The 56,371-nt window shown below is 74.5% G+C and carries 49 protein-coding genes and 1 pseudogene (1 of these 50 cut by a window edge); 34 read left to right on the forward strand and 16 right to left on the reverse strand.

Features of this window, described 5'->3' with window-relative positions; genetic code table 11:
• The 5 genes from ACIF8T_RS10055 to ACIF8T_RS10075 all read left to right on the forward strand — a co-directional run.
• A partial coding sequence (locus ACIF8T_RS10055; protein ID WP_400033127.1) for an alpha-glucosidase C-terminal domain-containing protein occupies positions 1-636 on the forward strand: 636 nt, incomplete at its 5' end.
• Complete coding sequence (gene treS, locus ACIF8T_RS10060; protein WP_400033129.1) at positions 633-2,351, forward strand: maltose alpha-D-glucosyltransferase; 1,719 nt, start codon at positions 633-635, stop codon at positions 2,349-2,351. The genes ACIF8T_RS10055 and treS, both read left to right, overlap by 4 nt.
• Before the next feature lie 28 nt (positions 2,352-2,379).
• Positions 2,380-3,741: a maltokinase gene (locus ACIF8T_RS10065; RefSeq protein WP_400033131.1), complete on the forward strand. Its 1,362-nt coding sequence runs from the start codon at positions 2,380-2,382 to the stop codon at positions 3,739-3,741.
• A 2-nt stretch (positions 3,742-3,743) separates the two neighbouring features.
• Positions 3,744-5,951 carry a 1,4-alpha-glucan branching enzyme gene (gene glgB / locus ACIF8T_RS10070; protein ID WP_400033133.1) on the forward strand — a complete coding sequence of 736 codons (2,208 nt, stop codon included), beginning with the start codon at positions 3,744-3,746 and terminating at the stop codon, positions 5,949-5,951.
• A gap of 132 nt (positions 5,952-6,083) precedes the next feature.
• On the forward strand, positions 6,084-7,172 hold the full coding sequence (locus ACIF8T_RS10075) for a glutamate--cysteine ligase (protein WP_400033135.1): 1,089 nt from the start codon (positions 6,084-6,086) through the stop codon (positions 7,170-7,172).
• A 36-nt stretch (positions 7,173-7,208) separates the two neighbouring features.
• Here the strand turns inward: ACIF8T_RS10075 and ACIF8T_RS10080 are convergent, their stop codons facing one another.
• Positions 7,209-7,445, reverse strand: coding sequence for a DUF6480 family protein (locus tag ACIF8T_RS10080; RefSeq protein ID WP_400033137.1), 237 nt, complete (start codon positions 7,443-7,445; stop codon positions 7,209-7,211).
• 154 nt (positions 7,446-7,599) lie between these two features.
• On the opposite strand from ACIF8T_RS10080, the gene ACIF8T_RS10085 reads away from it, so the two are divergent.
• A complete protein-coding gene (locus ACIF8T_RS10085) occupies positions 7,600-9,522 on the forward strand; it encodes an AMP-dependent synthetase/ligase (protein ID WP_400033139.1) in 1,923 nt (640 codons plus the stop codon).
• A gap of 97 nt (positions 9,523-9,619) precedes the next feature.
• On the opposite strand, the gene ACIF8T_RS10090 is transcribed toward ACIF8T_RS10085, so the two are convergent.
• The gene (locus ACIF8T_RS10090; protein ID WP_400033141.1) at positions 9,620-9,907 is read right to left on the reverse strand and encodes a DUF4190 domain-containing protein; all 288 of its coding nucleotides are present in this window, start codon (positions 9,905-9,907) and stop codon (positions 9,620-9,622) included.
• 497 nt (positions 9,908-10,404) lie between these two features.
• On the opposite strand from ACIF8T_RS10090, the gene ACIF8T_RS10095 reads away from it, so the two are divergent.
• Complete coding sequence (locus ACIF8T_RS10095; protein WP_400033143.1) at positions 10,405-10,839, forward strand: ATP-binding protein; 435 nt, start codon at positions 10,405-10,407, stop codon at positions 10,837-10,839.
• 98 nt (positions 10,840-10,937) lie between these two features.
• On the opposite strand, the gene ACIF8T_RS10100 is transcribed toward ACIF8T_RS10095, so the two are convergent.
• Positions 10,938-11,309 carry a PRC-barrel domain-containing protein gene (locus ACIF8T_RS10100; RefSeq protein ID WP_400033145.1) on the reverse strand — a complete coding sequence of 124 codons (372 nt, stop codon included), beginning with the start codon at positions 11,307-11,309 and terminating at the stop codon, positions 10,938-10,940.
• A gap of 536 nt (positions 11,310-11,845) precedes the next feature.
• On the opposite strand from ACIF8T_RS10100, the gene ACIF8T_RS10105 reads away from it, so the two are divergent.
• The 10 genes from ACIF8T_RS10105 (at position 11,846) to ACIF8T_RS10150 (ending at position 28,218) form a co-directional block, all read left to right on the forward strand.
• The gene (locus tag ACIF8T_RS10105) at positions 11,846-16,117 is read left to right on the forward strand and encodes a HAMP domain-containing protein (RefSeq protein ID WP_400033147.1); all 4,272 of its coding nucleotides are present in this window, start codon (positions 11,846-11,848) and stop codon (positions 16,115-16,117) included.
• Positions 16,118-16,373: 256 nt separating this feature from the next.
• Complete coding sequence (locus ACIF8T_RS10110) at positions 16,374-18,743, forward strand: SpoIIE family protein phosphatase (protein ID WP_400033903.1); 2,370 nt, start codon at positions 16,374-16,376, stop codon at positions 18,741-18,743.
• Positions 18,744-19,047: 304 nt separating this feature from the next.
• A complete protein-coding gene (locus tag ACIF8T_RS10115; RefSeq protein WP_400033149.1) occupies positions 19,048-19,440 on the forward strand; it encodes an STAS domain-containing protein in 393 nt (130 codons plus the stop codon).
• A gap of 224 nt (positions 19,441-19,664) precedes the next feature.
• Positions 19,665-20,561, forward strand: a complete 897-nt coding sequence (locus ACIF8T_RS10120) for an STAS domain-containing protein (RefSeq protein WP_400033151.1) — start codon at positions 19,665-19,667, stop codon at positions 20,559-20,561.
• On the forward strand, positions 20,558-20,977 hold the full coding sequence (locus tag ACIF8T_RS10125; protein ID WP_400033153.1) for an STAS domain-containing protein: 420 nt from the start codon (positions 20,558-20,560) through the stop codon (positions 20,975-20,977). The genes ACIF8T_RS10120 and ACIF8T_RS10125 overlap by 4 nt, the downstream gene beginning before the upstream one ends.
• Positions 20,977-21,414 carry an anti-sigma regulatory factor gene (locus tag ACIF8T_RS10130; RefSeq protein ID WP_400033155.1) on the forward strand — a complete coding sequence of 146 codons (438 nt, stop codon included), beginning with the start codon at positions 20,977-20,979 and terminating at the stop codon, positions 21,412-21,414. The genes ACIF8T_RS10125 and ACIF8T_RS10130 overlap by 1 nt, the downstream gene beginning before the upstream one ends.
• Entirely contained in the window at positions 21,414-22,517 is a 1,104-nt protein-coding gene (locus ACIF8T_RS10135; RefSeq protein WP_400033157.1) for a SpoIIE family protein phosphatase, read from the forward strand. Before ACIF8T_RS10130 ends, ACIF8T_RS10135 begins: the two co-directional genes overlap by 1 nt.
• Positions 22,514-24,259: a PP2C family protein-serine/threonine phosphatase gene (locus ACIF8T_RS10140; RefSeq protein ID WP_400033159.1), complete on the forward strand. Its 1,746-nt coding sequence runs from the start codon at positions 22,514-22,516 to the stop codon at positions 24,257-24,259. The genes ACIF8T_RS10135 and ACIF8T_RS10140 overlap by 4 nt, the downstream gene beginning before the upstream one ends.
• Positions 24,260-24,485: 226 nt before the next feature.
• Complete coding sequence (locus tag ACIF8T_RS10145; protein WP_400033161.1) at positions 24,486-25,859, forward strand: NAD(P)/FAD-dependent oxidoreductase; 1,374 nt, start codon at positions 24,486-24,488, stop codon at positions 25,857-25,859.
• Between the two features lie 79 nt (positions 25,860-25,938).
• On the forward strand, positions 25,939-28,218 hold the full coding sequence (locus ACIF8T_RS10150; protein WP_400033163.1) for an FUSC family protein: 2,280 nt from the start codon (positions 25,939-25,941) through the stop codon (positions 28,216-28,218).
• 67 nt (positions 28,219-28,285) lie between these two features.
• Here ACIF8T_RS10150 and ACIF8T_RS10155 read toward each other — a convergent pair whose 3' ends face one another.
• The 6 genes from ACIF8T_RS10155 to ACIF8T_RS10180 form a co-directional block, all read right to left on the reverse strand.
• Entirely contained in the window at positions 28,286-28,717 is a 432-nt protein-coding gene (locus tag ACIF8T_RS10155) for a hypothetical protein (protein ID WP_400033165.1), read from the reverse strand.
• A 46-nt stretch (positions 28,718-28,763) separates the two neighbouring features.
• Positions 28,764-29,597 carry a DUF1206 domain-containing protein gene (locus ACIF8T_RS10160; RefSeq protein WP_400033167.1) on the reverse strand — a complete coding sequence of 278 codons (834 nt, stop codon included), beginning with the start codon at positions 29,595-29,597 and terminating at the stop codon, positions 28,764-28,766.
• A 76-nt stretch (positions 29,598-29,673) separates the two neighbouring features.
• Positions 29,674-30,534 (reverse strand): ANTAR domain-containing protein, encoded by an 861-nt coding sequence (locus tag ACIF8T_RS10165; RefSeq protein ID WP_400033169.1) that lies wholly within the window; start codon positions 30,532-30,534, stop codon positions 29,674-29,676.
• A 230-nt stretch (positions 30,535-30,764) separates the two neighbouring features.
• Positions 30,765-31,130, reverse strand: coding sequence for a DUF5133 domain-containing protein (locus ACIF8T_RS10170; protein ID WP_400033171.1), 366 nt, complete (start codon positions 31,128-31,130; stop codon positions 30,765-30,767).
• 37 nt (positions 31,131-31,167) lie between these two features.
• Positions 31,168-32,037 (reverse strand): SigB/SigF/SigG family RNA polymerase sigma factor, encoded by an 870-nt coding sequence (locus ACIF8T_RS10175; RefSeq protein WP_400033173.1) that lies wholly within the window; start codon positions 32,035-32,037, stop codon positions 31,168-31,170.
• Between the two features lie 200 nt (positions 32,038-32,237).
• The gene (locus ACIF8T_RS10180; protein WP_400033175.1) at positions 32,238-32,678 is read right to left on the reverse strand and encodes an ATP-binding protein; all 441 of its coding nucleotides are present in this window, start codon (positions 32,676-32,678) and stop codon (positions 32,238-32,240) included.
• A 291-nt stretch (positions 32,679-32,969) separates the two neighbouring features.
• Between ACIF8T_RS10180 and ACIF8T_RS10185 the strand changes: the two genes are divergently transcribed.
• Both ACIF8T_RS10185 and ACIF8T_RS10190 read left to right on the forward strand, forming a co-directional pair.
• Positions 32,970-33,191 (forward strand): hypothetical protein, encoded by a 222-nt coding sequence (locus ACIF8T_RS10185; RefSeq protein ID WP_400033177.1) that lies wholly within the window; start codon positions 32,970-32,972, stop codon positions 33,189-33,191.
• Positions 33,192-33,626: 435 nt separating this feature from the next.
• On the forward strand, positions 33,627-34,082 hold the full coding sequence (locus tag ACIF8T_RS10190) for a cyclic nucleotide-binding domain-containing protein (RefSeq protein ID WP_400033179.1): 456 nt from the start codon (positions 33,627-33,629) through the stop codon (positions 34,080-34,082).
• Between the two features lie 8 nt (positions 34,083-34,090).
• On the opposite strand, the gene ACIF8T_RS10195 is transcribed toward ACIF8T_RS10190, so the two are convergent.
• Positions 34,091-34,705, reverse strand: a complete 615-nt coding sequence (locus tag ACIF8T_RS10195) for a LysE/ArgO family amino acid transporter (protein ID WP_400033181.1) — start codon at positions 34,703-34,705, stop codon at positions 34,091-34,093.
• 66 nt (positions 34,706-34,771) lie between these two features.
• Here ACIF8T_RS10195 and ACIF8T_RS10200 point away from each other — a divergent pair, with 66 nt between their 5' ends.
• Positions 34,772-35,680, forward strand: coding sequence for a LysR family transcriptional regulator ArgP (locus ACIF8T_RS10200; protein WP_400033183.1), 909 nt, complete (start codon positions 34,772-34,774; stop codon positions 35,678-35,680).
• Here the strand turns inward: ACIF8T_RS10200 and ACIF8T_RS10205 are convergent.
• Positions 35,666-36,388, reverse strand: a complete 723-nt coding sequence (locus ACIF8T_RS10205; protein ID WP_400033185.1) for a TetR/AcrR family transcriptional regulator — start codon at positions 36,386-36,388, stop codon at positions 35,666-35,668. The two genes, ACIF8T_RS10200 and ACIF8T_RS10205, sit on opposite strands and share 15 nt — an antisense overlap.
• A 138-nt stretch (positions 36,389-36,526) precedes the next feature.
• Here ACIF8T_RS10205 and ACIF8T_RS10210 point away from each other — a divergent pair, with 138 nt between their 5' ends.
• Together ACIF8T_RS10210 and ACIF8T_RS10215 are read left to right on the forward strand one after the other, a co-directional pair.
• Positions 36,527-37,747 (forward strand): saccharopine dehydrogenase family protein, encoded by a 1,221-nt coding sequence (locus ACIF8T_RS10210; RefSeq protein ID WP_400033187.1) that lies wholly within the window; start codon positions 36,527-36,529, stop codon positions 37,745-37,747.
• Positions 37,748-37,851: 104 nt separating this feature from the next.
• Complete coding sequence (locus ACIF8T_RS10215; protein ID WP_400033189.1) at positions 37,852-38,103, forward strand: WhiB family transcriptional regulator; 252 nt, start codon at positions 37,852-37,854, stop codon at positions 38,101-38,103.
• A gap of 114 nt (positions 38,104-38,217) precedes the next feature.
• Here the strand turns inward: ACIF8T_RS10215 and ACIF8T_RS10220 are convergent, their stop codons facing one another.
• Positions 38,218-38,667, reverse strand: a complete 450-nt coding sequence (locus ACIF8T_RS10220; protein ID WP_400033191.1) for a DUF6098 family protein — start codon at positions 38,665-38,667, stop codon at positions 38,218-38,220.
• Between the two features lie 147 nt (positions 38,668-38,814).
• On the opposite strand from ACIF8T_RS10220, the pseudogene ACIF8T_RS10225 reads away from it, so the two are divergent.
• Positions 38,815-39,152, forward strand: a pseudogene (locus tag ACIF8T_RS10225) (DUF488 domain-containing protein); the annotation flags it as partial.
• A 51-nt stretch (positions 39,153-39,203) separates the two neighbouring features.
• Here ACIF8T_RS10225 and ACIF8T_RS10230 read toward each other — a convergent pair.
• Entirely contained in the window at positions 39,204-40,877 is a 1,674-nt protein-coding gene (locus ACIF8T_RS10230) for an FAD-binding dehydrogenase (RefSeq protein ID WP_400033193.1), read from the reverse strand.
• Between the two features lie 24 nt (positions 40,878-40,901).
• Positions 40,902-41,528: a TetR/AcrR family transcriptional regulator gene (locus tag ACIF8T_RS10235; protein ID WP_400033195.1), complete on the reverse strand. Its 627-nt coding sequence runs from the start codon at positions 41,526-41,528 to the stop codon at positions 40,902-40,904.
• A gap of 609 nt (positions 41,529-42,137) precedes the next feature.
• On the opposite strand from ACIF8T_RS10235, the gene ACIF8T_RS10240 reads away from it, so the two are divergent.
• Together ACIF8T_RS10240 and ACIF8T_RS10245 are read left to right on the forward strand one after the other, a co-directional pair.
• A complete protein-coding gene (locus ACIF8T_RS10240) occupies positions 42,138-42,884 on the forward strand; it encodes an MBL fold metallo-hydrolase (RefSeq protein ID WP_400033197.1) in 747 nt (248 codons plus the stop codon).
• Between the two features lie 39 nt (positions 42,885-42,923).
• On the forward strand, positions 42,924-44,204 hold the full coding sequence (locus ACIF8T_RS10245; RefSeq protein ID WP_400033199.1) for a DUF4032 domain-containing protein: 1,281 nt from the start codon (positions 42,924-42,926) through the stop codon (positions 44,202-44,204).
• 46 nt (positions 44,205-44,250) lie between these two features.
• Here ACIF8T_RS10245 and ACIF8T_RS10250 read toward each other — a convergent pair whose 3' ends face one another.
• Entirely contained in the window at positions 44,251-45,123 is an 873-nt protein-coding gene (locus ACIF8T_RS10250) for a universal stress protein (RefSeq protein ID WP_400033201.1), read from the reverse strand.
• A gap of 62 nt (positions 45,124-45,185) precedes the next feature.
• Here ACIF8T_RS10250 and ACIF8T_RS10255 point away from each other — a divergent pair, with 62 nt between their 5' ends.
• From ACIF8T_RS10255 to ACIF8T_RS10295, 9 genes are all read left to right on the forward strand, one after another.
• Positions 45,186-45,539, forward strand: a complete 354-nt coding sequence (locus ACIF8T_RS10255) for a VOC family protein (protein WP_400033203.1) — start codon at positions 45,186-45,188, stop codon at positions 45,537-45,539.
• 99 nt (positions 45,540-45,638) lie between these two features.
• Positions 45,639-47,315, forward strand: a complete 1,677-nt coding sequence (locus ACIF8T_RS10260; RefSeq protein ID WP_400033205.1) for an FAD-dependent oxidoreductase — start codon at positions 45,639-45,641, stop codon at positions 47,313-47,315.
• A gap of 11 nt (positions 47,316-47,326) precedes the next feature.
• Positions 47,327-48,781 carry an ATP-binding protein gene (locus ACIF8T_RS10265; protein WP_400033905.1) on the forward strand — a complete coding sequence of 485 codons (1,455 nt, stop codon included), beginning with the start codon at positions 47,327-47,329 and terminating at the stop codon, positions 48,779-48,781.
• On the forward strand, positions 48,778-49,131 hold the full coding sequence (locus ACIF8T_RS10270) for a UBP-type zinc finger domain-containing protein (RefSeq protein ID WP_400033207.1): 354 nt from the start codon (positions 48,778-48,780) through the stop codon (positions 49,129-49,131). Before ACIF8T_RS10265 ends, ACIF8T_RS10270 begins: the two co-directional genes overlap by 4 nt.
• Before the next feature lie 157 nt (positions 49,132-49,288).
• Positions 49,289-50,731: a CAP domain-containing protein gene (locus ACIF8T_RS10275; protein ID WP_400033209.1), complete on the forward strand. Its 1,443-nt coding sequence runs from the start codon at positions 49,289-49,291 to the stop codon at positions 50,729-50,731.
• 70 nt (positions 50,732-50,801) lie between these two features.
• Positions 50,802-51,479 carry an AIM24 family protein gene (locus tag ACIF8T_RS10280; protein WP_400033211.1) on the forward strand — a complete coding sequence of 226 codons (678 nt, stop codon included), beginning with the start codon at positions 50,802-50,804 and terminating at the stop codon, positions 51,477-51,479.
• Positions 51,480-51,677: 198 nt separating this feature from the next.
• Positions 51,678-52,790, forward strand: a complete 1,113-nt coding sequence (locus ACIF8T_RS10285; RefSeq protein ID WP_400033213.1) for a tetratricopeptide repeat protein — start codon at positions 51,678-51,680, stop codon at positions 52,788-52,790.
• Complete coding sequence (locus tag ACIF8T_RS10290; RefSeq protein WP_400033215.1) at positions 52,787-53,806, forward strand: polyprenyl synthetase family protein; 1,020 nt, start codon at positions 52,787-52,789, stop codon at positions 53,804-53,806. Before ACIF8T_RS10285 ends, ACIF8T_RS10290 begins: the two co-directional genes overlap by 4 nt.
• A 366-nt stretch (positions 53,807-54,172) precedes the next feature.
• Positions 54,173-55,813, forward strand: a complete 1,641-nt coding sequence (locus ACIF8T_RS10295) for a serine/threonine-protein kinase (RefSeq protein ID WP_400033217.1) — start codon at positions 54,173-54,175, stop codon at positions 55,811-55,813.
• On the opposite strand, the gene ACIF8T_RS10300 is transcribed toward ACIF8T_RS10295, so the two are convergent.
• Positions 55,805-56,371, reverse strand: partial view of a serine hydrolase domain-containing protein gene (locus ACIF8T_RS10300; protein ID WP_400033219.1) — the 3' portion only. Its footprint extends 879 nt past the window's final position; 567 of the gene's 1,446 nt are visible here — the last part of the coding sequence; its start codon lies beyond the right edge, outside the window; its stop codon occupies positions 55,805-55,807. The two genes, ACIF8T_RS10295 and ACIF8T_RS10300, sit on opposite strands and share 9 nt — an antisense overlap.

Consider the following 56,371-nt stretch of genomic DNA (forward strand, 5'->3'; position numbering starts at 1 on the left):
GCCGCGAGCTACATGCGGCCCAACTTCTTCCCCAACACCCCCGACATCCTGCACGCCTACCTCCAGCACGGCGGCCGGCCCGCCTTCGAGGTCCGTGCCGTGCTCGCCGCCACCCTCTCCCCCTCCTGGGGCATCTACAGCGGCTACGAACTGTGCGAGAACATCCCGCTGCGCCAGGGCAGCGAGGAATACCTCGACTCCGAGAAGTACCAGCTGCGCCCCCGCGACTGGGAGGCCGCCGAACGCGAGGGCCGCACCCTCACCCCGCTGATCACCCGGCTCAACACCGTCCGCCGGGCCCATCCGGCCCTGCGACGGCTCAGGAACCTGCGCTTCCACCACACCGACAACGACGCGCTGATCGCGTACAGCAAGCGCACCGGGGACGACGTCGTGCTGGTGGTCGCGAACCTCGACCCGCACCACGCCCAGGAGGCCACGGTCTCGTTGGACATGCCGCACCTCGGACTGGACTGGGGCGAGTTCACGCCGGTCCGCGACGAACTCACGGGTGAGTCCTACCTCTGGGGCCGGACCAACTACGTGCGCCTGGAGCCGGGGCGGGCTCCCGCGCACGTCCTCCACGTCCAGTTGCCGCCCGCCGCGTCGCGAAACGGAGGGGCAGGAACGCCATGACCGTGAACGAGCCCGTACCGGACACCTTCGAGGACACTCCCGCGAAGGACCGGGACCCGGAGTGGTTCAAGCGCGCCGTCTTCTACGAGGTCCTCGTCCGCTCCTTCCAGGACAGCAACGGCGACGGCGTCGGCGATCTCAGGGGCCTGACCGCCAAGCTCGACTACCTGCAGTGGCTGGGCGTCGACTGCCTGTGGCTGCCGCCGTTCTTCAAGTCACCGCTGCGGGACGGCGGCTACGACGTCTCCGACTACACGGCGGTGCTGCCCGAGTTCGGCGACCTCGCCGACTTCGTGGAGTTCGTCGACGCCGCCCACCAGCGCGGCATGCGCGTGATCATCGACTTCGTCATGAACCACACCAGCGACCAGCACCCGTGGTTCCAGGAGTCGCGGAAGGACCCCGACGGGCCCTACGGCGACTTCTACATGTGGGCGGACGACGACAAGGGCTACCCGGACGCCCGGATCATCTTCGTCGACACCGAGGTGTCCAACTGGACCCACGACCCGGTCCGGGGTCAGTACTACTTCCACCGCTTCTTCTCGCACCAGCCGGACCTCAACTACGAGAACCCGCGGGTCCAGGAGGAGGTCCTGGCCGCCCTGCGCTTCTGGCTGGACCTGGGCATCGACGGCTTCCGGCTGGACGCGGTGCCGTACCTGTACGCGGCCGAGGGCACCAACTGCGAGAACCTGCCCGCCACCCACGAGTTCCTCAAGCGGGTCCGCAAGGAGATCGACGCCCAGTACCCGGACACCGTGCTGCTGGCGGAGGCCAACCAGTGGCCCGAGGACGTCGTCGACTACTTCGGCGACTACGCCTCCGGCGGCGACGAGTGCCACATGGCGTTCCACTTCCCCGTCATGCCGCGCATCTTCATGGCCGTGCGCCGCGAGTCCCGCTACCCCGTGTCGGAGATCCTGGCCAAGACCCCCGCGATCCCGTCCGGCTGCCAGTGGGGCATCTTCCTGCGCAACCACGACGAGCTGACCCTGGAGATGGTCACCGACGAGGAGCGCGACTACATGTGGGCGGAGTACGCCAAGGACCCCCGCATGCGCGCCAACATCGGCATCCGGCGCCGGCTCGCCCCGCTGCTGGACAACGACCGGCACACCATCGAGCTGTTCTCCGCCCTGCTGCTGTCCCTGCCGGGCTCGCCGATCATCTACTACGGCGACGAGATCGGCATGGGCGACAACATCTGGCTCGGCGACCGGGACGCGGTGCGCACCCCGATGCAGTGGACCCCGGACCGCAACGCGGGCTTCTCCACCTGCGACCCGGGCCGCCTCTCCCTCCCCACGATCATGGACCCGGTCTACGGCTACCAGGTGACCAACGTGGAGGCGTCGATGGCCTCGCCGTCGTCGCTGCTGCACTGGACCCGCCGCATGATCGAGATCCGCAAGCAGAACCCGGCCTTCGGCCTCGGCTCCTACACCGAACTGCCGTCGTCGAACCCGGCGGTGCTCGCCTTCCTGCGCGAGTACGAGGACGACCTGGTGCTCTGCGTGAACAACTTCGCGCGGTTCGCGCAGCCCACCGAACTGGACCTGCGGGAGTTCGCCGGGCGCCACCCCGTCGAGCTGTTCGGCGGGGTGCGCTTCCCCGCCATCGGCGAGCTGCCGTACCTGCTGACCCTCGGGGGCCACGGCTTCTACTGGTTCCGGCTCACGCGAGTCGCATCCCGCATCGGCCGACGACTGTGAGCATGCGCCGACGAAAGGAGGCGTGACCATGCCGAAGACCGCATCCCTCCGCCCGGACCGCACGCGCCTCGCCGAGCCCCTGGAGTCGCTCGGCGGGCTGCTGCGCGAGTGGCTGCCGCGGCAGCGCTGGTTCGCCGGCAAGGACCGGCCCGTGACCGACCTCGGTGTGCTGTCCATGACCGAGCTGTTCCCGGGCTGCCTGCACCTGCTGGTCCACGCCGGGCACGGCGGCGTGCCCGCCCCCGGCGGCGCGCCCCCGGCCGGCGACTGCTACCAGCTCCTGCTCGGCGTCCGCGAGCACCCCTCGCCCCGGCTCGGCCGGGCACTGATCGGCCGGGTGCAGGACGGACCGCTGGCCGGCCTGACGGTCTACGACGCGCTGCACGACCCCCGGACGACGCAGCTGCTCCTGGAGCGACTGCGCGAGCCCGGCACGGCCGGCCCGCTGCGCTTCGAGTGCGACCCGGACCAGCACGTGCCCGCCGGCCTGGTGCCGCGGCTGCTGGACGCCGAGCAGTCCAACTCCTCGCTGGTGTACGGCGACGAGTACATCCTGAAGGTGTTCCGGCGCATCCAGCCCGGCGTCAACCCGGACCTGGAGGTGCCGGGGGCACTGGCCCGCCAGGGCTGTCACCGGGTGCCCGCGCCGGTGGCCTGGTTCCAGACCAAGCACCCCTTCAGGGCGACGCTGGGCGTGCTCCAGCCCTACCTGCGCGACGCCTCCGACGGCTGGACGCTCGGCCTGAACGCGCTGGCCGCCGCCGACGACTTCACGGCGGAGGCCCGCGCGCTCGGCACGGCCACGGCGGAGGTGCACCTCGCGCTGGCCTCGGCGTTCCCGGTCGGCGCCCCCGGCGAGAACGCGCGCACGGCGGACGCGATGAACGAGCGCCTGACCGCCGCCGCGCACTGCGTGCCGGCGCTCCAGCCGTTCGTCCCGGGCCTGCGCGCCGCCTTCGCGGCCCTCGCGACCTGCGACGCCGGGCCGCCCGCCCAGCGCATCCACGGCGACCTGCACCTCGGGCAGGTGCTGCGGGCCGGCCGCGAGTGGTTCGTCATCGACTTCGAGGGCGAGCCGTCCCGGCCGCTCTCCGAACGGCGCAGCGCCCACTCCCCCGTGCGGGACATCGCCGGGATGCTGCGGTCCTTCGACTACGCCGCCCGGCAGCGCCGCCCCTGGCGCCCCGAGTGGGCGCGCCGCTGCCGGGAGGCCTACTGCGCGGGCTACGCCGCCCGCGCGGGCTGGGACCCGCGCAAGAAGCACGGCCTGCTGCGCGCCTACGAGACGGACCGGGCCGTGTACGAGGTGCTGTACGAGGCACGGCACCGCCCCGACTGGCTTCCCGTACCCATGGCGGCGATCGAGCGCCTCGCCGTGAGAGGAGACTGACCATGGCCCTGCGCGACACGTCGCTGCCCGAGCCGTCCGGCCCCGTCCCGAGCCGGGCGGCGCCGCCGCTGAGCCCCGAGGACCGGGGGCGCCTGCTGGCGGGCTCCCACCACGACCCGCACGCCCTGCTGGGCGCCCACCCGGTGCCCGGCGGGACCGTCTTCCGGGCGCTGCGCCCCTTCGCCCGCGCCGTGAGCGTGGTGGTCGACGGGCGGCGCACCCGGCTGGACTCGGAGGGCGACGGCCTCTTCTCCGGGGTCCTCCCGCTCGCCCCGGTCCCCGCCTACACGCTCGCCGTGGCGTACGAGGAGGGCGAGCTGGAGGTGCACGACCCGTACCGCTTCCTGCCCGCGCTCGGCGAGCTCGACCTGCACCTGATCCGTGAGGGCCGCCACGAGGAGCTGTGGAAGGCGCTGGGCGCGCAGCCGATGACCCACCAGGGCGTGGCCGGCACCCGCTTCACCGTCTGGGCGCCGAACGCGCAGGGCGTGCGGGTCGCCGCGGACTTCACCCACTGGGACGGCACGCAGTTCCCGATGCGGTCGCTGGGCGCGTCCGGGGTGTGGGAGCTGTTCGTGCCGGGCGTCGGCGAGGGCACGGCGTACAAGTTCGAGATCACCTCCCGGTACGGCCACCGCTTCCTCAAGGCCGACCCGATGGCGCGCCGCACCGAGGAGCCGCCGAACACGGCGTCGATCGTGACGGCCTCGCACTACGAGTGGGGCGACGGGGAGTGGATGGCGCACCGCGGGGACACCCCGGTGCACGAGGCGCCGTTCTCGGTGTACGAGGTGCACCTGCCGTCCTGGCGTCCGGGGCTGACCTACCGGCAGCTCGCCGACGAGCTGCCCGCCTACGTCAAGGACATGGGCTTCACCCACGTGGAGCTGATGCCGGTCGCCGAGCACCCCTTCGGCGGGTCCTGGGGCTACCAGGTCACCGGCTTCTACGCGCCGACGGCCCGGCTCGGCACCCCGGACGACTTCCGGTACTTCGTCGACGCCTGCCACCGGGCCGGCATCGGCGTGATCATGGACTGGGTTCCGGCGCACTTCCCGAAGGACGACTGGGCGCTGGCCCGGTTCGACGGGGACCCGCTGTACGAGCCCGGGGACGCGCGGCGCGCGGAACACCCGGACTGGGGCACCTACGAGTTCGACTTCGGGCGCACCGAGGTCCGCAACTTCCTCGTGGCGAACGCCGTGTACTGGTGCGAGGAGTTCCACATCGACGGGCTGCGCGTCGACGCGGTCGCCTCCATGCTCTACCTCGACTACAGCCGCGAGGACGGCCAGTGGGAGCCCAACGCGTACGGCGGCCGTGAGGACCTGGCGGCCATGGCGTTCCTGCAGGAGATGAACGCGACGGTCTACCGGCGGGCGCCGGGCGTGGTCACCATCGCGGAGGAGTCCACCGCGTGGGGCGGGGTGACCCGGCCCACCGACACCGGCGGCCTCGGCTTCGGCCTGAAGTGGAACATGGGGTGGATGCACGACTCGCTGGAGTACGTCGCCCACGAGCCGGTGCACCGCAAGTACCACCACCACGAGATGACCTTCTCGATGGTGTACGCCTACAGCGAGAACTACGTCCTGCCGATCTCGCACGACGAGGTCGTGCACGGCAAGCAGGCCCTGGTGTCGAAGGTGCCGGGCGACTGGTGGCAGCGGCGCGCCACGGTCCGCGCCTACCTCGCCTTCATGTGGGCCCACCCCGGCAAGCAGCTGCTGTTCATGGGGCAGGAGTTCGCCCAGGGGGCGGAGTGGTCGGTGGAGCACGGGCCGGAGTGGTGGCTGCTCGACGAGGGCTACCACTCGGCCGGCGACCACCGGGGTGTGCGGGACCTGGTCCGGGACCTCAACACGCTCTACCGGGCGACCCCGGCCCTGTGGCAGTACGACACCCGCCCGGAGGGGTTCCGGTGGGTGGCGGTGGACGCGGCCGACGACAACGTCTTCGCGTTCCTGCGGTACGACGCCCAGGGCGACCCGCTGCTCGCGGTGTCGAACTTCTCCCCCGTGGTGCGCGAGGACTACCGCCTGGGCGTGCCGGACGACGTGGTCGCCTGGCAGGAGGTCCTCAACACCGACGCGGTCCGCTACGGCGGCAGCGGCGTCGGCCTCGCGGACCCGGTGAAGCCGGAGGACGGCCGGCTGCGGATCACGCTGCCGCCGCTGGCGACGGTGTGGCTCAGGCCCCTGTCCCCGTGAGGCCCTCTCTCTGACGCCCTCTCTCTGAGGTCCGACGACGCCGCCAGGTGTCCCGCGCTCCGAGCGGGGCATTCGGGGTCGTACGGCCGAGGACATCTCGGCGTCGCGGCAGTCAGAGAAAGGCGGCATCACGTGCGCACCGTCGGAGTGGAGGAGGAACTCCTCCTGGTCGATCCGGAGACCGGCGATCCGCGGGCCCAGTCCGCAGCGGTGCTCGCCCGTGCCGAGCACGACGACGCGGACCAGGACGTGTTCGAGAAGGAACTCCACGAGCAGATGCTGGAGTTCGCCACCCATCCGCAGTCGTCCATGGACGAGCTGCGCGCGGAGATCGGCCGCTGCCGCAAGGAGGCCGCCCGGCACGCCGGCGACATCGGCTGCACCGTGGCGGCGCTGGCCACCTCCCCGCTGCCGGTCAGCCCCGCCGTGAGCCTGAACCGCCGGTACCAGTGGATGGAGGAGCAGTACGGCATCGCCACCCGCGAGCAGCTCGTCATGGGCTGCCACGTGCACGTCTCCGTGGAGTCCGACGACGAGGGCGTCGCGGTCGTCGACCGGGTGCGGCCCTGGCTGTCGGTGCTGGCGGCGCTCAGCGCCAACTCCCCGTTCTGGATGGGCAAGGACTCGGGCTACAACAGCTACCGCAGCCGGGTCTGGCAGCGCTGGCCGTCGGCCGGCCCGACCGAGATCTTCGGCACCGCCGAGCAGTACCACCGCAGGGTCGCCGACATGGTGGCCACCGGGACCATCCTCGACGAGGGGATGATCTACTTCGACATCCGGCTGTCCCAGCGCTACCCGACGGTGGAGATACGGGTCTCCGACGTCTGCCTGCACGCGGACACCGCCGTGCTGATCGCCACCCTCGCCCGCGGGCTGGTGGAGACGGCCGCGCGCGAGTGGCGGGCGGGCGTGGAGCCCGTCGACCACAGCGTCAGCCTGCTGCGGCTGGCCGGCTGGCGGGCCGCCCAGGCCGGCCTGACGGGCGAGCTGCTGCACCCGGCGACCATGCGGCGGATGCCCGCCGAGGTGGTCGTGCGCTCCCTGCTGGACCACGTGGGCGAGGCGCTCGGCGACACCGGGGACCTCGAGCGCGCCGAGCGGGCCGTCGCCGGTCTGCTGCGGGACGGCAACGGGGCACAGGTGCAGCGCGCCCTGCTGGAGCGCACGGGGAGCCTGCGGGACGTCGTCACGGAGTGCGTGCGGCACACCCAGGAGTGAGACGCCCCGCGGGCGGGTTCCCGGCCGGGGCCGGGTTCAGAAGATCAGGACGAGGGCGTACACGAGGAAGAAGGCGGCGACCAGCACCACCAGGCCGAGGATCAGCGTCAGCGGTGCCTTGGCCCAGCCCGTGGGCGGGTTGTGCGTCTCCTGGGGGCCGGCTTCCGGCATGCTGCTCTCCGCCGGCGGGGTCTCCCCCGGCGGAACGCCGCCGCCCGGTTCGAGGCCGGTGCTGCGTTCGGGTTCGGGATCGGGACTGATGTGCTGACTCATGCCGTTCCGAGTCCCCCGATCCGGCCGAGATCATCAGGACGGGGACGACTTCCGCGATCGCTGCCCCGCGGCGGCCCGGCTCGGCTACATTCGAGCACCGCCGATGACGGGACTCTTCGGCGCCGTCACGCCCCGTACACGTCAGGAGCAGTGCATGCGCGACCTCGCTCCGGCTTCCCCGGCCGCCCCACCCCCGGCCGCCCCGCCCCTGACCGGCGGGCTCGCCGACCGTCTGTTCGAGACGGCGGACCGGAGCCCCGCCCTGCCGATGCTCGCCCGCCGTCCCGACCCGGCCTCCGCCCGGTGGGAGGAGGTGACGGCCGTGGAGTTCCGCGACGAGGTGGTGGAACTCGCCAAGGGGCTGATCGCGTGCGGGATCGCGCCGGGCCACCGGGTGGCCGTGATGGCGCGCACCCGGTACGAGTGGACGGTGCTGGCGTACGCGCTGTGGTCGGTGGGCGCCGAGGTCGTCCCGATCCATCCGGCGTCGTCGCGGGACCAGGTGGAGTGGATCCTGCGGGACGCGGGCTGCGTGGCCGTGGTGGTCGAGGACGAGCAGGGCGTGATGACCGTCGGCTCGGTGTGCGCCTCGCTGCCGCTGCTGCGGCACGTCTGGCAGCTGGACGCGGGCGCGCTGCGGGAGCTGGTGGCGCGCGGCACGTACATCCCGCTGGCCACGGTCGACTCGATGCGCCGCATCGTGCTGCCGGACTCCACGGCCGTCATCGCCTACACCTCCGGCACCACCGGCCACGCCATGGGGTGCGCGCTGAGCCACCGCAACCTGGCCGCCCCCTGCGACACGCTGCTGGCCGGCTGGGGCCACACGGCCGCGCCGCCCGGCGAACAGGGCTCCGTCCTGGCCTTCCTGCCCTTCTCCCACGTGTACGGCCTGATGATCCAGGGCATGTGCGTGCGCGGCGGCCTGCTGATGGGGCACGAACCCGACCCGAGCGGAGAGGCCCTGACGTCGGCCCTGCGCACCTTCCGGCCGACGTACCTCTACGGCGTCCCGTCGATCTTCGAGAAGCTGTACAAGACGTTCCTGCGCACGGCCCAGCAGGCGGGCCGGGGCGGGCTGTTCGAGCGGGCCGCCGGCACGGCGCGGGACTTCGCCGCCGCCGTGGAGCGGCAGCGGCTGGGCAGCGGACCCGGGCCCGGCCTCGACCTGCGGCTGCAGCACGCCCTGTACGAGCGCACGGTCTACCGCAGGCTGCGCGAGGCGCTGGGCGGCCGGATCGTCCGGGCCACCTCGGGCGGCTCCACGCTCGACCGCGACCTGTCCCTGTTCTACGAGGGCATCGGCCTGTACGTGCACGACGGGTACGGCCTGACGGAGACCGGTGGGGGCGTGACCATGCAGCCGCTGGGCCGGGAGAAGTCCGGGACCGTAGGCCGGGCCCTGCCGGGCACGGAGATCCGGGTGGCCGGGGACGGGGAGATCCTGGTGCGCGGACCATCGGTGTTCCAGGGCTACCTGGGCGACGAGGCCGCGACGCGGGCCGCGCTGCGGGGCGGCTGGCTGGCCACCGGGGACCTGGGGCGGCTGGACTCCGACGGCTACCTGACGATCACCGGCCGCAAGAAGGACGTCATCGTCACGAGCGGCGGCACGAGCGTGGCCCCGGCGCTGCTGGAGCAGCGGCTGCGGATGCACCCGCTCATCCACCAGGCCGTGGTCGTCGGCGACGACCGGCCCTGCGTGGGGGCGCTGATCACCCTGGACCCGGAGTTCCTGGCGCACTGGCGGGCGGCGGTGGCGTGGCAGGGCGACGCCCCGCTGCGCGAGGCGCGGGAGGAGAACGCGCTGCGGGAGGAGGTCGCCCGGGCCGTGGCCGCGGCCAACAGCGCGGTGTCGCGCGGGGAGTCGATCCGTGTGTTCCGTGTCCTGCCGGAGCCGTTCGACGTGGCCAACGGGCTGCTGACGCCGTCGATGAAGCTGCGCCGGGACGAGATCGTGCGGCGTTACGCGGTCGAGATCGACGCGATGTACCGGTCCCGCGGGCGGCCCGGGCGGCCGGCTGCCGTGGCGGAGGACCCGGCGGTCTGGGACGACTCCGACAACGTGTTCCGGTGACGGGCGACCGGGGCGGACGGCAGGGGCGCCCGCCGGTCTCGACCGGCGGGCGCCCCTGCGGTGCACCCTGGGCTGCCGTGTGATCCGGACTGCCGGATCAACCGCCCACGTACCAGGTGAAGCCGCCGTTGGCGGCCGAGACGGCGAGCAGAATGCCGAAGACGACCAGGTCGACGATGCCGAGCGCGATACCGGCCTTCGCCATGCCCGCCCCGCCCTTGGCCGGTGCCTGCCGCATTCCGACGGCGCCCAGCACGATCGCGATCGGACCGAGAATCACGTTGAAGATGAACAGTCCGACGATTCCGCAGATCAGACTCGCGATGGCCAGACCGTTGGTGCGCGACCTGGCGGACGCGGCAGAGGAACTGCCGTAACTCGTCATCAGAATCTCCCGGTTTCGGGTCGGTGGACCAGCGCGCGTTCCACCGCGGAACGCGCTTGTGTGTTTCCCGTGAAAGCGGGTGCCCCTCAACTGGCGCCATAATCCGGGGAATTCGCGCGGCGGCCGCGTTTCCGGGAAATCCGGTGGGCCGAAATTCGGGAATATCAGATTCCGTTTCCCGTGTCCGCCGCCGCGCGCCCGGACGGCATTCCCGCCGGCGGCGTCTTCGCCCCGGATCCCGCCACCCGGCCGCGCCGCCCGCCCTAAAATTGCCCCGCCCCGCGCCGGAACCCGCGGGCGGGCGCTCGACGCTGCCCCGTGACGCACTGGGTGACGCACCCCTCACGCAGTGCTGCACGGCCCCCGGCGGCCGGACCCCTGTTCCGCATCGGCCCCGGCAGACGGGCGCGTAGGGTCCGCCAGCACGGGAACTAACAGACGAAGGGGACGCAAGAGGAAGGTCGACAGCCCTGCTGACGCCGGGCCGGGAAGGCGAGATGGCAACCGAGCCGCGTTGGGACAAGACACTGGCTTCCGAGGAGATCACGAGCCGCGTCGCCAGCTTCTCAGGTGAGCTGCACGACGTGACCGATGCGCGTCTGGTCGCGGAGGAGTTCCTCTTCGACCTGGCACGCGTGTCGGCGCCGTCCGCACCTGAGCACTGGGACGACATCCTGTTGGTCGTCACGGAACTGGCCGCGAACGCGGTCCAGTACGCACCGGGGCCCTTCCAGCTGCGGATGCGCAGGACCTTCGACGGCGTGCACGTGGTGATGCACGACACCAGCACCACCGAACCCGCGCCGCGGCCGTTCCACCCGAGCAGCGGCGGGGGCGGCATCGGCTGGCACCTGATCCACACGCTGTGCGACCAGGTGAGCGTCGTGACGAACGAGCGGGGCAAGGACATCCACGTCTTCCTGCCCTGGTGAGGCGGGGCGCCCCCACGCCGGAGCGGACGGCGGCCCCGGACGGGCGTGCCGCCGCCCTGGCGGGGCGACGGCGGCAGCCCGGCGGTCCGGCTCCGCGCTCAGCTCGCGGACGGCTCGCGCGGCGGGAGCCTGTGGTAATAGTCACCGACGGCCGTCAGGTACGCGGGGTCCATGGTCTCGCTGTCGGTCCGGAACCGGGGCGCGGCCTTGACCTCCCCCCGCGTGCAGGCCACCGTTATCCTCCGTTCCGCGGTGTCGATCCCCGTGACGACCCCGACCGGCACGAGGACGCTGCGGCCGAACACCCAGACGCCCGTGTCGACGACCAGGTGCCGCATGCCGTGGTGGTCGGCCTGCCGGTCCACGTGGCCGATCGTGCCGTCGTCGGCGACGACGGTGTAGCCCGTCAGGTCCCGCCCCTCGACGTGGCCACTGCCCGGCGCGTACGACCAGATTCTGTCGATGGGCACGCTGTTCCTTCCCTCCCGGTGGGTGACGAGTAGCGGACCGGACGGGGTCGGTCTGGGTCCCGCCCGGCTCCACAGCAGCCAAATACCCTCCTGGAGCAAGCGCATTCGGAGTACACCGCCGTACCGGCCGCCTTTCGGCGACGGCTCCGGGCGCGGCGCGCCGGCTCCGCCGCGGCGCCCGGGCCCGGGAGCGTCCGCCGCGCGCCGGACGGGCGCGGGCGACCGTGCCGGGGCGGTCGCCCCGGGCACCGGGTTCCCGCCTCCGACAGGCGGTCCCGGCCGTGGCCGAAACTTGCTCGTGTACCCCGCTCGAGCCGGGGCATGCACGCCTCACGCCACTTCCTTCCCCGGGACCGGGAGGCCGGCGCCACGCTTTGTTCCACACCCGGCACGTGGGTTAGCCTGCGGCGTATTTCTCATCGCGCAGTTCCGTGAACTGCGGAAATGCAGACATGACGCGCCGGGCCGCACAGCAGCCCGGAGGGGTGCCGAGTTCTCGGTCGCGAGGACTCCTGGGGAGCGGAACGAGGGTGCGCATGACCAGCGACAGCACCGGGGTCACCGAGGCGGTCCCGGCGGACCAGGAGTTGCGCAGACTCCTGGCGGGCCTGACGGCCGTCCGGGACGGAGACTTCGGCACACGCCTGCCGGACGACGCCGACGGACTCATGGGCGACATCGCCAAGGTCTTCAACGGCATGGTGGACCAGTTGTCGGTCTTCACCTCCGAGGTCACCCGGGTCGCCCGCGAGGTCGGCACCGAGGGGACGCTCGGCGGGCAGGCCCAGGTGCCGGGGGTCTCGGGCACCTGGGCGGACCTGACCGACTCGGTCAACGCCATGGCGGGCAACCTGACCACACAGGTCCGGGACATCGCCCAGGTCGCCACGGCAGTGGCCAAGGGCGACCTGTCGCAGAAGATCGACGTGCCCGCCCGCGGCGAGATCCTGCAGCTGAAGGAGACCGTCAACACGATGGTCGACCAGCTGTCCGCCTTCGCCGACGAGGTCACCCGCGTCGCCCGCGAGGTCGGCAGCGAGGGACGGCTCGGCGGCCAGGCACAGGTACCGGGGGTCGCCGGTGTCTGGCGCGATCTGACCGACTCGGTGAACCACATGGCCGGCAACCTCACCGGCCAGGTCCGCTCGATCGCGCAGGTGACGACGGCCGTGGCGCAGGGCGACCTGTCGCAGAAGATCACCGTCGACGCGCGCGGCGAGATCCTGGAACTGAAGAACACCATCAACACGATGGTCGACCAGCTCTCCGCCTTCGCCGACGAGGTCACCCGCGTCGCCCGCGAGGTCGGCACCGAGGGCCGCCTCGGCGGCCAGGCGGACGTGAAGGGCGTCAAGGGCACCTGGCGCGATCTGACCGACTCCGTGAACTTCATGGCCGGCAACCTCACCGGCCAGGTCCGCAACATCGCGCTGGTGGCGACCGCCGTCGCCAAGGGCGACCTGTCGCAGAAGATCACCGTCGACGCGCGCGGCGAGATCCTGGAACTGAAGAACACCATCAACACGATGGTCGACCAGCTCTCCGCCTTCGCCGACGAGGTCACCCGCGTCGCCCGCGAGGTCGGCACCGAGGGCCGCCTCGGCGGCCAGGCCCAGGTGCGGGGGGTCTCGGGCACCTGGAAGGACCTCACCGACAACGTCAACGTGATGGCGTCGAACCTGACCGGGCAGGTCCGCTCCATCGCCCAGGTCGCCACCGCCGTGGCGCGCGGCGACCTCTCCAGCCGGATCACGGTCGAGGCCAAGGGCGAGGTCGCGGCGCTGGCCGAGGTCATCAACACGATGGTCGACACGCTGTCGGCCTTCGCCGACGAGGTCACCCGCGTCGCCCGCGAGGTCGGCACCGAGGGCCGCCTCGGCGGCCAGGCGCACGTGCCGAACGTGGCGGGCACGTGGAAGGACCTGACCGACAACGTCAACTCCATGGCCAACAACCTCACCGGCCAGGTGCGCAACATCGCGCTGGTGACGACCGCCGTGGCCCGCGGTGACCTGTCCAAGAAGATCGACGTCGACGCCCGGGGCGAGATCCTCGAACTCAAGACGACGATCAACACGATGGTCGACCAGCTCTCCGCCTTCGCCGACGAGGTCACCCGCGTCGCCCGCGAGGTCGGCACCGAGGGCCGCCTCGGCGGCCAGGCCGAGGTGGAGGGCGTCTCGGGCACCTGGAAGCGCCTGACGGAGAACGTCAACGAGCTGGCCGGCAACCTGACCCGGCAGGTGCGCGCGATCGCGGAGGTCGCGAGCGCCGTCGCCGAGGGCGACCTGACCCGCTCCATCACCGTGGAGGCGTCCGGCGAGGTCGCCGAGCTCAAGGACAACATCAACTCGATGGTGGAGTCCCTGCGCGAGACCACCCGGGCCAACCAGGAACAGGACTGGCTCAAGACCAACCTCGCCCGCATCTCCGGCCTGATGCAGGGCCACCGCGACCTGCCCGTGGTCGCGGAGCTGATCATGGACGAGCTGGTCCCGCTGGTGGCGGCCCAGTACGGCGCGTTCTACCTGGCCGAGGACGGCGACAAGGGACCCGAGCTCCGGCTCGTCGGCTCCTACGGCTACCCCGACGACAGCAGCCGGCCCACCCGCATCGCCTTCGGCCGCACCCTGGTCGGCCAGGCCGCGCGCAGCCAGCGGGCCATCGCGGTGGACGACCTGCCGCCGGACTACGTGACCATCTCCTCCGGGCTCGGCCAGGTGGTGCCGACCGCCCTGGTGCTGCTGCCCATCGTGGTGGAGGGGCAGGTCCTCGGTGTGATCGAACTGGCGTCGGTGACCCCGTTCACGCAGACCCACCGGGACTTCCTGGACCAGCTGATGGAGACCATCGGCGTCAACGTCAACACCATCGTGGCCAACGCGCGCACCGACGAGCTGCTGGCCGAGTCGCAGCGGCTGACCGCGGAGCTGCAGGCCCGCTCCGCGGAGCTCCAGGTGCAGCAGGAGGAGCTCCAGCGCTCCAACGCCGAGCTGGAGGAGAAGGCCTCGCTGCTGGTCGCGCAGAACCGGGACATCGAGGCGAAGAACCTGCAGATCGAGCAGGCGCGCCAGGAACTGGAGGCCCGCGCCCAGCAGCTGTCGCTCGCCTCGAAGTACAAGTCGGAGTTCCTGGCGAACATGAGCCACGAGCTGCGCACCCCGCTCAACAGCCTGCTGATCCTCGCGCAGTTGCTCGCCCAGAACCCGTCGCGCAACCTCACCCCGAAGCAGGTCGAGTACGCGCAGATCATCCACTCCGCGGGATCGGACCTGCTGCAGCTGATCAACGACATCCTCGACCTGTCGAAGGTCGAGGCCGGCAAGATGGACGTCACCCCCGAGCGGGTCGCGCTGCGGCAGCTCATCGAGTACGTCGAGGCCACCTTCCGGCCCATGACGATGCAGAAGGGCCTGGAGTTCACGGTGGCCACCGCGCCCGGGGCGCCGGCCGACCTGCTCACCGACGACTCCCGGCTGCGGCAGGTGCTGCGCAACCTGCTGTCGAACGCGGTGAAGTTCACCGAGCGGGGCAACGTGGAGCTGCGGGTGGAGCCCGCGCAGGACGGCGAGGTTCCCGAGGGCGTCATCCGCGGCAGCACCGTGGTCGCCTTCCGGGTGAAGGACACGGGCATCGGCATCCCCGAGCAGCACCTGGAGACGATCTTCGGGGCCTTCCAGCAGGCCGACGGCACCACCAGCCGCAAGTACGGCGGCACCGGCCTCGGGCTGTCCATCACCCGGGAGATCGCCCATCTGCTCGGCGGCGCCGTCACGGTCGACAGCACGCCGGGCCAGGGCAGCACCTTCACGCTGTTCCTGCCGGTCGCCCGGCCCGACTTCGAGGAACTGATCAGCCGCACCCGCGCCCCCGAGCGGATCGCCGCCGACCCGCTCCCCGACGAGGTGCCCCGCCTGCTGCCGGCCGCGGAGTCCGGCACCGGTGAGCGTCCCCGGCGGCTGCTGGTCGTCGAGGAACGGCCGCGCGGTCTGCTGACCCTGGTCGCGGAGAGCGTGGTCACCGACCTGGCGCACGGCCGGGACGACGGCTCCGCCCGTCCCGCGGTCGACATCATCACCGCCGTCGGCGCCCAGGAGGCGGCCGGTGCGCTGGCCTCCGAGCCGTGCCACTGCGTGGTCCTGGAGCTGGGCATGCCGGACGCGGAGGCGTCCCGGTTCCTGGACGCCCTGCGGGGCGACTCCGCCCTGGCCAGCGTCCCGGTGCTGGTGCACAGCGGTCACCGCACCGACCTGGCGCTGGAGGAGTCGCTGCGCTCCCGCGCGGAGGGCGGGGCGCTGGAGTTCCTCTCCAGCCTCGACGAGCTGCGCGAGCGCATCGCCCTGCACCTGTCGGCGGAGGAGCCCGGCGACGTGCTCTCCCTGGTCCGCCCGGACGAGCCGCAGCGCCTGGTCCCGCAGCCGGTGGACGACTCGCTCGCCGGCCGCACGGTGCTCGTCGTCGACGACGACGCCCGCAACCTCTTCGCGCTCAGCGGCATCCTGGAGCTGCACGGCTTCCGGGTGCTGCACGCGGAGAACGGCCGCAAGGGCATCGAGACGCTGACGAACAACCCGGACATCGCGCTCGTCCTGATGGACGTGATGATGCCGGAGATGGACGGCTACACCGCGACGGCCGAGATCCGCAAGATGCCGCAGTACGCCGAACTGCCCATCATCGCCGTGACTGCGAAGGCGATGCCGGGGGACAGGGAGAAGAGCATCGCGTCGGGCGCCAGCGACTACGTCACCAAGCCGGTCGACACACAGGACCTGATCGCCTGCGTCCGGCGCTGGCTGCCCGCATGAGCACGCCCGCGCCGTCCGCCGGCCGCACCGGCCGGGCGGGCGGCGCACGGCGCCCCACGTCCGCTGTCCCAGGGCCCTCCAGCCGAGGAGCATTCCCACTGTGAGCAACCCCGAGCACCCGCGCGAACCGGACCACGGTGAGTCGCAGCTCGACTCCACCGGCCCCCAGGCCGGTGAGCCGCGGCTCGACCTCGCCACCGAGGAACCCGGCGACGCGCTGGCGTCCGCCTACGCGGCGTTCGCCTCCGCCACCGACCTGCCGCGCGCGGACCTCGGAGGCGTCTCCCCCGCCTCCCCCGTCGGCAGACTGGCGGCCACGGTGGAGCGGCTCAGCCGTGAGGTGCGGGCGGCTCAGGCGGAGGCCGAGGGGCGCGCTCTCATAGAACTCGCCAAGGGCATCCTCGTCGAGCGCCTCCAGTGCGGTCCGGCGCAGGCCGCCCGCCAGCTCGCCGAGCTGACCGAGCAGGCCGGCATCACGCCCCTGGAGTTCGCGGTCGAGGTCATCAACCAGGCCGCCCGGGACAGGATGTCCGAGGTGACCGACGCGTTCCTCGCGGCCACCAAGGCCGCCGAGGAGGCGGAGGCCGCGGAGCTGGAGTCGGCGGCCGTGCGCCTGCGCGCGGCCGAGAGCGGCGCGCTGGCCGCCAACGACACCCAGGCCGTCGCCGACTCCCTGCTGGAGCAGGCGCTGCGCCCGCTCGGCGCGGTGGCGGTGGCCATCTGGGCCGCCGGGTCGGACGGCTCGCTGACCCTGGCGGGCAGCGCCGGGTTCTCCCCGGCCGAGGCCGCGCGCTGGCACTACGTACCGCCGGACGTGGCGACGGTGGCGCGCCGGGGCCTGACCGAACGGGCCGGGCAGTGGATCACGTCGCTGGAGAGCACCGGGCTGCCCAGCATCGGCCGGCACCTCCACCCGGAGGGCGGCCGGGCGGCCGTGCCCGCCGGCACCGGGGGGCGCCTGCACGGCGTGCTGGAGATCGTCTGGCCCACACCGCTGGAGCCCCAGCCGCCGCAGATCGTCCGGCAGGTGGAGGCCCTGGCCGAGCTGTGCGCCCACACCCTGGAGTCGTACACGCTGCCGCCCGGGGCCTCCCACGAGCCGCGCATCCTGCCGGACGCCGCCGAGCTGATGGACCTGGCCGACGGGCTGCACGACCCCGCCCTGGTCCTCGTCCCGCACCTGGACGCCGGCGGGAACCTGGTGGACTTCCGCATCCAGCACGTCAACAACCGGTTCCTGGACCCCGCCGGGCGGCCGCGCGCGGTCGTCAACGGCGCGCTGCTGCTGGAGGCCTTCCCGATGGCCGCCGGCGACAGCGAGCTGTTCCAGAGCGTGGAGCGGGTGTACGCCACCGGTGAGCCGTTCCGGGCGCAGCGCATGCAGCTGACGGCGCTGGTGGGCCAGGTGCCGCTCTCGGCGGTCGCGGACATCAGCATCAGCCGGCACGGTGCGGGCGTCCTGCTGATCTGGCGCATCGAGGACGAGACGGCGCGGCTGGCCAGTCTGCTGCAGCACGCCCAGCGCCTCGGCCGGATCGGCGGTTTCGAGGAGAACCTGCTGACCGGGGAGATCACCTGGAACGGGCAGCTGTTCGACCTCTACGGGCGTCCGCAGTCCAGTACGCCGGTCCCCCTGGAGGAGCTGCCCGCGCACGCCCACCCGGACGACGCCGCCACCATCCGGCGCTTCCTGCGCACGCTGCTGCACCACCGGCGGCCGGCGTCCGCGGCGTTCCGGCTGCAGCGGCCCGACGGGGTGACCCGGCACATCCGCGTGGTGGCCGAGCCGGTCCTGGACACCGACGACCGGCTGCTCGTGATCCGCGGGGCCTACCAGGACATCTCCGCCCAGCACTGGACCGAGGTGGCGCTCGCGGCGACCCGGGACCAGCTGGCGCACACCGAGCAGCACGCCACCGAACGCGACCGGCTGGCCCTGCAGCTGCAGCACGCCATCATGCCGCCCACCCAGGCGCCGTTGCAGGTGCCCGGCCTGAGCGTGGCCGTCCGCTACCGGCCCGCGGAGGCCGAGCAACTGGTGGGCGGCGACTGGTACGACGCCGTCGTGCTGCCGTCCCGCATGGTCCTGCTGTGCGTGGGCGACGTGGCCGGCCACGGCATCGAGGCCGCGACCAGCATGGTGGTGCTCCGCAACGCGCTGCGCGGCCTGGCCGTCACCGGCGCCGGTCCCGGACAGCTGCTGTCGTGGCTGAACATCGTGGCGCACCACCTGACGGGCGCGGTCACGGCGACGGCGGTGTGCGCCCTGTACGACCCGGAGCGGCGCACGCTGCGCTGGGCCCGGGCGGGGCACCTGCCGCCCGTCCTGGTCCGCGACGCCGGGGCGGCCCCCCTGCCGCTCGTGAAGGGCCTGCTGCTGGGCGCGCTGCCCGAGGTGGTGTACGAGGAGGCCGAGGTGCAGCTGTCCACGCAGGACATCCTGCTGATGTACACCGACGGCCTGATCGAGCGCCGCGACCGCTCGGTGGAGGAGTCCCTGACGCACCTGCTGACGACCGTGGCCACGGCGCCCAGCGGTCTGGACCAGCAGCTCGACCGGCTGCTCACCCACAGCCGGTCGGACACGGACGACGACACCTGCATCGTGGGCATCCAGGTCGGGTGACACGGCGCGCACCGGTGCGCGAGGCACGGGTGTGAGAGGAGGGACGCGGGATGCGGTGCCGTGCCATGCATGAAGGAGCCGTTCGGGGGTAATCGCGGCTGCGCGGTGAGACACGGCCCGCACGTGAGGGGGAGAGCATGGGATCCGGCAGCCGGGAACGGTGCCGCCGACCCGTGGCGGAGAGACTCCCCCGCACGTCGGTGCCGATGAGATGTTGATCACCGCGCACGTCCGTGTGCGGAGGGCGTCACCGCCGTACACAGGGGTAACCAGCCCTGGCCGTCAGCTCTTGTGGGAGGTACTCGTGCCCATTGCCCAGAACCCTCTTTCCGTCGAGGTGTCCCTGCCCCGCGACGATGTCGCGCTGCTCAAGGTGGAGGGGTACCTGGACGTCGACACCGCGACGGAGTTCCAGCACCACCTGGCGAACCAGCTCCACCACGGCAGGCGGCACTTCCTGCTGGACCTGACGGCGGTGCCGTTCATGGACTCGTCCGGCATGAACATCATCCTGCGCGTGTACCAGGAGGCCCGCGAGCTGCCGGGCAGCGTGCACATCATCTCCCCCACCCCGGCCGTCCAGCGCATCCTGGACCTGACCGGCGTGAGCATCACGGTGCCGATATCGCAGAGCGTCGAGGAGGCCCTCGCGCGCGTCGACGCGCAGCCGGCCGTCCGCGAGGAGCCCGAGTCCTGAGCGGTGGCCCACCGGCCGCGTACCGCACTGCCGTTCGCCCCGTCGCACGCACGTCGCAGCGGCGACCGGACGGGCCGCAGCCCGACCGGGCCGCTTGTGCGGGACGAGGTGTCGGGCGAGATCGGCCCATGGCTAGAGTGGTCGCCCGGCAGGAGTCACATCGCCGTCTCGTTGCCTCCAGCGGGTTCGGTGCGACGCAACGACGATGATGAGGAGAGAAGCAGGTGCCGGAGCACGAAGCGGAGGGCCAGCCCGCCACGCCGACCCAGGACGTCAGGGACTTCCTGCGGCGCCGCCGGGAGCAGATCGCCCAGCGGTGGGCGGACGAGCCCTTGTTCCGCACCGTGTTCACCGTCTCGCGCGACGAGGCGGTGGAGGCGGGCAGGGTCGTGGTCGACGCGCTGGCCGAAGTGGCGGCCGCGGGCCGGGTGGAGGATCCGGACGCCGCCGGGTTCTCCGGGGTGCGCGAGCAACTGGGCCGGATGAGCGCGGCCCGCGCCCGGGCCGGGCTGTCCACCACGCAGGTGTCCGCGGAGCTGGCCGCGCTGCGGCCCCCGGTCGACAACCTCCTGGTCGCCGACCTGGAGCAGGCGCCGGCCGAGCGGCTGCGGGCGTGCTCGACCGCCCTGACGGCGCTGCTGGGCACCCTGCGGCTGGTGGCCATGCAGACCGCCCTGAGCGAGAACCAGGCCCTCATCGACCGGCAGCGCCTGCAACTGCTGGAGGTGGCCACGCCCGTCATCCAGCTGTGGGACGGCGTCGTCGCCGTGCCGCTGATCGGGACCCTCGACAGCGCCCGCAGCCAGGTCGTGATGGAGACGCTGCTGAACGCCGTCGTCGACCAGCACGCCCGCTTCGCGATCCTCGACATCACCGGGGTGCCCACCGTCGACTCGCTGGTCGCCCAGCACCTGATGAAGACGGTCGCGGCGGCCCGGCTGATGGGCGCGGAGTGCATCGTCTCCGGCATCCGTCCGGCCATCGCGCAGACCATCGTCCACCTCGGCCTGGACCTGGACGTCCTGACCCGGGCGAGCCTCGCCGACGCGCTGGCGTACGCGCTGCACCAGCTCGGCGCGGACATCGTGAGCGCCACGCCGGGCGGTGCGGGGCAGCGGTGAGCGACGCGTTCCCCGTCCCCGTCCCCGGCCACGTGCCGGTCCTCCGGCTCGGCGACGTCCTGCTGGTCACCCTGCAGGGAGACCTGCACGACAGCACGGCGCAACAGCTCCAGCAGGACCTCGCCGAGACCATTTCCCGCACGGGGGTGCGCGGCGTCCTCCTCGACATCTCCGGCGTGGAGATCGTGGACTCCTTCCTCGGCCGGGTGCTGGCCGAGATCGCGGCGCAGGCCGGCCTGCTGGCCGCGCGCACCGTGGTGGCCGGCATGCGGCCGGCGGTCGCCATCACCCTGGTGGAGCTGGGTCTGACGCTGCCCGGTCTGCGCACGGCACTGAGTACCGAGGCGGCCATGGAGCTCCTCACGCAGCACACCCCCCAGTCCCGCTCCGGCGGCACGCGCCAGGAGAGTCCGTGATGCACACCGCCGCGGGTGTCGACGCCTGCCTGCCCATCCGGTCCGACATGGACCTGGTGTGGGTGCGCCAGCACGTACGGCAGGCCGCCGCCCGGCTCGGCTTCGGTCTGGTGGACCAGACCAAGCTCGTCACCGCGGCCAGCGAGCTGGCCCGCAACACCCTCGTGCACGGCGGGGGCGGACAGATGGAGGCCGCGCACGTCACCCGGGGGGCCACGCACGGCCTCCGGCTGACCTTCACCGACCAGGGGCCCGGCATCCCGGACCTGGACCGCGCGCTCACCGACGGCTACACCTCCGGCGACGGTCTGGGGATGGGCCTGGGCGGCGCGCGGCGCCTGGTGCACGACTTCGCCGTCGAGAGCACTCCGGGAGCCGGCACCACCGTGCGGGCGACGTCGTGGGTGGCGGTGCCGCGTCCGCGCGAGGAGGCCTGATGCCGCGTGTGTGGGACGTCCCGGTCCACGACTCGACCCGGGTGCGCGACGTCCGGGTGGCCGCGGAGGCCGCGGCCACCCTGGCCGGGCTCGACGACCGGCGCTGCGCCGCCGCCGCGCTGGTCGCGACCGAGCTGGCCACCAACCTCCTGAAGCACGCGGCGGGCGGCCAGGTCCTCATCGACGTCGTGGTCCCGGCCGTCCTCGGGCCGGGCCGGGACGACGCCCGGGTCGTGCAGGTCGCCGCGCTCGACCACGGGCCGGGCATCCCCGACGTCCCCGCCGCGCTGCGCGACGGCTTCACCACGACCCGCTCGCTCGGCGCGGGTCTGGGCACGTGCCTGCGTCTCGCCGACGACTTCGACCTGTACAGCGCGCCGGGCCGGGGGACGGTGGCGGTGGCCCGGGTCGGCGGCGTGCGCGCCGACGGGGTCCCCGTGGCCGCACCGTACGGCCAGACGCCGGGCGGGGACGCGCAGGACCCCGGCGCCGCGGGCGTCCGGGCGGGCGGCGTGAACATCCCCTTCGCGGGAGCCGAGTACTCGGGCGACGCCTGGACGTGCGTCCGGACGGACGGCCGGATGACGCTGATGCTGGCCGACGGTCTGGGACACGGTCCGGAGGCGGCGCGCGCCTCGACCACCGCCGTGGAGGCCCTGCGCGAGGCCGCCCACCTGACGCCCGCCGAGGCGCTGCGGCGGCTGCACGGGGCGCTCGGCGGCACGCGGGGCGCGGCCGTCGCCGTGGCCCAGCTCGACACCCGTGCCGAGCGGCTGCGGTTCGCGGGGATAGGGAACGTCGGGGCCCGGCTGCGCGAGGGCGGCACCTGGCGGTCGCTGCTGTCCCGGCCCGGCATCGTCGGCGTCCACCGGCCCGGCACGCTGCGCGAGGAGGACCTCGCCTGGGGCGCGGACCGGCTGCTGATCCTGCACACCGACGGGCTGCCCAGCCGGTGGATCCCGCCGTCGGACCCCGGTCTGCTCGCCTCCGACCCGGCCGTGACGGCCGCGGTGACGATACGCGACGCCAGCAGTCCCGCCCGCCCGGTGCGGGACGACACAGCCGTGGCCGTGCTGACCCCGACCCCGCCGGACCGCCCATGAAGCGCACTTGGCAGATCTCCACCGTCACCGACGCGGCGCAGGCCCGCATCGCCCTGGCGCGCCTGGCCGCCGCGTACGGCGTGCCCGCCGTCGAGCGCAGCCGCCTGGCCGTCACGCTCAGCGCCCACCTGCGCCAGTGCCTGACCAAGGGCGGCACCTGGCGGCTCGCCCTCACGGCGGTCGGCGCGCCCGGCGAGGAGGGCCGGCTGCGCGTCGTGGTGACCCCCGCGCCGGAGGCGTGCGCCGCCGGTGAGCCGCCCTGGGAGCTCACGGTGGCCTGCCCCGAGACGGGCGAGGTGCCCGAGCCGGGCGCCGGGGCGGAGGACGCCGAGGCACTGGCGGAGGCGCTGCTGGGCGCCGACGAGGACACGGCCGTGGTGCTGGACAAGCTCACCGAGCAGGAGGAGCTGGTCGCCTTCCACCGGGAGGAGCTGCACCAGACCAACCAGGGCGTGCTGGCCCTGCACGCCGATCTGGACGCGGCGGGGCGGGCCCAGCGGGAGGCGTTCGCCGCCGAGCGGCGGGCCCGCACCGAGGCGGAGAACGCCCGCCGCCGGCTGACGTTCCTCGCGGACGCGAGCGCGGTGCTGACGGCGTCGCTGAACCACGACGAGATCGTGCGCCGCCTGCCGGACCTGCTGGTGCCGGAGTACGCGCGCAGCGTCGACGTGTGGCTGTTCGAGAGCGACGACGACCGGTACCGGCCCACGCCCCACCCGGCCGCGGCCGTGATCGCGGCCCGCACCGGGCGGCCGCAGTACGCCGCCGACCACCCCGGCGGCCTGCCCGGCGTGGACGACCAGCCGCCGTCGGCGCTCGATCCCGGCCGGCCCCTGCTGTGCGTGCCGCTGCCGACACGGCGCGCGCCGCTGGGGGTGCTGACGCTGTCCCCGCCCGGTGAGCGCTGGGACCCGGACGACGCCGTGATGCTGATCGAGCTCACCCGCCGGGCCAGCATCGCCATAGACAACGCCCGGCGCTTCGAGCACAACCGCGACATCGCCGAGACGCTCCAGCGCGCCCTGCTCACGGACCTGCCCGCCACCCCGGGACTGCGGCTGGCCGCGCGCTACCTGCCGGCCACCCACGGGCTGAACATCGGCGGTGACTGGTACGACGCCTTCCGCCAGCCGGACGGCAGCCTGATCACCGTGGTCGGCGACGTGACGGGGCACGGACTGCACGCGGCCGTGATGATGAGCCAGCTGCGCACCGCGCTGCGCGCGTACGCCGTGGACGGCGGCAGCCCGGGGCGGCTGCTGACCCGGCTGCACATGTTCCTGCACCATCTGCAGCCGGATCTGTACGCCACGGCGGTCATCGCCCGCTTCCATCCCGACGACCCCACCCTGACGTGGGCGGCGGCGGGTCATCCGCCGCCGGTGCTGCGCACCGCCGACGGCCGGGTGCAGACCCTGGACGCCAAGCCCGGCGCGATGCTGGGCATTCCGCTGACGCAGGAGATCGCCGACCACACGGTGCGGCTGTCGCCGGGCTCGACGCTGGCCCTGTACACGGACGGGCTGGTGGAGCGGCGGGCCCTCGGGATAGACCCGGGCATCGAGCGGCTGGCGTCGGCGCTCGGCGCGTTCGGCCCGGCAGAGCTCGACGCGGACCTGGAGGACGCGGCGGACCGGATCCTGCATCCCCTGCTGAGCGACTCCCAACGCGACGACGACGTCTGCCTGCTGCTGTGTCACCTGCACGGCGGGCCGGGCGCGGAGGCCGGGCAGCCGTCCTGAGCAGGGCCGCGGGCCGTCCCGCCCGCGGTCGCGGCGCGCCGCCGCCGGTGCGCCGCGGGCACCGGCGGGGCATGGTGGGGATCGACGCGTTCGTCCGCCTGCCCTGTCCGGCTGGCGCCCCGGCCGGGTACCCGGTGGGATCAAGGTGGGTTCGAAGGGGTGCGAACCCGCGATCCAGGGGCAGGCGAAAGGCGTTGAGGCAGACCGCCTGGAGCCGCAGAAAGGGATGAACACCGTGACACGACCCAGGATCCTGGTGGTTGGCGCAGGCTTCGCCGGCGTGGAGTGCGTCCGCCGCCTGGAACGCAAGCTGTCCCCCGACGAGGCCGACGTCACGCTGGTGACGCCGTTCGCCTACCAGCTCTACCTGCCGCTGCTGCCCCAGGTCGCCTCCGGCGTGCTGACGCCGCAGTCGATCGCCGTGTCCCTGCGCCGCAGCAAGAAGTACCGCACCCGGATCATCCCGGGCGGGGCGATCGGCGTGGACCTGAAGGCGAAGGTCTGCGTCATCCGCACCATCACCGACAAGATCGTCAACGAGCCGTACGACTACATCGTGCTGGCTCCCGGCAGCGTCACCCGCACCTTCGACATCCCGGGCCTGACGGACCACGCCTTCGGGATGAAGACGCTCGCCGAGGCCGCCTACATCCGCGACCACGTCATCGCCCAGCTCGACCTCGCCGACGCCAGCCAGGACCCGGCCGAACGGGCCTCCCGGCTGCAGTTCGTGGTGGTCGGCGGCGGTTACGCGGGCACGGAGACCGCGGCCTGCCTGCAGCGCCTGACGCACGCGGCCGTCCGGCGGTACCCGCGGCTGGACCCGGGCCTGATCAAGTGGCACCTCATCGACATCGCGCCGAAGCTGATGCCCGAGCTGGGCGAGAAGCTCGGCGGCAGCGCCCAGGAGATCCTGCGCCGGCGCGGCATCGAGATCTCGCTCGGCGTCTCGATCGCCAAGGCCGGTCCCGAGGAGGTCACCTTCACCGACGGCCGGGTGATCCCGACCCGCACGCTGATCTGGACCGCCGGGGTCGTCGCCAGCCCGCTCATCGCCACGCTCGGCGCGGAGACCGTCAAGGGGCGGCTCGCCGTCACCGCCGAGATGTGCCTGCCGGGCCACGACGGGGTGTTCGCCCTCGGCGACTCGGCCGCCGTGCCCGACCTGGCCAAGGGCCAGGAGGGGGCGGTGTGCCCGCCCACCGCCCAGCACGCCCTGCGGCAGGGCAGGCACGTCGCCGACAACGTCATCGCGACGCTGCGCGGCCGGTCGATGCAGCCCTACCGGCACAAGGACCTCGGTCTCGTCGTGGACCTCGGCGGCAAGGACGCGGTGTCCAAGCCGCTCGGCGTGGAGCTGCGGGGCCTGCCCGCCCAGGCGGTGGCGCGCGGCTACCACTGGTCGGCGCTGCGCACCAACGTCGCCAAGGCGCGGGTGATGACGAACTGGCTGCTGAACGCGGTCGCCGGCGACGACTTCGTGCGGACGGGCTTCCAGGCCCGCAAGCCCGCCAAGCTGAAGGACTTCGAGTACACCGACGCGTACCTGAGGCCGGAGCAGGTGCGGGCGCACGTCGCGGGCACCGAACGGCTGGACTGAACAACGCGGCACACCGCGCTCCGGTCCCCGGCGGGCCGTGCCGGGGCCGGAGCGCGCGTGCGGCGGGAGAGACGACGGCGTGAGGGAAGCGGGACGCCCGGTGCGGACACGACTGCGGGACCGTGTCGCGGCGTCCGATCCGGGGCTGCTGCGGCTGACGGCGGGACTGCGCACGGTGGGCGCGATCGCGTCCGCCCTGGCCGTGCTCGCCGTGCTGGGGGCCGACGTCACCCATCTGGTGGCGGGGGCCATGGCGGCGATGGCGGCCACCTTCGCGATCCGGGAGAAGCAGCGCGCCGCGCAGGCCGTGACGCTGGCGCTGGGGCTGCCGGTGGCGCTGGCCTCCGTGTCCCTGGGCGCGCTGCTGCACACCCGGGTCGTGGCCGGCGACGTCTTCTTCGTCGTCCTGATCTTCTGCGCGGTGTACGGCCGCCGGTTCGGCGACCGCGGCACCGCCCTCGGGCTGATCGGCTTCCAGGTCTACTTCCTGTCCCTGTTCGTCGGCGCCACGCCCGCGGAGCTGCCGGCGCTGTGCGGGGCGATCACGGTGGCGTTCGCGTGCAGCGCCGTGGTGCGTTTCGCCGTGGTGCCGGTGACGCCGGCCGGTGTGCTGGAGCGGCTGCGGCAGGCCTTCCGCGCCCGGCTGGCCCGGCTGGTGACCGCGCAGCTCGCCCTGCTGGACGCCGTCGGGCCGGAGGAGGCGGACCGGGCGCTGCGCGACGTACGCGAGGGCACGGCGCGGCTGCACGAGACGGCGCTGATGATCCAGGGCCGGCTGGAGGAGGGCACGCCCGACGCGTCCGTCGCGCGGCTCGTGCAGCGGCGCGTCGCGGACGCCGAGATCGCCGCCGAGCGGCTGGGCCTGCTGCTGCTGTCGGCGCGCGGCGCCGAGCGGGCGGACACCCTGGCCCTGCACCTGCCGGGCGCGCCGGCCCCGCCCGCGGACCGGCCGCCCGCCCCGGACGCGGCGATCGCGACGCTGCGCCGCGACCTGATGGCGCTGCGCACGCTGGTGACGCACACCGGGACCTCCGGCACCGCGCTGTCCCACGTGCGCAACCGGCTGCTCGGGTACCGCGACGAGGAGCGCCTGCCGTCCGGCCCGCCCGCCGTCCAGGACGTGTTCCGGGGCATCGGCGAGGCCGCCCGCGCCGTGCTCGGGCTGCGCGTCGCGCTGGACGGCCCGCAGGACGAGTCGGACGACTCTCCGGCCACGGCCCGCTCCCGGGAGGAGATGGACGCCGAGGACGCCGCCATCGACGCCGGTGAGGAGGGCGCGGACGAGGCGGAGCGGACGGGGCTGCGGCGGCCCACCACGCGCGCGGCCGTGCAGGTCGCCGTGGGGTCGACGCTGGCGATCGTCGGCGGGGAGCTGCTGTCCGCGCAGCGCTGGTACTGGGCGGTGCTGACGTGCTGGATCGTGTTCCTCAACACCGCCTCGACCGGCGAGATCCTGGTCAAGGGCTACCGGCGGCTGCTCGGCACGGTCTTCGGCGTGGTGGCCGGGATCGTGCTGGCGGGCCTGGTCGGCCGGCACACCTGGACGGCGTTCGCGCTGGTGCTGGTGCTGATCTTCGCCATGTTCTACGTCGCGCCGCTGTCCTACACGCTGATGTCGTTCTTCGTCACCGCGATGCTGGGGCTGCTGTACACGCTGCTGCACACCTACAGCCTCGACGTGCTCGTGCTGCGCGTGGAGGAGACGGCGCTGGGCGCGGCGTGCGGTGTGGTCGCGGCGGCGCTGGTCCTGCCGGTGCGCACCGACCGCCGCACGAACGAGCTGCTGGGCACTGTGCTGGACCGGCTCGCCGACGTCACGGAGGGCGCCGTCGGGCAGCTCAGCGGCGGCCCGTCGGACGACCTGCTGGACAAGGCGCGCGAGCTGGACAAGGCGCTGGGCGACCTGCGCGCGGCCGTCCAGCCGCTCACCCACCCGGTCACGCCGCTGCGGGCCCGGCGCAGCACGGCCCAGTACGTCGTGGCGCTGCTGGAGACCTGCGCCTACCACGCGCGGTCCCTGGCGGCGACGGCCGAGCTGCTGCCCACCCATCCCTCGATCGCGGCCGATCCCCGGCTGCGCGGGGCGGCGCGGCGCACGGTGGTCAACATCGAGGCGATCGCGGCGCGGGTCCGGGCCGTGGACGACGGGGCCGCGGCGCGTGACGGGCGGGACGCCGCAGGCGTCGCCGCCGTGGTCGGGACGGGCCCGTCGATCGCCTCGCTGCTGGGGCCGGGCGGGGGCACGGCACGCTACGGCCGGGTCACCGACCGGGTGCTGCGGCACCTGGAGCGCCTGGACGAGGCGGTGGTGGGCCTCGCCCGGCCGCTGGAGGTGCCGGTGGCGGCGCCGTCGAGATGACGCCCGGCGCGGGCCCCGGCGGGCACGCCGACGAACCGGCGTACGGCGACCGGTGGCCGCGCGCCGGTCAGAAGTCGGTCGGCAGGCCGCTGACCTCGGCGATGCCCCGCAGCTCCTCGTTCTGGCGGTGTCGTTCCCGGATGTAGTCGGCGATCTCGCCGAGGCGCTCCGGGTCGGACGCGGTGGCCGCGTCGGTGACCACCCGGACCGGGCCGGTGTCGTCCACGTCGATCTCGATCACCTCGTTGTCGAGGCGGCCGGTGACGGCGGTGGCGATGACGAGAGCGGCCTCGTCGCGGATCTCCTGGGGCAGGGCGTCGCTCTCCCCGCCGTCCAGCGCGAAGTCGAGGGTGGACAGGCGCTGCTCGTCTATGGCCTGCAGCACCGGCTCCACCACCTGCAGCAGGAGCCGGTAGTCCTCCGTGTCCATCCGGATGCGCAGGAGGTCGAGGTAGACGTCCACGGGCCGGCCGTCCGGCGGAATCTCGGAATCGCTCATTTCATCCGTCTTCCCCCCACAGCGCCGCTCAGACCCCGGGGGACACTCAGACCCTGCGCCAGCGGGCCATGGCGAAGGAGAACACGCCGAACAGCACCAGACCGGCCGCGACGCAGACCAGCAGCCAGGGCCCCAGCGGGGTGTCGGCCAGGGAGCGGAGGGTGTCGTCGAGGCCCTTGGCCCGATCGGGGTCGTAGGCGACCGCGGCGCGGATCGCGAAGGCGCCCGCCGCGGCGAACACCAGGCCGCGCGCCGCCCCACCGACGACGCCGGTGACATCCACCGCCCGCCGGGTCCGCGGGCTCATCTGCCCGAGCTTCATCTTGTCGCGGTACTTGCGCAGGACCGCGCGGACGCCGATCCCCACCCCGACGCCGACGACCACCGCTCCGGCCGCCCCGACCAGCCACTGGCCGGCGGGCACCTCCAGGAGCCGGGCGGTGACGTCCCGGGACTGCCGGTCGCTCGATCCGCCGCTGTTGTCGCCGTTCACCGCGAAGGAGAACACGGAGTAGGCGACGAACGTGTAGAACGCGCAGCGGGCCGCCGCCATCAGCCGCTTCTTGGGGCTGCGGCCGTCCCGGCCGGCGGAGCCGAACAGCACCTCCGACAGCCGCCACAGGGCCATCCCCGCGAGCCCGATGCCCAGGGCCCACAGCAGGACCGACCCGAACGGCCGGTCCGCGAGTTCGGCCACGGCGCCGCCGCGGTCCGCCTCGCGCTTCCCGTCGCCGAAGGCGATCTGCAGGGCCAGCGTTCCGACCAGCAGGTAGATCACGCCCCGGGCCGCGAGCCCGGCCCGTGCCGCGCCCTCGGTCACCGAACCGTTCGCCGCGCGCCGTACCCCGGCCCGCCCCCGTACCAGCGCACTCGTCTCCATTGTCGACCTCCCGGGGATGCGAATGCCCCGGCTCGGCCCGCACACACGCGCTGCCGGGCGGCCGGGGCCGGTGCGGTCACCTCCGCCGTTCGATCCGCGACCCGCGGTGGGCGCGGCCCAGGGCGTGCAGGTGCTCCAGGGCGTCGGCCACGACGGTGTACCGGTACCAGGCGAGCCACCGGCCCGCCTCCGTCCCCATCGTGTCCAGCGCCTTGATCCGGGACTCGGCGAGGTCCGTCGGCGGGTGGCCGGCGTGCGCCGACGCCATGCCGACGCACACTCCGGCGGCGGTGGTCAGCGGCACGCTGTGGCAGGCGGCGCCGCCCGCTTCGAGGACGGTGCGGCGGGCGGGTTCCGTGCACACCGGGTCGGTCTCCACGTCGGGCACGGTGACCCGGGTGACGTCGCGGGCGGCCGGCGCGCAGGACGTGCCGTCCTCGCCGGCGAACGCGAAGAAGCCGACGAAGTCGGCCGGCAGCCCGGCGTGCTTCTCCCCGCGCAGGCCGCCGGCCGCCCGGTCCGCCATCGGTACGTCGCCCATGTCCGTGCCGACCACGGTCAGGGTGCGCCGCAGCACCGCCCCGAGGACGGCGCCCCGGCTGCCGGAGCCGGTGCGGTGGGCGGTGGTGAAGCCGAGGGCGGGCTCCGGCCGGCGGATCCGGCGCGGGAACCACGGGGCGTCGGGTTCGTCCGGGCGCGGGGTGGACACCAGGGTGCCGGCGAGGTCCCGCATCTTCACGTTGAACCGCCGGGAGGCCCGCTGCATCAGCGCGAACGCGCTGTCCCCGTAGGGCAGCGCGTACCGTTCCTGGAGCATGCCCCGGGCCTGGGAGATCAGCGGGTAGACGCGGGAGCGGGCCCGCAGGTCGCGCACCCCGGCCCGCAGCCGCCGCAGTTCCCCGTCGTCGCCGGCCGCTTCCCGCCCCGCCGAGGCCATGGGGCGCCTCTTTCGTTCTCGCTCGCCGACGCAGGCGGCCCGTTCCGCGGCGGTCGCCGCGGAACGGGCCTGTGGTGCCGCGCCGTCCCCGTGCACACGCGGGCGGCGGAGGTCCGGCTTCCGGTCGGCGGCGGGGCGGCCGCCCGCCGGAGGGCCGCCGGGCAGTGAGGGCTCTGCCCGTCGAAGGTGTCCGGGTGGGGGCGGCGAGCGACGCGCGCCCCGCTCCCCCGTCAGTCGGCCAGGGACGCGGTCCCGCTCAGCGGCACGGTCTCGCGCACCGGCAGGACCTCCCGCACCGGCGCGGGCCGCCGCACCACGGACGCGGTCTTGCGCAGGGCCGCCGCCGCGCGCGGCGGCGCGGTCTCCCGCGGGGAGAGGGTCTTGGGTGTCGTCGGCGTGGTGTCGGGCGCGAGCCAGCGGTACGCCGCCTCCAGCGCGTCCCGTACCTCCCGCGTGCCGGTGGACACGCACAGCGTGTACTCCAGGTCGCGTGCCCGGGAGCTCGGCTCGACGGCGTCGCCCGCGGCCTCGGCGGCCGAGAGCGCCTCGTACTCGTCGACGAGCCGGCGCAGCACGGCGGGGTGGGGCCTCAGCATGTTCTGTCTCACTCCTTGTGGGGGGGGTCGGGGCTGGTCAGGCCGCCGTCGTGCTGCCGCCGCCGCGGCGGCCCGCTCGCTGGCCCATCACCTCGTCGCGCACGCGGGCGCAGCTGCGGCTGATGAGGCGGGAGACGTGCATCTGGGAGATGCCCAGACGGTCGGCGATGCGACTTTGTGTCATGTCCTCGAAGAAACGCATGTAGAGGATGGCGCGCTCCCGCTCGGGCAGGCGGCGCAGCCCTTCCTTGGCGGACTCCCGGTCGATCACGACGTCGTACGACGAGTCCGTCGCGCCGAGGGTGTCGGCGAGGCTGTAGCCGTCGTCGTCGGTGGACAGCTCGGCGTCCAGCGACAGGGTGCTGAAGCTCTCCAGCGCCTCCAGCCCGGCGCTGACCTCTTCCTCGGTCAGGCCGGTGTGGGCGGCGATGTCGGCGACGGACGGTTCGGGACTGCCCGGGTTCTGGGTCAGTTCCCGGCGGGCCACGCGCACCTTGTTGCGCAGTTCCTGCACCCTGCGCGGCACCCGCAGGGCCCACATACGGTCACGGAAGTGGCGCTTGACCTCTCCCGTGATGGTCGGCACGGCATAGCTCTCGAAGGCTCCCCGGCTCGGGTCGAACCGGTCGATCGCCTTCACCAGCCCGAGGGCCGCCACCTGGCGCAGGTCCTCGATGGACTCGCCGCGGTCGCGGAACCGGCCGGCGATGCGGTGAGCCATGGGCAGCCAGAGGGTGACGAGTTCGTCGCGGACGGCGTCCCGTTCGGGCCCGTCCTCCAGCTCCGCCAGCCGGGAGAAGAGTTCCGCGGTGTCGGGCGCGTCGTCGTGCCGCCGCCTGGGGGCGGCGGGGGCGGCGCTCTTCGGCTCGGGCGTGCCGGGACGGTTGGTCGGCGTATCGATCAGCATGCGGATTCGCTCCTGAACGGTCGTTTCAGGGTCTTACCGCGGGAGGGGCGCTGCCCGGAGCCACCTGGACGGCCCGGAGCAGCCATACCGCTCCCGCAGGCGCGCCTCCGGTCCGAAGCACGAAACTGCGTCTGCCCTGGCGCCGGGGGAGCAAACTCCGCTTCGCCGCACAATCTTCTCGTCCGGCCCGTGCCCCCCGGTCATGTCAAGGGCACCACAGCAGTGATGCGCTTGCCCCCGGACGGCAGGTCCGACACCCGGACCTCCTGCGCCAGCCGGCAGACGATGGGCCAGCCGTGGCCGCCGAGCCTGCGGCGCCCCTGGCCGTCGGTGGGCGGCACGGCCCGCGGCACCGCGTCGCTGCGGTCGCTCACCGAGACGCGCAGTCCCGGGCCGACGACGTCGACGCTGAAGTCGGTGACGCCGCCGCCGTGCAGCATGGCGTTGGCCGTCAGCTCGGAGGCGACGAGCAGGGCGTCGGACAGGGCGTCGGCGTCGCACGGGGTGCGGGTCTCCCGGCAGCGGGCGGCCACCGCCCGTTCCACGGCCTCGCGCGCCTCGGCCGGCTTGCTCGGCCGCGCCCCGGGCCGGTCCGCGCGGCGCGGTTCGTATACGGTGTCGATCGCGTGCTCCTCGCACATCCTGAAACTCCCTGGTCGGAGAAGTCGGAGTCGGTGAACGGATGCCGGCGACGGGTGCCGGCCGTGCGGGCCCGGGGACGGCTCCTCGCCGTTCCGGTGCGGCCGTTGCGCGGACGCGGCCCCTGCGGCCCGGCCGCGCCGGTCGCGGAGCGTGTCGTCCGCACGCCGCGGGCCTCCTTGTCCGGCTCACCTCTCCCGAAGCGGACAAACCTCCCTCTCCCCCGGATCGCCGAACGTCCCCGGCCGCGGATCGGCTGCCATCACGGCGCGTCACCGGGGTATGCGGAAGTCATGAGCGATGTGGTGGACTCCGACGAACTGCTGCGGCGCATCCAGCGGGCGAGGGCCTGCGCGGAGCAGGAGGAACAGGCCTGGCGCAGGCGGACCGACGAGCTGGGAGGGTCCGATCCGGACGGGGCACGCGACGCCGCCGTCCGGACGGTGGCCTACGGGGCCGTGCTCCGGGTGCTGGACGAGATCCTGACCCCGGGCAGGCACCCGGCGCCGCAGTGACCCGACGCGGCGGGGTCCCGGCCGGGCGCCCGCGGGGACGTCCCGGCCCGGCCCGGGCGATCCGGAGCCGAAGACGACCCGGGTGAGGGCCGCCGATGGAGGGCGGCCGAGTGAAACAGGTCACTCGACCCGGTTATGGTTGGTCACAGACCCACCGAACGGTTTATCGTTCATTCATACGTGGTGACGGAGTCGACCGCATGTCCTCCGTGCGCCCCCTCTGCTGCCCTGGCTGGTTTCCCCCGTCCAGCCAGGGCTTTTCTCTGCCTCCGGTGTGACGCGCGCGGCCGTCCGCGCCCCGGGGACTCCCGTGACGAGGTCCTCCCGAAGACCACCGCGCGGCGCCGTCAGCCGAGGTGCCCCGAACGGCCGCAGCGGCTGAAATGGGCGTAGGGAAAACACCGGAACCGACTGCCCGGCGAGGAGTCCCGCGTCATGACCAAAGCGATCAAACTGCTGTCGGCCCTCCCCCCGCCCCAGCGCCAGCGCCTCACGGCGCTCGCCCGCGAGGTGTCCTTCCCGGAGGACACCCGCATCTTCGAGGCGGGCGGCACGGCCGACCGCTTCTGGGTCATCCGTTCCGGGGCGGTCTCCCTGGACCAGCGGGTGGACTCCCTGCGGCGGGTGACGGTCGCCAGTCTCGGCGCGGGCGACCTGCTCGGCTGGTCCTGGCTGTTCCCTCCGTACCAGTGGGACTTCGGCGCGGAGGCCTTCAGCCCCGTACGGGCCTACGAGTTCGACGCGGCGGCGGTGCTCGGGCTCTGCGAGGAGGACCCGCGTCTGGGGTTCGTGCTGGTCCGCAGTGTCGCCGAGATCCTCGCGCACCGGCTGGAGATGACCCGGGGCAAGCTCATGGAGCAGTACGCGCTGCACCGGCGCAGCGCGCTGTAGCGCACGGCTCACGCCCCCGCGACGAGGGTGACGCCGAGGACGATCATGGTCGCGGCCACCAGCCCGTCCAGGACCCGCCAGGCCGCGGGCCTGGCCAGGACGCGGCCCAGCAGCCGGGCCCCGAAGCCCAGGGCGGTGAACCAGCACACGCTGGCCGCGACGGCGCCGAGCCCGAAGGTCCAGCGCAGCGCGCCGTGGTCGGCGGCGACCGACCCCAGCAGGAAGACGGTGTCCAGGTACACGTGCGGGTTGAGCCAGGTCAGCGCCAGGCAGGTGAGCACGGCCCGGCGGACCGACCCGGCCGCCTCGCCGTCCGTGCGCAGCGCGCCGGCCGGCCGGAACACCCGGCGCGCGGCGAGGGCGCCGTAACAGAGCAGGAACGCCCCGCCGACCCAGCCCACCACCGTGAGCGCGCCCGGCCAGGACACCACCACCGCCCCGACCCCGCCCACGCCCAGGGCGATCAGGGCGGCGTCGGACAGGGCGCAGATGGCGACGACGGCGAGGACGGCGTCGCGGCGGATCCCCTGGCGCAGGACGAAGGCGTTCTGGGCGCCGATGGCGACGATGAGGGAGAGGCCGGTGCCGAATCCGGCGGCCGCGGTGGTGAGGGTGCTGGGCATGGCCCCGACGCTAGAGCGGCGCTCGATGAAGGTACAGCTAAAGATTCTTACGTAACATTAGCGCTCGTGATGACGGACCTCCCCCTGGACCAGGTGCGGACCCTGCTCGCGGTGGTGGACGAGGGCACCTTCGACGCGGCGGCGGCCGCCCTGCACCTGACGCCGTCGGCGGTCAGCCAGCGGGTGAAGGCGCTGGAGCAGCGCACCGGACGCGTGCTGCTGCTGCGCACCAAGCCGGTGCGGCCGACCGAGTCGGGCGAGGTGCTGGTGCGGCTGGCCCGGCAGGTGGCGCGGCTGGAGCGGGACGCGTTCGCGGAGCTGGGGCTGAGCGGCGGCGGGGAGCCGACCCGGGTGTCGGTGGCGGTGAACGCGGACTCGCTGGCGACCTGGTTCCTCGGGGCGCTGCGGCGGGTGCCGCCGGAGCTGGGGCTCTGCTTCGAACTGCACCGGGAGGACGAGGACCACACGGCGGCGCTGCTGCGCGAGGGCCTGGTGATGGCCGCGGTGACCTCCTCGCCCGACCCCGTGCCGGGCTGCTCGGTGCGGCCCCTGGGGCGGATGCGGTACCTGCCCGTGGCGCACCCGGACTTCGCCGCCCGGCACCTGGACGGCCCGCTGCCCGAGGTGCTGGCCCGGGCGCCCGTGGTGGTCTTCGACCGGCGGGACGACTTCCAGGACGGGTTCGTCCGCCGGCTCACCCGCGGGCGGGCCGAGGCGAGCGCCCGGCGGCACCACGTGCCGACGTCGGAGGGGTTCGCCGAGGCCGTCGCCGCCGGCATGGGCTGGGGCATGGTGCCCGAGGCGCAGGCGGAGCCCCTGCTGCGGGCGGGCCGGCTGGTCGAGCCGGCCCCGGGCCGGGCGGTCGACGTCCCGCTGTACTGGCAGCAGTGGAGGCTCGACTCGCCCGCTCTCGCGGCGGTGGCCGAGGCGGTGACGGCCGCGGCGGCCGCCGCGCTGCGCTCAGCCGCCCCCTGACCCGGGGCGCGCTGCCCGTGCCTGTGCCGCGGCGCTGTCCAGCAGCATCTCCAGGGCGGTGGGGTAGGCGCTGGTGACCATGCGGGTGGCGAGGAGGGGGGCCGCCTCGGCGATCCGCGGGTGCGTGGCGGCGGGCAGCCGCCCGTACGTCGAGCGCCACATCTCCTCGTCGGCGCGCAGGCGGGCGCGGGGCAGGGCCAGCGCGGCGGCGTCCAGCGCGGCGAACGCCAGGGCGGTGTCGACGAACGCGTGGTAGACGCGCACCGCGTCCGGCAGCGCGAACCCGGCCGTGTGCAGCACCTGGAGGATCGCCTCGTCGGCCGCCAGTTCGTGGGCGCGGCCGGAGACCCGGCTCGCGGTCAGCACCGCGGCCTGCGGGTGCGCCACGTACGCGGCGTGGATGCGCAGCCCGATGTCCCGCAGGTCCGTGCGCCACCTCCCCGTCGGCGCCCAGCCCCGCAGGGCCTGCCCGATGAGCGCGTCGCCGATGGCCAGGGTCAGGTCGTCCATGCCCCGGAAGTAGCGGTAGAGGGCGCTGGGGTCGCAGTCGAGGGCCAGGCCGAGGCGGCGGGCGGTCAGGCCCGCGCCGCCGTGCTCGCGCAGCAGGCGCAGCGCGGCCTCGACGATCAGTTCCTCGGACAGTACCCGGCCGCCCTTGGTGGGCCGGCGCCGGCGCCGCCGCTCCTCCGGCACGACCGGTTTGGGCATCCCGGACCCCCTCCGCCTCGTCCCGGCGCCCCGCGCGCCTTATGCCAACGCCATTGACCTTAACGGACGGGCGGGCGTTGTATCTCCCGCCAGGGGCCCCGCACGTCATCGCCGACCATGGACACAGAAGGAGTCGTCATGCGCGTACTGCTCGTGGGCGCCGGCGGAGTGGGGACCGCCGTCACCCGGATCGCCGCCCGCCGCCCGTTCTTCGAGGAGATGGTGGTGGCCGACCGCGACCCGGCCCGGGCCGAGGCGGCCGTCGCGGCGCTCGGCCCGGACGGCGCCCGCTTCCGGGCCGAGCGGGCCGATGCCGGGGACCGGGCGCAGGTGGCGTCGCTGCTGGGGCGCCACGGGTGCGACGTCCTCCTCAACGCCACCGACCCCCGGTTCGTGATGCCGCTGTTCGGGGCGGCACTGGACGCCGGCGCCGCCTACCTGGACATGGCGATGTCGCTGTCCCGGCCGCACCCGCAGCGCCCGTACGAGGAGTGCGGGGTCAAGCTCGGCGACGCCCAGTTCGAGCGGGCGGCCGACTGGGAGCGCGCGGGCCGCCTCGCCCTGGTCGGCATGGGCGTGGAGCCCGGCCTGTCGGACGTGTTCGCCCGGCACGCCGCCGACGAGCTCTTCGACGAGATCGAGGAGATCGGCGTCCGCGACGGCGCGAACCTCACCGTCGACGGGTACGGCTTCGCGCCCTCCTTCAGCATCTGGACCACGATCGAGGAATGCCTCAACCCACCGGTCGTCTACGAATCCGGCCGCGGCTGGTTCACCACCGAACCCTTCAGCGAGCCGGAGGTGTTCGACTTCCCCGAGGGCATCGGTCCGGTCGAGTGCGTGAACGTCGAGCACGAGGAGGTGCTGCTGGTGCCGCGCTGGATCGGTGCCCGCCGGGTCACCTTCAAGTACGGCCTGGGCGGCGAGTTCGTCGAGACGCTGAAGACGCTGCACCGGCTGGGGCTGGACCGTACCGCCCCGGTGACCGTCCCCGGGGCGGCGGGGCCGGTCGAGGTGTCGCCGCGCGACGTCGTCGCCGCCTGCCTGCCCGACCCGGCGACGCTGGGCGGGCGGATGCACGGCAAGACCTGCGCGGGCACCTGGGTGCGCGGCGTCAAGGACGGGGCACGGCGCGAGGTGTACCTGTACCACGTGGTCGACAACCAGTGGTCCATGGCGGAGTACGGCTGCCAGGCCGTGGTGTGGCAGACGGCCGTCAACCCGGTCGTCGCCCTGGAGCTGATCGCCACGGGCGCCTGGTCGGGGACGGGTGTGCTCGGTCCCGAGGCGTTCCCGGCCCGGCCGTTCCTGGACCTGCTCACCGCGTACGGCTCGCCCTGGGGAATGCGCGAGCAGTGACGGTTCGTCGCGGAGACGTTGTTTTGCCTCGGCTCTGCCGGTGACCCGAAGAGGAGCAAGGCATTCGAAAGGGACGTATCTACCGCGATCGCAGGTGAGATTCGATGGACAACTGGCGCAACCACGCCGCCTGCCGGCACGAGGACCCCGACCTCTTCTTCCCGGTCGGCACCTCCGGCCCGGCCCTGCTGCAGGCGGAGCAGGCCAAGGCGGTGTGCCGCCGCTGCCCCGTGACGGAGCAGTGCCTGCAATGGGCTCTGGACACCGGGCAGTCCATCGGGGTGTGGGGCGGCACGAGCGAGACGGAACGGCGCGCGATCAAGCGGCGCGCGGGCTCCCGCCGGGGCGCCGGCTGACCAGCGGCGGAACCGCGGCCGAAGGGGCCCCCGGGAGACGATCCCGAGGGCCCCTTCGGCGTGCCGCGCGGGTCCGTGCGCCGGGGCGGGTCGCGCGGGGAGCGCGCGGCCGGCTCAGCGGCCGCTGCGCCGCAGCGGCCCCCAGGGGTGCTCCTGGCGGGCCACCTCCTCCTGCGCCTCCTCGATGACCTGGTCGTCGATCCAGCACTTCGGCCGGACGTCGGTGACCAGCGGTTCGTTGTCCGGCCCGCGGGCCGCCTCCTTGCCCGTGAGCACCCAGGGCCGTACACCGGGGCCCTTCTCGTGCGGCAGGTGCGCGTAGTCGTGCAGGCGGCGGGCCACCCACAGCCGTACGGGCCGGTCCTCCCACCACGGCTCCAGGCCGAGCGGGTTGGCGGACAGGCCCGGCATCCGCACCCCGGTGAGGTCGTCCATGCTGGACACGTCGGGGAGGTCGATCGCCGGACCGCGTGACCAGCGCACGTACAGGCCCTCGCTGCCCTCCACCAGATCGGTCAGTTCGGCGAGTGTGCGCACGACCGGCAGGTCGTCGGTTGCGCTCATGTCGTGACCTCCCTCGACGCTGTCAGGCGGACGGAGTACCCGCGGGCGGCAAACGGAATCGCATGATCCACCCGGCGGTGTGCCCGTGCCGGCCCGGCCGGACCGCGGTGGCCTCGCGGCACCCCTCCCCCGTCGAGGGGCCCGACCGTGAGTGTGCGCGTACGCCGTGTCCAGGAACCGCCCGAGCCGGACGACGGCGTGCGGGTGCCGGTCGACCGGCCGTGGCCGCGCGGCGTGCCGAAGGACGCGGCGCGCGTGGACGAGCGGCCCGAGGCCCTGGCCCGTCGGCCGGGCTGCGCCGCTGGTACCACGCGGGCGAGAAATCCCACGAGGAGTTCCGGGGGCGCTACGAGGCGGAGCTCGCCGCCCCGGAGGCGGCCGGGCTCCCGGCCATGTGCGCGGGCCGGCCCCGCGAGGGTCCCGTGACGCTGCTGACCGCCGTCAGGGAGCCGGAGCGCGGTCACGCGGCGGTGCCGGCCCGGCTCCCGGCGGACCGGGCCGGCTCCCGGCGGGTCGCCGGCGGCGGCTCCGCGCGGTCAGGCCGTCTGCCGGGCCGCCGCCCGGCCCGCGGCCCGGCCGGAGAAGAGGCAGCCGCCGAGGAAGGTGCCCTCCAGCGCGTTGTAGCCGTGCACGCCGCCGCCGCCGAACCCGGCCACCTCGCCGGCCGCGTACAGGCCGTCGACCGGATCGCCGTCGGCGCCCAGGGCGCGGGAGTCGAGGTCGGTCTGGATGCCGCCGAGCGTCTTGCGGGTGAGGATGTGCAGCTTGACGCCGATCAGGGGGCCGGCCGCCGGGTCGAGGACGCGGTGCGGGGCGGCGACCCGGCCCAGGCGGTCGCCGATGTAGCGGCGGGCGTTGCGGATGCCCTGGACCTGGGCGTCCTTGGCGTACGCGTGGCCGATCTGCAGGTCGCGGGCCTCGATCTGGCGCCGGATCTCCGCCGCGTCCAGGAGCGGTTCGGCGGTCAGCGCGTTCATCTTGGCGACGAGCTCCTCGACGGTGGGCGCGGTCACGAAGTCGGCGCCCTTGCGCAGGAACGCGTCGACCGGTCCGGGCGCGCCCTTGCCGAGCAGGCGTTCGCGCAGGAAGCCGGCGCGGTCCTTGGCGGTGATGTCGGGGTTCTGCTCGGACCCCGACAGGGCGAACTCCTTCTCGAGGATCTTCCGGGTGAGGATGAACCACGAGTGGTCGTGGCCCGCGAGGTCCTCGGTGGTGCGCAGGTACTCGAGGGTGCCGAGGGTGTCGTAGCCGGGCAGGTACGGCGCGGGCAGGCGGCGGCCGAGGGCGTCGAACCACAGGGGCGACGGGCCGGGCAGGATGCGGATGCCGTGGCCGGGCCAGATCGGGTCCCAGTTGCGCAGGCCCTCGGTGTAGTGCCACATGCGGTCCCGGTTGACCAGCCGGGCACCGGCCGCGGCGCTGATGTCGAGCATCCGCCCGTCGACGTAGGCCGGGACGCCGGTGACCATCTTGCCGGGCGGGGTGCCCAGCCGCTCGGGCCAGGAGCGGCGGACGATGTCGTGGTTCGCGCCGATGCCGCCGCTGGTGACGATCACGGCCTGGGCGGTGAGCTCGAACGCGCCGACCGGGTCGCGGTTGGAGGCGACGCCGCGCGGCGCGGTGTCCTCGGCCAGGACCGTGCCGCGCACCCCGGTCACGGCGCCGCCGTCGACGACCAGCTCGTCGACGCGGTGGCGGTGGTGGAAGGTGAGCAGCCCGTCGCGCGCGGCCTGCCGGGCGTGGCGGACGAACGGCTCGACGACGCCGGTGCCGGTGCCCCAGGCGACGTGGAAGCGGGGCACCGAGTTGCCGTGCCCGTGCGCCGTGAGGTCGCCGCGCTCCGCCCAGCCGACGGTCGGCAGGAACGTGATGCCGTGCCCGTCCAGCCAGGACCGCTTCTCCCCCGCCGCGAACTCGACGTACGCCCGCGCCCAGCGCACCGCCCAGGAGTCCTCGTCCTGCAGCCGGTCGAAGGCGGCGCTGCCCCGCCAGTCGTTCCACGCCAGGTCGAAGGAGTCCTTGATGCCCAGGCGCCGCTGCTCGGGGGAGCCGACGAGGAACAGCCCGCCGAAGGACCAGAACGCCTGCCCGCCGAGGTTGGCGGCGTTCTCCTGCTCGACGAGGGCGACCCTGCGGCCCCGGCTGGTCAGTTCGTGCGCGGCGACCAGACCGGCGAGGCCCGCCCCGACGACGATGACGTCGGCATCCATGGCGACCGTCCCTTCCTCAGTTCCTCATACGGGGGTGCCGCTGCCGTCGGTCAGCAGGGCGGTGAGCAGCTGCTTGAGCCAGCGCCGGGCACCGGCGGCGTCCTCGTCCAGCAGCAGTCGGGTGGTGACGCCGTCGTAGGCGGCGACCACGGCGTGGGCCGCGCCGTCGGCGCCGCCCAGGGCGGCGGGCAGCCGGGCCGGTCCGCCCGCCCGGGCGAGCCGGTCCGCGAGGGCCCGCCGCAGCCCGGCCCGGTGTTCCAGCAGGGTCCGGGCCACGTCGGGCCGGCGGGCGGCGTGCACCAGGAAGTCCGTCTTCACCAGCAGCCAGTCCCGGTCCAGGAGCAGCACCTCGGTGACCCGGTCGACGGCGGCGGGCACGTCGAGCCCGGGTCCGTCGCCGGCGAGGGCGTCGGAGACCTGCTGCGCGATGAGGTCGGCCCGCTCGCGGTAGAGCACGAAGAAGAGCTCGTCGAGGCTGGCGAAGTTGGAGTAGAAGGCGCCCCTGCTGTACCCGGCGGCCTCGCAGACCTCCTCGATGGAGACGTGGCCGAATCCCTTGGCCGCGAAGACGGAGAACGCGGCGTCGAGGAGGTTCGCACGCGTGCGCGCGCGGCGCCTCGTCACGCGCCCGGCCGTCCCCCGCACCGTCATGCCGCCCGCCTCCCGTCACCGCAGGTACGGGAACGTATCCGATGCAGCGGTGTATCGAAAGACTTCTGACCTCGGCTTTCCGGTCTCGCTCCACGAGGGGCACGCATCCGCGCGCGAGGACGGCCGGGCACGTGGTCGCGCACCCCCTCCAGGACTCCCCGTCCGGCCGGGCCGACGGCCCGCGCCCCGGCTCCCCGGCCGGGATCCGCCGCACCGCGCTCGCGCGCGGCGCCGGACCGGGCGGGAGCGCGCGAGGGCACCATGGCCGCCGTCCTCTCCGCGGGCGTCCCGCAATCCGCCGCCGCGCGCCGGGCGCGTGGCGGCGGTGCGGTGCGGCTCCCGCCGGGCCGCGGCGGCCTCCCCGTCGTGGGCGGCTCCCGCCGGCGCACCCGGGAGCGCCCCGCCCCGGAAGCGCCCCGTCCCCGGGAGCCCGCGGACCACGGGGCGGAGGATCGCCGTCCGGTTCCGCCCGCGCGCGGCGGACCGGGGACGTCCGCGCCGGACGCCGCCCGGCCGCGCGGCCGTCGGCACGGACCCGCCGTACCCCGGCCCGCCGCGGTCTGCTTTCCTGATGCCGTCGGGCAGGGACTTCGAGGACGCGGGGCGATCGTGCGGGCGGATGTGCACCAAGTGGCGGACGGCACCTACCTGGTGCACGGCTCCCACACCAACTGGGTGATCCTCAAGGACGGGGACGCCGTCACCCTCGTCGACACCGGCTACCCCGGCGACCGCGCACGGCTCCTGGCCTCGCTGGCGGAGGTGGGCGGTTCACCGGCGGCGGTCACGGCCGTGCTGATCACCCACGCGCACAACGACCACCTCGGCTCCGCCGAGCACCTGCGCGCCGCGCACGGCGTCCCCGTCCTCCTCCACGAGGCCGAAGTGCCGCACGCGCGCCGGGAGTTCCTGCACCAGGTGTCCGTCGGCACGGTGCTGCGCAACGGCCTGCGTCCGGGCGTGCTGCCCTGGGCGCTGCGCGCGCTGCGCTCCGGCGGCACCGCCCACGTCCCGGTCGCCGCACCCGAGGCGTTCCCGCGGCCGGGCCCGCTCGACCTGCCGGGCCGGCCCGTGCCGGTGCACACGCCCGGCCACACCGGCGGCCACTGCGCCTTCCACCTCCCGGACGCCGGGGTGCTGATCTCCGGCGACGCCCTGGTCAGCGGCCACCCGACGTCCCGCACGACGGGCCCGCAGCTGCTGCCGGACATGTTCCACCACGAGCGCGCCCGGGCCGTGGCCTCGCTGGACGTGCTGGCGGGCCTGGCGGGCGACCTGCTGCTGCCCGGGCACGGGCCCGCGCACCGGGGCCCGATCCGCGACGCGGCCCTCAGGGCCCGGGAGCGCGCCCTCTAAGGTGGGTGCGATCACCGGCGAGGCAAGGACACCCGACGCATGGCACTGCAGATCAGCGCGACCAACCCGGAGCACCCCGCGCTCCTGCTGGAGCTGCCCTGGGACGTGCCGCTCCAGGACTGGCCGGAGGAGTACCTCGTACCGCTGCCCCGCGGCATCTCCCGGCACGTGGTGCGCTACGCCCGCGCCGGCGACGAGGTCGTCGCGGTCAAGGAGCTCGCCGAGCGGCCCGCCCGGCGCGAGTACGAGCTGCTGCGCGACCTGGACCGGCTCGGCATCCCGGCGGTGGACCCGCTGGCCGTGGTCACCGGCCGCACCGACACCGGCGGCGACCCGCTGGAGAGCGTGCTGATCACCCGGCACCTGCGCGGCTCCCTGCCGTACCGGTCGATGTTCGAGACGACGATGCGCCCGGCGACCATGCACCGCCTGATGGACGCGCTCGCCGTCCTGCTGGTGCGGCTGCACCTGGCCGGGTTCGCCTGGGGCGACTGCTCGCTGTCCAACACCCTCTTCCGGCGCGACGCCGGCGCCTACGCCGCCTACCTGGTGGACGCCGAGACCGGCGACCTGCACCCGCGGCTGAGCGACGGGCAGCGGGAGTACGACCTGGAGCTCGCGCGCGTCAACATCAGCGGCGAACTCCTCGACCTGGAGGCGTCCGGGGCGCTGCACCCCTCCGTCGATCCCGTCGAGTTCGGCACCGAGATCTGCGCCCGCTACGGCGGCCTGTGGCGGGAGCTGACCCGCACCTCCGTCTACCCGGCGGGCAAGTACCACTACATCGAGCGCCGGATACGCCGCCTGAACGACCTCGGGTTCGACGTGGCCGAGATGCAGATCGAGCACGCCTCCAACGGGCACACGGTCACCTTCGTCCCCAAGGTCGTCGACGCCGGCCACCACCAGCGGCAGCTGCTGCGCCTGACCGGCCTCGACACCGAGGAGAACCAGGCCCGGCGGCTGCTGAACGACCTGGAGAGCTGGATGGCCACCCAGGACGACTACGCCCCCGGCGACGGCCTCGGCGCCCGGCCCGAGGTCCTCGCCCACCGCTGGGTGCGGGAGGTGTTCCGTCCGACCGTGCGCTCCGTGCCGCCCGAGCTGCGCGGGGACATGGACCCGGCCGAGCTGTACCACCAGCTGCTGGAGCACCGCTGGTACCTGTCCGAGCGGGCCCAGCAGGACATCGGCCTGGACACGGCGGTGCGGGACTACGTCGCCACCATCCTGCCCAAGGCCCGCGCGACGCTGGAGCCGGCCCCGGGCGAGAGCCTGGAGGCGGCGGGCGGCGACGCGCCGGAGGCGGCGGCCGGCTGAGTCCGGTCCGGCCACCGCCGCCCCGCCCCTCCGGCCGCCCGGCGGGTCAGGCGTGCGGCACCACCGCCACCGGGCAGCCCGCGTGGTGCAGCACCCCGTGCGCCACCGACCCGATCCGCGCGCCGACGGCCGTGCGGTGGGCACGCCGGCCGACCACCATCAGCTGGGCCGTCCCCGCCACCGACAGCAGCACCTGTCCCGCGCTGCCCATCTCCACGTGCTCCACCACGTGCACGTCCGGGAACCGCTCCCGCCACGGCCGCAGCGCCTCCGCCAGCGCCTTCTTCTCGTACGGCTCCAGGCCCCCGGCCTCGTCGAGCAGCTTCAGGGAGGCCGGGCTGTAGGCGAACACCGGGGGCAGGGTCCAGGCCCGCACCGCGCGGACCGTGGCGCCCCGCGCGGCCGCCGTCCCGAACGCGAACTCCAGCGCGGCGGCGCTGTCCTGCGGCCCGCCCTGCTGGCCGACGACGATCTCGTGGCCCGCGACCTCGGCCGAGGGCCGGTCCCCGGCCCGCACCAGCACCACGGGCCGCTCGGCCGCCACGATCACCTGCTGCCCGATCGAGCCGAGCAGGAAGCCCATGATCGGGCCGTGGCCGCGCGAGCCGAGCACCAGCAGCTCCGCGCCGGCCGCCGCGCCGGCCAGCGTGGCGACGGTGTCGCCCTCCAGGACGTCGGTGGTGACGTCGAGGTGCGGATGCCGTTGCGTGACGTGCCGGACGGCCTCGGCCGTCGCGTCCCGCGCCCACCCCTCCTGCGCCTCACGGCCGGCGACCTCGGCCGACGCCGCCGACTGGAACTCCCAGGCGTGCACCACCCGCAGCGGCCGCCCGCGGCGCACGGCCTCCCGGGCCGCCCAGGCCAGTGCGGCCAGGCTCTCCTCCGAGCCGTCGACCCCTGCCGTGATCGGGCGTGTCATGCGAACTGCCTCCCTGCGTCGCGGTCATGCGTGGGGCCAGTCTTCACCACTAGCCTGGCGCCATGACTCTGGAGTGGGAGCAACTGGTGGTGGACGCGGCCGATCCCGTGGCGCTGGGGCGCTGGTGGGCCGAGGCCCTGGGGTGGACGGTGGTGAACGACGACCCCGACGAGTACGAGATCCGGCCCGCGCCCGACCGTCTCCCGGCCCTGCTGTTCGTGCAGGTGCCGGAGGACAAGAAGGTCAAGAACCGTCTGCACCTGGACTTCCGGCCCGACGACCGGGACGCGGAGGTCGCCCGCCTCCTCGCGCTCGGCGCCCGGCACGCCGACGTCGGCCAGGGCGACGAGACCTGGGTGGTGCTCGCCGACCCGGAGGGCAACGAGTTCTGCGTGCTGGGCTCACGGCGGCGCTGATCACCGTGTCCGCGCGCGGCGCGGCGTTCGACCCTACGATGGGCGCAGCGCGGTGGTGGAGCGCCGTGCCGTGAACCGATCGCTCGACGTGGGGGACGTATGGCACAGGCCGCCGAGGCAGCGCGGACCGTCATCATGACCGTGGACGACGATCCGGGGGTCTCCCGCGCCGTGGCGCGGGACCTGCGGCGGCGGTACGGGGCGTCGTACCGGATCGTGCGGGCGGAGTCCGGCGAGTCCGCGCTGGAGGCGCTGCGGGAGCTGAAGCTGCGCGGCGACCCGGTGGCCGTGATCCTCGCCGACTACCGGATGCCGCGGATGAACGGCATCGAGTTCCTCGAACAGGCCCTGGACGTGTACCCGGGGGCCCGGCGGGTGCTGCTGACCGCGTACGCGGACACCAACGCGGCGATCGACGCGATCAACGTCGTCGACCTCGACCACTACCTGCTCAAGCCGTGGGACCCGCCCGAGGAGAAGCTGTACCCGGTGCTGGACGACCTGCTGGCGGCGTGGCGGCGCAGCGACCACCGGCCCGTGCCCAGCACCAAGGTCGTCGGGCACCGCTGGTCGGCGCGCTCCTCGGACGTGCGGGAGTTCCTGGCCCGCAACCAGGTGCCCTACCGCTGGTACTCCGCCGACGAGCCCGAGGGGCGGCGGCTGCTGGCCGCGGCGGGCCAGGACGGGATGCGGCTGCCGGTGGTGATCACCCCGGACGGCACGCCGCTGGTCGAGCCGGAGGCCGTCGACCTGGCGGCCCGGGTGGGACTGGCGACCACGCCGACCGCCGACTTCTACGACCTGGTGGTCGTCGGCGGCGGCCCGGCCGGGCTCGGCGCGGCCGTCTACGGCGCCTCCGAGGGGCTGCGGACCGTGCTGGTGGAGCGGTCGGCGACCGGCGGGCAGGCGGGCCAGAGCTCGCGCATCGAGAACTACCTCGGCTTCCCCGACGGCGTGTCCGGCGGGCAGCTCACCGAGCGGGCCCGGCGGCAGGCGGCGAAGTTCGGCGCCGAGATCCTCACCGCGCGCGAGGTGACGGGGCTGGAGGTCAGCGGCGCCGCGCGGGTCGTGCGGTTCTCGGACGGCTCGGCGGTCGCCGCGCACAGCGTGATCCTGGCGACCGGCGTGTCCTACCGGCAGCTGGCGGCGCCCGGCTGCGAGGAACTGACCGGCTGCGGGGTGTTCTACGGGTCCGCGCTGACGGAGGCGCCGTCCTGCCAGGGCCACGACGTGTACATCGTGGGCGGCGCCAACTCGGCCGGGCAGGCGGCGATGTACCTGGCGCGGGGCGCCAAGTCGGTGACGCTGCTGGTGCGCGGGCCGTCCCTGACGGCGTCGATGTCGCACTACCTCATCCAGCAGATCGAGGACGCCCCCAACATCGTGGTGCGCACGGGCACCGTCGTCGACGCGGCGCACGGCGACGGCCACCTGGAGCAGCTGACCCTGCGCGACGTGGAGACCGGGGCGGTCGAACGCGTCGACGCGCAGTGGCTGTTCGTGTTCATCGGCGCGGCGCCGCTGACCGGCTGGCTGGACGGCACGGTGCTGCGCGACGCGGACGGGTTCATCCTCGCCGGGCCCGACCTGACGCCCGACGGGCGGCCGCCGGCGGACTGGGAACTGGACCGGCCGCCGTACCACCTGGAGACCAACGTGCCCGGCGTGTTCGTGGCGGGCGACGCCCGCGCCGAGTCCGCCAAGCGCGTCGCGTCCGCCGTCGGAGAGGGAGCCATGGCCGTGATGCTCGTCCACCGGTACCTGGAGCAGTCGTGAGCGGGCGGCCGATGCCGTGCAGCCCGCGGGAGATCGGCTCCCTGTTCCTGTTCGAGAAGCTCACCCCCGAGCAGCTCGGCCGGCTGTGCGCCGAAGGCCGGGTCGAGCGGTTCGAGCCGGGTCCCGTGTACGCGGAGGGCGATCCCGCGACCTGCTTCTACGTGATGATCGAGGGCACGGTCGTGCTCTCCCGCCGGGTCGGCGGCGACGACGTCGAGGTGAACCGGACCTCGCAGCCCGGGGTGTACGCCGGGGCGATGCAGGCCTATCTGGGGGACCGGGTCCGGCAGGTCTACAACAGCTCGATGCGGGTCACCGAGCCGACGCGGTTCTTCGTCCTGCCGGCCGACACCTTCGCCGCCGTCATGCAGGAGTGGTTCCCCATGGCGGTGCACCTGCTGGAAGGGCTGTTCTTCGGCTCGAAGAACACGCAGCAGATGATCGGGCAGCGGGAGCGGCTGCTGGCCCTCGGTTCGCTGTCGGCCGGTCTGACGCACGAGCTGAACAACCCGGCCGCGGCGGCCGTCCGGGCCACGGCGACGCTGCGGGAGCGGGTGGCGAAGATGCGCCACAAGCTCCGCGTCATCTCCGCCGGGCCGTACTCGCGCGAGGCGCTGGCGAACCTGATCGAGATCCAGGAGCGCACGGCCGAGCGCGTCGGCAAGGCGCCCGCCCTGAGCCCGCTGGAGGCCGCCGACCGGGAGGACGCCCTGGCCGACTGGCTCGACGACCACGGCGTCGAGGAGGGCTGGCGGATCGCCCCCACCTTCGTGCAGGCGGGGCTCGACGTGGACTGGCTGGAGCAGGTCGCCGCGGAGGTCGACGCGGAGATCCTCCCGGGCGCGATCGGCTGGCTCAACTACACGGTCGAGACCGAGCTGCTGGTGAACGAGATCGAGGACTCCACGGGCCGCGTCTCGCACCTGGTCGACGCCGCCAAGCAGTACGCGCAGCTCGACCGCGCGCCGTACCGCGTCGTCGACGTGCACGAACTCCTCGACAGCACCCTGCTGATGCTCTCCGGCAAGCTCGGGGAGCGCATCAAGGTCGTCAAGGACTACGACCGCACGCTGCCGAAGGTCCCCTGCTACCCGGCGGAGCTCAACCAGGTGTGGACCAACCTCATCGACAACGCGGTCTCCGCCGTCCACAGCGCCGGCGGGGACGGCACGCTGACCGTGCGCACGGCGCGGCAGCACGACCGGCTGCTGGTGGAGTTCCGCGACACGGGCGTCGGGATCCCGCCGGAGATCCGCGGCCGCATCTTCGACCCCTTCTTCACCACCAAGCCGGTGGGCGAGGGCACCGGGCTGGGACTGGACATCTCCTGGCGGATCGTGGTGAACAAGCACCACGGCGGGCTCCAGGTGGAGTCGGTGCCGGGGGACACGCGGTTCCAGGTGCTGCTCCCGCTCACCGCGCCGGAGCCCGCGTCCGGGAACGAGAACACCGAGGAGACGGTATGACCGAGGGCAGCGGAATCGACCCGAGCGTGCCGCCCAGCGGTACGGGGTGCGCCGAGTGCGAGGCCGAGGGCGGGTGGTGGTTCCACCTGCGGCGGTGCGCGCAGTGCGGGCACGTGGGCTGCTGCGACAGCTCCCCGGCCCAGCACGCGACGGCGCACTACCGGGCCACCGGGCATCCCCTGGTGCGGAGTTACGAGCCGGGCGAGACCTGGTTCTGGGACTACGCGGCCGACGAGCTGTACGAGTCCGGCCCGGAGCTCGCACCGCCGCTCAGCCGCCCCGCGGACCAGCCGGCTCCGGGGCCGGCCGGGCGGGTGCCGGCGGACTGGGCGCGGACGCTGCACGGCTGAGACCCGGGCTCCCGGGTCCGTCCGGCCCGGCGCGGGGGTTCCCGCCGGGTGCGCGGCCCGGCGGGAACCCCCGCGCCGGGGCTACCGTTGTCCGGGCACCGTCCCCGGTGTTCCTCGGTGATCCCTCGGTCCGGTACGACGACAGCAGGGCGGTCCGATGAGCGAGTTGGTCCCCGGAGGCAACGTGCCTCTGCCCGGCGGCGTCGTGACCGTTCGGGTGCCCGGCCCCTTCGACGTGTCCGGGCTCGTCACGGACGACGGCGGACGGGTGCGCGACGACGGCGACTTCGTGTTCTACAACCAGCCGGAGGCCCCCGGCGCCCGGCTGACGGGCGACACGCTCAGGGTCGACCCGGCCCGGCTGCGCCCGGGTGCCACCCGGGTCACCGTGGCCGTCAGCCCCGCCGAGCCCGGCACCTCCCTGAGCCGCCTGCCCTCCCCCACGCTGCACGTCAGCGGTGCGGACGGCCGCCCGCTCGCCCGGTTCACCCCGCCGCGCCCCGGACCGGAGAGCGTCCTGCTGCTCGCCGAGATCTACCGGCGCGGCGACCGCTGGAAGCTGCGCGCCCTGGGCCAGGGGTACGCCGACGGACTGGCCGGGCTCGCCCGGGACTTCGGCGTCGACGTCGTGGACGACGAACCGGCGCCCGCGCCCGGCGCGGTGCACCGGGCGGCCGGGGCCGCGGCCGGCGCGCCGCCGGTTCCCCGCGCCGCACCGGCCTCGCCGCCCCGCCGGCCGGCCCACCCCGCGCCTCCGCCCCTCCCGCCCCGGCCGGCCGCCGCCGTCCCCTCGGCGTCCTCCTTCGGAGCGGACGGCCCGCTCGTCCCCGACGGCTACCTCGACCGCGTCAACGCGGCCCGCGCGGCGGCCGGTTCGCCGCCGGTCACCGCCGACGCGCGTCTGGTCGCCGCCGCCCGGGCCCATGCCGCCGCCATGGCCGCGGCGGGCCGCCTCGGCGTCGAGAGCCGGGACGGCGTCTCCGTCTACCAGCGGGTCACCGCCGCCGCGTACCCGTATCTGACGATCGGGGAGCACCTGGTCTCCGGGCCGCGCACGCCCGCCGAGTTCCTCGCCCACTGCCTGGGCGGCCGGGCGAGCCGGCGCACCCTGGAGGACCCGGCCGTCACCCACGCCGGCCTGGCGTGCTGCGGTGACGGTCCCTCGGGCGAGGTCTACTGGACGGCGCTGTGGGCCAGGCCCTTCACCCCGGACGGCCTGGCCCGCACGGCGGCCGAGGTCGTCGACCTGACCAACCGGCGGCGCGTCCGGGCCGGCCTGCGTCCGGTGGCGCCCGACCCGCACCTCACCGCGGCCGCCCAGGCGCACAGCGCGGACATGGTGGCCCGCGACTTCTACTCCCACACCTCCCCCGACGGCGGCCGCCCCTGGGACCGCGCCGCCGCCGCGGGTTCCGCCCGCCGCTCGATCGGCGAGAACATCGCCTGCGGCCAGCGCTCCCCCGCCGAGGTGGTGGAGGGCTGGATGAACAGCCCGGGCCACCGGGCCAACATCCTCGGGCCCGGCTTCACCCACATCGGGATCGGCTTCGCGGGCGGCGGCCGGGCGGGCACGTACTGGACGCAGCTCTTCGGCGCCTGACGCGGGCGGGCCGGGCGGTCACCCGTCCGTGAGGTAGCCGGAAGCAGACCGTCCGGGCGAGGATGCCCGCATGAAGGGTGACCTTTTCTCCAGTGAGCACATGGTGCGGCCGGCCACGGCGCCGGGCATGACGGTCGAGAACGCCAAGTGCGTCCGCTACACCGTCGACGGCGAGATGCTCGCCCGGCAGGGCGCGATGGTCGCCTACCGCGGCGACCTCCAGTTCGAGCGCAAGGGGCAGGGCGTGGGCGGCATGCTCAAACGCGCGGTCACCGGCGAGGGGCTGCCGCTGATGACCGTGCGCGGGCAGGGCGAGGCGTGGTTCGCGCACGAGGCGCAGAACGTGTTCGTCGTCGAGGTCGACCCGGGCGACGAGTTCACCGTCAACGGCCGCAACGTCCTGTGCTTCGACGCCTCGTTGTCGTACCGCATCGCCACCGTGAAGGGGGCGGGCATCGCCGGCGGCGGCCTGTTCAACAGCGTCTTCACGGGGCAGGGCCGGCTGGGGCTGGTGTGCGAGGGCAATCCGCTGGTGATCCCGGTGTCGCCGGCGCACCCGGTGTACGTCGACACGGACGCGGTGGTCGGCTGGACGGCCGGGCTCGCGACCTCGCTGCACCGTTCGCAGTCCCTGGGCTCGATGCTGCGCGGCGGCTCCGGGGAGGCGGTGCAGCTCATGCTCCAGGGCGAGGGGCACGTCGTCGTCCGGCCCAGCGAGGCGACCCCGCAGAAGGCACAGCAGCACTGACGCCCCGTCACGTGATCTGCGCCTCACGGGCAACCCGGCCGGTCCCTCCGCCGTCTTGACCGGCAGCAGGCGATGCCCCGGTCCCCCGGGCCGGGGCTCTTTTCCGACCTTATATACACGCCATGTATACACTCCGCGTATACACAAGATGTACACGTGCGGTGTGTCCTCGGCGTGCCCGTGGACCGAAAGGCACCGATGTACGGCAAGGCATTCGCCCCGGAGTACCAGGGCACCCTCACGACCCTGTCCGTCAACTCCTCCCTCACCGACGTCCTGGCCGCCGGCACCGAACGGCTGAGGGCGGCCGAACGGGCCGGGACACCCGGCGAGGCGGCGCGTTCCGGGCTGGCGGTCGCCGAGGCGCACCGCCGGCTGGGGCGCGTCGAGGAGGCGGACCGGGCGTGGAAGGCGAGTTACCGGGCGGCGCGCGAGGCGGGCGACCTCGCGGTGATGGCGTGGGCGCTGTGGAGCGGCGGCACCCTCGCCCGGCAGCGCGGGGCCTTCCCCCTCGCCCGCCGGCTCCTCCGGCTGGCGGCCGACCTGGGCGAGCGCGGCGGTGACGTCGTCGTGCGCGGCTACTCGCTGGCGGGACTGGCCGAGACCGGCCGCATCCAGGGCGACTACGAGGCCGTGGGCAGGCTGCACGAGCAGTTGCTGGCCGAGGCCCGGCGGCGCGGCGAGGCCCGGCACACGGTGTGGGCCCTGGAGGGCATCGCGCAGATGCACCGCAACACCAGCGCCTACGACACCGCGTACGCCCTGTTCGAGGAGGCGGCCGGGATCGCCGCCCGCGCCGACGACCGGCGCGGCCACGCCTGGGCGCTGCGCGGCCTCGCCGACGTGGTGTCCGTACGCGACGGGGACACCGAACGGGCCCTGGCCCTGCTGTCCGAGGCGGAGACGACCTGCCGGGCGATGAAGCTGTCCGGCGCGCTGGCCTACAACCACAAGATGCGCGGCAACGTCCTGTACCGCGCGGGCCGTTACGCCGAGGCCCGCGCGCTGTACGAGCAGGCGCTGGCGGAGTTCCGCGCCATGCGCGAACCGCGCGGGGAGGCCCTGGCCCGGCTCGGGCTGGCCAAGTCGCTGGCCCGGCTGGGCCACGACCGGGCACAGATCGCTGCCGAACTGGCCGACCTGGCCCGCACGGTGGAACGGATCGGCCTGCGGCACGCCCGGGAGATGGTGGCGCGGGCGCAGGAGGAGCTGGAGGCGGATGCGGACACGACCACCGCCGTGGGCACCCCCGCGGGCGCGAACGCCGCCCCGGTGACGCACACCGGCCCCGCCACGGAGGTCGCCCGGTGACGGCGCTCCCCGCCGCCGGCCCGGTCCCCGCCTCCGCCGTCCTGGAGCGCTGCCGGGACGCGGTGCGGCCCGCGCTGGCCGCGGCCGTGGCGCGGATGCACCCCTGGGTCGGCGAGATGGCCGCCTACTCCTTCGGCTGGTGCGAGGTGGGCGGCGCTCCGGCCGACGCCTCCGGCGGCAAGGGCGTACGGCAGGCGCTGGCCGTGCTGGGGGCGGAGGCCGCCGGTGTGCCCGCGCGGGCCGGGGTGGCCGCGGCCGTCGCGGTCGAGCTGGTGCACGCCTTCTCCCTGCTGCACGACGACGTGATGGACGGCGACGCCGCCCGGCGGGGCCGCCCGGCCGTGTGGACGGCGTACGGCACCGGGCCCGCGGTCCTCGCGGGCGACGCCCTGTTCGCGCTGGCCGTGGAGACGCTCGCCGCCGAGCCCGGCGGCCCCGGCGCGGTGCGGGCGCTGTCCGCGGCCCTGGGCGACCTGGTGCGCGGGCAGGCCGACGATCTGCTGTTCGCCGCGCGCCCCTGGACGGGGCCGGAGCGGGTGCGGCCGGAGGAGTACCGGGCCATGGCCGAGCACAAGACGGGTGCCCTGCTGGGGTGCGCCGCCGCGCTGGGCGCCGTGCTCGGCGGCGCGGCCCCCGGGACGGCGGCCGCCCTGGACCGGGCGGGCCGGCACCTCGGGGTCGCCTTCCAGATCGTCGACGACGTCCTGGGGATCTGGGGCGATCCGGCCGTCACCGGGAAGCCCGTCCACGGTGACCTGCGCGAGCGGAAGAAGACGTTCCCGGTGCTGGTGGCGCTCGGCTCCCCCGCGGCCGGACGTCTCGCCACGCTGCTGGACACCGATCCGCGGGCCGCCGCCGACCTGATCGAGGAGGCGGGCGGCCGGTCCGCGGCCCTGGCCGCGGCGCGGCACCACCTCACCGCCGTGGAGTCGGTCCTCGCGGGCGTGCCGCTGGAGACGAAGGCGGCCGGCGACCTGCGGTCGCTGCTCGGCCACCTCGTGCGGCGGCAGCTGTGACGCCCCGGCACGCGCCCCGGCCTCCGCCGCCCCGGCGGGCCGGGGCGGCGGCCCGCGCGGGCCGCGCTCCGGTGGAACGGCCCGGCACGGCCGCGGGGATTGCGCGCCGAATTCCGGCCGGGCTCCGGCGAGTTCCGTGCCGTCGCCATCTTTCGAATTACCCGCGGTTACTGCCAGGTCGTCCGACCGCCGCCCGTTTCCGCAGGTGAGGCACGGCCCCACGGGTCATGACGCAATTCCCTCGCACATCCGCTCGCCGCCGTTGAACAAAAGACAGACTTTGCCCGGGGGCGGCATTTCGTTGAACGCTTCCCGCCCGGCCCGCCGTACCTCTGGAAAATGTGGCGACCGCAGGTTCAGCGAGGGATGGCCATGGGCAGGGCGCACGTCTCCGACAACGAGTTGCTCGCCGGACGCTACCGGCTCCTCGAGATCGTCCACCGCGAGACCAACCGCATCTGCTGGTCCGGGGAGGACGTCCGCACGTCCCGGCCCTGCCTGGTGACGCAGATCGGGCTTCCGGACGACGATCCGCACGACGGCGGCGAGCGCCGGGCCGCCGCCCGGGTCCTGCGCACCTCCGAGACGATGGAGCGGCTGTGCCCCGGCCGGATCCCCACGGTGCTCGACGCCGTCGACGAGGCCGGCGCGCTGTGGACCGTCACCGAGTGGACCGAGGGCACCCCGCTCGGCGACCTCCTGGCCGAGCGCGGCCCGTTCACCTACGTGCGGGCGGCGCGCCTCGGACTGGCGCTGCTCGACGTGCTGGACGCCGCGCACGGCGAGGGCATCACGCACGGCGAACTGAGCCCCGGCCAGGTGCTCGTCCGCGCGGAGGGCTCCGTCGCCGTCACGGGATACGGCCTGGCCGGCGCGACCCTCGCCCCCCGGCTCACGGCACCGTCCTACGCCTCCCCGGAGCAGGCCCGCGACGAGCGCGTCGGCCCGGCCGCCGACCTGTGGGCGCTCGGGGCGGTCCTCTACACCGCGGTCGAGGGCCGCCCGCCCTTCCGGGACCGGGGCCGGCCCGAGACCACCCTGCGGAGCGTGGACCGGCTGCCGCTGCGCACGCCGGTGCGCGCCGGGCCGCTCGCCCGGGTGATCCAGGGGCTGCTGCGCAAGGACTCCCGGGAGCGGCTGACCCGCCCGGTGGTGCGCGAGGCCCTCACCCGCGTGCTCACCGAGGAGCCCGGGAGCGCGGCGGGGGCGGTGCCGCGGCCCCGCGTGCGGGGCGGGTACGCGGCCGCCTCCGGGGCGGGCCGGGCGTGGAGCGGACACGCGACGGCCGCGGGCACCGCGCTGGCCGTGGTCACCGTCGCGGTCGCCGTGCTCGCCGCCCTCCACGGCCTGCCCGGCACCGGCACCTCCGCCGCCGACGCGCCGTCCCGTCCGCCGGCCGTGGACGCCGGGCCCGGCGACCGCCCCGACGGCACGACCGCGCCGCCGCCGGGGAGCACCGCCCCCACGGCCTCCCCCTCGGCCCCGCCGGCCTCCTCCGCCGTCCCCGAGCCGCCGGCGCCGTCCGCGTCCGGCACCGCGCTGCCGCCCGGCTACCGCCCGTACCGCGCACCGGAGGGGTTCTCCGTCGCGCTCCCCGCGGGCTGGCGGCGGCAGACCACCTCGCCCGGGGCGGACCGGGCGTACCGGATCGTGTTCGGCGCGGACGGCGATCCGCGCACCCTGGCGGTCACCTACAGCGAGCGGCTGGGCCCCGACCCGGTCGCCGTCTGGCGGGACGACGTCGAGCCGGGGCTGGAGCGGACCGGCGGGTACCGGCGGATCGGCGCGATCCGGGCGACGACCTACCAGGGGCGCGAGGCCGCCGACATGGAGTGGTACGCCCGGGCCGGCGGGGTCCGCGTCCGCACCTTCGGCCGGGGCTTCCTGCTCGGCGGCGGGCGCGGCTTCTCGCTGCGCTGGACGGCCCCGGCCGCCGGCTGGGACGACGCGGCCGGCCGGGAGGCGCTCGGTACCGTCCTGCGGACGTTCCGCGCGGGGTCAGCCTGAGCCGCCCGGCGCCCGCAGCAGCCGCAGCGGGGCGCCGTGCAGCGGCCGGGTGTGCCACCGCGCCCGGAACGTGCCCTCGGCGAGGGAGCACGTCACCGTCAGGCGGTGCGGTGTCTCGAGGAACCGCGCGTCCACGACGAGCGTGCGGGCGTCGGTCCAGCCGCCGCTCACGGCGGTCGGCAGCGGCTGCTCCGCCACGGTCCAGCCGCCCCGGCCGAGCCGCAGCGCGAGCCCGTGGCCGTCCTCGGTGAGGGTCACGGTCCAGCCGTCGGGGCCCGCCGCGACCGTGACCGCCTCCAGGTCCGGCCGGCCGTCGCAGCGGCCGCCGTGCGGGGTGAACCGGGCGCCGGACCAGGTCCCGGCCCCGTCCGGCGGCCCGGGCGCGCCCGCGGCCGGCGGCAGCGCCAGGCCCGCCAGCCGCTCCCGCAGGGACGCGTCGGCGGACGCCCGGCCGGTCAGCGGCGCGGGACGGAAGGCGGGCAGCAGATGCCGCCACACCAGGTTCAGGTACTCCTGCATCCGCTCGGTCGCCGCCGTCGCCGCGATCACGGCGTCCTG

Source organism: Streptomyces sp. NPDC085946 (assembly GCF_044540485.1).
In the GTDB taxonomy this organism is placed as follows: Bacteria; Actinomycetota; Actinomycetes; order Streptomycetales; family Streptomycetaceae; genus Streptomyces.

Excerpts from the sequence above, each read along its gene's own strand:
- treS (WP_400033129.1), top strand. The coding sequence starts at position 633 with ATGACCGTGAACGAGCCCGTACCGGACACCTTCGAGGACACTCCCGCG.
- ACIF8T_RS10065 (WP_400033131.1), top strand. The coding sequence starts at position 2,380 with ATGCCGAAGACCGCATCCCTCCGCCCGGACCGCACGCGCCTCGCCGAG.
- glgB (WP_400033133.1), top strand. The coding sequence starts at position 3,744 with ATGGCCCTGCGCGACACGTCGCTGCCCGAGCCGTCCGGCCCCGTCCCG.
- ACIF8T_RS10080 (WP_400033137.1), bottom strand. The coding sequence starts at position 7,445 with ATGAGTCAGCACATCAGTCCCGATCCCGAACCCGAACGCAGCACCGGC.
- ACIF8T_RS10085 (WP_400033139.1), top strand. The coding sequence starts at position 7,600 with ATGCGCGACCTCGCTCCGGCTTCCCCGGCCGCCCCACCCCCGGCCGCC.
- ACIF8T_RS10090 (WP_400033141.1), bottom strand. The coding sequence starts at position 9,907 with ATGACGAGTTACGGCAGTTCCTCTGCCGCGTCCGCCAGGTCGCGCACC.
- ACIF8T_RS10095 (WP_400033143.1), top strand. The coding sequence starts at position 10,405 with ATGGCAACCGAGCCGCGTTGGGACAAGACACTGGCTTCCGAGGAGATC.
- ACIF8T_RS10105 (WP_400033147.1), top strand. The coding sequence starts at position 11,846 with ATGACCAGCGACAGCACCGGGGTCACCGAGGCGGTCCCGGCGGACCAG.
- ACIF8T_RS10130 (WP_400033155.1), top strand. The coding sequence starts at position 20,977 with ATGCACACCGCCGCGGGTGTCGACGCCTGCCTGCCCATCCGGTCCGAC.
- ACIF8T_RS10135 (WP_400033157.1), top strand. The coding sequence starts at position 21,414 with ATGCCGCGTGTGTGGGACGTCCCGGTCCACGACTCGACCCGGGTGCGC.
- ACIF8T_RS10140 (WP_400033159.1), top strand. The coding sequence starts at position 22,514 with ATGAAGCGCACTTGGCAGATCTCCACCGTCACCGACGCGGCGCAGGCC.
- ACIF8T_RS10145 (WP_400033161.1), top strand. The coding sequence starts at position 24,486 with ATGAACACCGTGACACGACCCAGGATCCTGGTGGTTGGCGCAGGCTTC.
- ACIF8T_RS10155 (WP_400033165.1), bottom strand. The coding sequence starts at position 28,717 with ATGAGCGATTCCGAGATTCCGCCGGACGGCCGGCCCGTGGACGTCTAC.
- ACIF8T_RS10160 (WP_400033167.1), bottom strand. The coding sequence starts at position 29,597 with ATGGAGACGAGTGCGCTGGTACGGGGGCGGGCCGGGGTACGGCGCGCG.
- ACIF8T_RS10165 (WP_400033169.1), bottom strand. The coding sequence starts at position 30,534 with ATGGCCTCGGCGGGGCGGGAAGCGGCCGGCGACGACGGGGAACTGCGG.
- ACIF8T_RS10170 (WP_400033171.1), bottom strand. The coding sequence starts at position 31,130 with ATGCTGAGGCCCCACCCCGCCGTGCTGCGCCGGCTCGTCGACGAGTAC.
- ACIF8T_RS10175 (WP_400033173.1), bottom strand. The coding sequence starts at position 32,037 with ATGCTGATCGATACGCCGACCAACCGTCCCGGCACGCCCGAGCCGAAG.
- ACIF8T_RS10180 (WP_400033175.1), bottom strand. The coding sequence starts at position 32,678 with ATGTGCGAGGAGCACGCGATCGACACCGTATACGAACCGCGCCGCGCG.
- ACIF8T_RS10185 (WP_400033177.1), top strand. The coding sequence starts at position 32,970 with ATGAGCGATGTGGTGGACTCCGACGAACTGCTGCGGCGCATCCAGCGG.
- ACIF8T_RS10190 (WP_400033179.1), top strand. The coding sequence starts at position 33,627 with ATGACCAAAGCGATCAAACTGCTGTCGGCCCTCCCCCCGCCCCAGCGC.
- ACIF8T_RS10195 (WP_400033181.1), bottom strand. The coding sequence starts at position 34,705 with ATGCCCAGCACCCTCACCACCGCGGCCGCCGGATTCGGCACCGGCCTC.
- ACIF8T_RS10205 (WP_400033185.1), bottom strand. The coding sequence starts at position 36,388 with ATGCCCAAACCGGTCGTGCCGGAGGAGCGGCGGCGCCGGCGCCGGCCC.
- ACIF8T_RS10210 (WP_400033187.1), top strand. The coding sequence starts at position 36,527 with ATGCGCGTACTGCTCGTGGGCGCCGGCGGAGTGGGGACCGCCGTCACC.
- ACIF8T_RS10215 (WP_400033189.1), top strand. The coding sequence starts at position 37,852 with ATGGACAACTGGCGCAACCACGCCGCCTGCCGGCACGAGGACCCCGAC.
- ACIF8T_RS10220 (WP_400033191.1), bottom strand. The coding sequence starts at position 38,667 with ATGAGCGCAACCGACGACCTGCCGGTCGTGCGCACACTCGCCGAACTG.
- ACIF8T_RS10230 (WP_400033193.1), bottom strand. The coding sequence starts at position 40,877 with ATGGATGCCGACGTCATCGTCGTCGGGGCGGGCCTCGCCGGTCTGGTC.
- ACIF8T_RS10235 (WP_400033195.1), bottom strand. The coding sequence starts at position 41,528 with ATGACGGTGCGGGGGACGGCCGGGCGCGTGACGAGGCGCCGCGCGCGC.
- ACIF8T_RS10245 (WP_400033199.1), top strand. The coding sequence starts at position 42,924 with ATGGCACTGCAGATCAGCGCGACCAACCCGGAGCACCCCGCGCTCCTG.
- ACIF8T_RS10250 (WP_400033201.1), bottom strand. The coding sequence starts at position 45,123 with ATGACACGCCCGATCACGGCAGGGGTCGACGGCTCGGAGGAGAGCCTG.
- ACIF8T_RS10255 (WP_400033203.1), top strand. The coding sequence starts at position 45,186 with ATGACTCTGGAGTGGGAGCAACTGGTGGTGGACGCGGCCGATCCCGTG.
- ACIF8T_RS10260 (WP_400033205.1), top strand. The coding sequence starts at position 45,639 with ATGGCACAGGCCGCCGAGGCAGCGCGGACCGTCATCATGACCGTGGAC.
- ACIF8T_RS10265 (WP_400033905.1), top strand. The coding sequence starts at position 47,327 with ATGCCGTGCAGCCCGCGGGAGATCGGCTCCCTGTTCCTGTTCGAGAAG.
- ACIF8T_RS10270 (WP_400033207.1), top strand. The coding sequence starts at position 48,778 with ATGACCGAGGGCAGCGGAATCGACCCGAGCGTGCCGCCCAGCGGTACG.
- ACIF8T_RS10275 (WP_400033209.1), top strand. The coding sequence starts at position 49,289 with ATGAGCGAGTTGGTCCCCGGAGGCAACGTGCCTCTGCCCGGCGGCGTC.
- ACIF8T_RS10280 (WP_400033211.1), top strand. The coding sequence starts at position 50,802 with ATGAAGGGTGACCTTTTCTCCAGTGAGCACATGGTGCGGCCGGCCACG.
- ACIF8T_RS10285 (WP_400033213.1), top strand. The coding sequence starts at position 51,678 with ATGTACGGCAAGGCATTCGCCCCGGAGTACCAGGGCACCCTCACGACC.
- ACIF8T_RS10295 (WP_400033217.1), top strand. The coding sequence starts at position 54,173 with ATGGCCATGGGCAGGGCGCACGTCTCCGACAACGAGTTGCTCGCCGGA.